This is a genomic window from Streptomyces lasiicapitis (assembly GCF_014646335.1).
GTDB lineage: Bacteria > Actinomycetota > Actinomycetes > Streptomycetales > Streptomycetaceae > Streptomyces > Streptomyces lasiicapitis.
On the sequence record NZ_BMNG01000009.1, the window covers coordinates 1 to 56,724 of the forward strand.

The 56,724-nt window shown below is 72.8% G+C and carries 49 protein-coding genes (1 of these 49 only partly in view); 22 read left to right on the forward strand and 27 right to left on the reverse strand.

Annotated elements, in window-relative coordinates; translation table 11 throughout:
- The first annotated feature begins 7 nt into the window (after positions 1-7).
- On the forward strand, positions 8-3,292 hold the full coding sequence (gene lysX / locus IEY91_RS20470; RefSeq protein ID WP_189175133.1) for a bifunctional lysylphosphatidylglycerol synthetase/lysine--tRNA ligase LysX: 3,285 nt from the start codon (positions 8-10) through the stop codon (positions 3,290-3,292).
- A gap of 124 nt (positions 3,293-3,416) precedes the next feature.
- Entirely contained in the window at positions 3,417-4,286 is an 870-nt protein-coding gene (locus IEY91_RS20475) for a polysaccharide deacetylase family protein (protein ID WP_189175134.1), read from the forward strand.
- A gap of 38 nt (positions 4,287-4,324) precedes the next feature.
- On the opposite strand, the gene IEY91_RS20480 is transcribed toward IEY91_RS20475, so the two are convergent.
- The gene (locus IEY91_RS20480) at positions 4,325-4,987 is read right to left on the reverse strand and encodes a class F sortase (protein WP_164317910.1); all 663 of its coding nucleotides are present in this window, start codon (positions 4,985-4,987) and stop codon (positions 4,325-4,327) included.
- Between the two features lie 340 nt (positions 4,988-5,327).
- Here IEY91_RS20480 and IEY91_RS20485 point away from each other — a divergent pair, with 340 nt between their 5' ends.
- Positions 5,328-5,822, forward strand: a complete 495-nt coding sequence (locus tag IEY91_RS20485) for a hypothetical protein (protein WP_164317908.1) — start codon at positions 5,328-5,330, stop codon at positions 5,820-5,822.
- A 106-nt stretch (positions 5,823-5,928) separates the two neighbouring features.
- Here the strand turns inward: IEY91_RS20485 and IEY91_RS20490 are convergent, their stop codons facing one another.
- From IEY91_RS20490 to IEY91_RS20500, 3 genes are all read right to left on the reverse strand, one after another.
- Positions 5,929-6,456, reverse strand: a complete 528-nt coding sequence (locus IEY91_RS20490) for a hypothetical protein (RefSeq protein WP_189175135.1) — start codon at positions 6,454-6,456, stop codon at positions 5,929-5,931.
- A 535-nt stretch (positions 6,457-6,991) separates the two neighbouring features.
- Positions 6,992-7,756: a bestrophin-like domain gene (locus tag IEY91_RS20495; protein WP_189175136.1), complete on the reverse strand. Its 765-nt coding sequence runs from the start codon at positions 7,754-7,756 to the stop codon at positions 6,992-6,994.
- Between the two features lie 16 nt (positions 7,757-7,772).
- Complete coding sequence (locus tag IEY91_RS20500) at positions 7,773-8,429, reverse strand: hypothetical protein (protein ID WP_229697112.1); 657 nt, start codon at positions 8,427-8,429, stop codon at positions 7,773-7,775.
- Positions 8,430-8,738: 309 nt separating this feature from the next.
- On the opposite strand from IEY91_RS20500, the gene IEY91_RS20505 reads away from it, so the two are divergent.
- From IEY91_RS20505 to IEY91_RS20515, 3 genes are all read left to right on the forward strand, one after another.
- Positions 8,739-9,800 (forward strand): SCO0930 family lipoprotein, encoded by a 1,062-nt coding sequence (locus tag IEY91_RS20505; protein ID WP_164317901.1) that lies wholly within the window; start codon positions 8,739-8,741, stop codon positions 9,798-9,800.
- Between the two features lie 212 nt (positions 9,801-10,012).
- Positions 10,013-10,825: an SAM-dependent methyltransferase gene (locus IEY91_RS20510; RefSeq protein WP_189175138.1), complete on the forward strand. Its 813-nt coding sequence runs from the start codon at positions 10,013-10,015 to the stop codon at positions 10,823-10,825.
- Complete coding sequence (locus IEY91_RS20515) at positions 10,822-12,999, forward strand: putative bifunctional diguanylate cyclase/phosphodiesterase (protein WP_164317897.1); 2,178 nt, start codon at positions 10,822-10,824, stop codon at positions 12,997-12,999. Before IEY91_RS20510 ends, IEY91_RS20515 begins: the two co-directional genes overlap by 4 nt.
- Before the next feature lie 188 nt (positions 13,000-13,187).
- Here IEY91_RS20515 and IEY91_RS20520 read toward each other — a convergent pair whose 3' ends face one another.
- Positions 13,188-14,063: a LysR family transcriptional regulator gene (locus IEY91_RS20520; protein WP_164317895.1), complete on the reverse strand. Its 876-nt coding sequence runs from the start codon at positions 14,061-14,063 to the stop codon at positions 13,188-13,190.
- A 95-nt stretch (positions 14,064-14,158) separates the two neighbouring features.
- Between IEY91_RS20520 and IEY91_RS20525 the strand changes: the two genes are divergently transcribed.
- From IEY91_RS20525 to IEY91_RS20540, 4 genes are all read left to right on the forward strand, one after another.
- Complete coding sequence (locus IEY91_RS20525; RefSeq protein WP_189175139.1) at positions 14,159-14,866, forward strand: succinate dehydrogenase; 708 nt, start codon at positions 14,159-14,161, stop codon at positions 14,864-14,866.
- 3 nt (positions 14,867-14,869) lie between these two features.
- Complete coding sequence (locus IEY91_RS20530) at positions 14,870-16,819, forward strand: fumarate reductase/succinate dehydrogenase flavoprotein subunit (protein WP_189175140.1); 1,950 nt, start codon at positions 14,870-14,872, stop codon at positions 16,817-16,819.
- Positions 16,816-17,559: a succinate dehydrogenase/fumarate reductase iron-sulfur subunit gene (locus tag IEY91_RS20535; protein WP_189175141.1), complete on the forward strand. Its 744-nt coding sequence runs from the start codon at positions 16,816-16,818 to the stop codon at positions 17,557-17,559. The genes IEY91_RS20530 and IEY91_RS20535 overlap by 4 nt, the downstream gene beginning before the upstream one ends.
- A 96-nt stretch (positions 17,560-17,655) precedes the next feature.
- On the forward strand, positions 17,656-20,832 hold the full coding sequence (locus tag IEY91_RS20540) for an AfsR/SARP family transcriptional regulator (protein WP_189175142.1): 3,177 nt from the start codon (positions 17,656-17,658) through the stop codon (positions 20,830-20,832).
- Positions 20,833-20,853: 21 nt separating this feature from the next.
- Here the strand turns inward: IEY91_RS20540 and IEY91_RS20545 are convergent, their stop codons facing one another.
- The 6 genes from IEY91_RS20545 to IEY91_RS20570 all read right to left on the reverse strand — a co-directional run bounded on the left by IEY91_RS20545 (position 20,854) and on the right by IEY91_RS20570 (position 28,539).
- Entirely contained in the window at positions 20,854-21,615 is a 762-nt protein-coding gene (locus IEY91_RS20545; protein WP_164317884.1) for an ABC transporter permease, read from the reverse strand.
- Complete coding sequence (locus IEY91_RS20550) at positions 21,612-22,547, reverse strand: ATP-binding cassette domain-containing protein (RefSeq protein ID WP_189175143.1); 936 nt, start codon at positions 22,545-22,547, stop codon at positions 21,612-21,614. Before IEY91_RS20550 ends, IEY91_RS20545 begins: the two co-directional genes overlap by 4 nt.
- Before the next feature lie 87 nt (positions 22,548-22,634).
- Entirely contained in the window at positions 22,635-25,028 is a 2,394-nt protein-coding gene (locus tag IEY91_RS20555; protein WP_189175144.1) for an excinuclease ABC subunit UvrA, read from the reverse strand.
- A gap of 42 nt (positions 25,029-25,070) precedes the next feature.
- On the reverse strand, positions 25,071-26,141 hold the full coding sequence (locus IEY91_RS20560) for an LLM class flavin-dependent oxidoreductase (protein ID WP_189175145.1): 1,071 nt from the start codon (positions 26,139-26,141) through the stop codon (positions 25,071-25,073).
- 97 nt (positions 26,142-26,238) lie between these two features.
- On the reverse strand, positions 26,239-27,153 hold the full coding sequence (locus tag IEY91_RS20565) for a bile acid:sodium symporter family protein (protein WP_164317876.1): 915 nt from the start codon (positions 27,151-27,153) through the stop codon (positions 26,239-26,241).
- Positions 27,154-27,255: 102 nt separating this feature from the next.
- Complete coding sequence (locus IEY91_RS20570) at positions 27,256-28,539, reverse strand: styrene monooxygenase/indole monooxygenase family protein (protein WP_229697113.1); 1,284 nt, start codon at positions 28,537-28,539, stop codon at positions 27,256-27,258.
- A 59-nt stretch (positions 28,540-28,598) separates the two neighbouring features.
- On the opposite strand from IEY91_RS20570, the gene IEY91_RS20575 reads away from it, so the two are divergent.
- A complete protein-coding gene (locus tag IEY91_RS20575) occupies positions 28,599-29,120 on the forward strand; it encodes a phosphatase domain-containing protein (RefSeq protein ID WP_189175146.1) in 522 nt (173 codons plus the stop codon).
- A gap of 7 nt (positions 29,121-29,127) precedes the next feature.
- Here the strand turns inward: IEY91_RS20575 and IEY91_RS20580 are convergent, their stop codons facing one another.
- Complete coding sequence (locus tag IEY91_RS20580) at positions 29,128-29,343, reverse strand: dodecin (protein WP_164317872.1); 216 nt, start codon at positions 29,341-29,343, stop codon at positions 29,128-29,130.
- Positions 29,344-29,586: 243 nt separating this feature from the next.
- Here IEY91_RS20580 and IEY91_RS20585 point away from each other — a divergent pair, with 243 nt between their 5' ends.
- Positions 29,587-30,858 (forward strand): extracellular solute-binding protein, encoded by a 1,272-nt coding sequence (locus tag IEY91_RS20585; protein WP_373287985.1) that lies wholly within the window; start codon positions 29,587-29,589, stop codon positions 30,856-30,858.
- Between the two features lie 35 nt (positions 30,859-30,893).
- Here IEY91_RS20585 and egtD read toward each other — a convergent pair whose 3' ends face one another.
- From egtD to IEY91_RS20615, 6 genes are all read right to left on the reverse strand, one after another.
- Positions 30,894-31,856, reverse strand: a complete 963-nt coding sequence (gene egtD, locus IEY91_RS20590; RefSeq protein ID WP_189175147.1) for an L-histidine N(alpha)-methyltransferase — start codon at positions 31,854-31,856, stop codon at positions 30,894-30,896.
- Positions 31,853-32,608: an ergothioneine biosynthesis protein EgtC gene (egtC, locus tag IEY91_RS20595; RefSeq protein ID WP_189175148.1), complete on the reverse strand. Its 756-nt coding sequence runs from the start codon at positions 32,606-32,608 to the stop codon at positions 31,853-31,855. Before egtC ends, egtD begins: the two co-directional genes overlap by 4 nt.
- Complete coding sequence (egtB, locus tag IEY91_RS20600; RefSeq protein WP_189175149.1) at positions 32,608-33,972, reverse strand: ergothioneine biosynthesis protein EgtB; 1,365 nt, start codon at positions 33,970-33,972, stop codon at positions 32,608-32,610. Before egtB ends, egtC begins: the two co-directional genes overlap by 1 nt.
- Positions 33,969-35,276: an ergothioneine biosynthesis glutamate--cysteine ligase EgtA gene (gene egtA, locus IEY91_RS20605; protein ID WP_189175150.1), complete on the reverse strand. Its 1,308-nt coding sequence runs from the start codon at positions 35,274-35,276 to the stop codon at positions 33,969-33,971. The genes egtB and egtA overlap by 4 nt, the downstream gene beginning before the upstream one ends.
- Before the next feature lie 215 nt (positions 35,277-35,491).
- Complete coding sequence (locus IEY91_RS20610) at positions 35,492-35,848, reverse strand: hypothetical protein (protein WP_189175151.1); 357 nt, start codon at positions 35,846-35,848, stop codon at positions 35,492-35,494.
- A gap of 95 nt (positions 35,849-35,943) precedes the next feature.
- Positions 35,944-37,365 carry an amidase gene (locus tag IEY91_RS20615; RefSeq protein ID WP_189175152.1) on the reverse strand — a complete coding sequence of 474 codons (1,422 nt, stop codon included), beginning with the start codon at positions 37,363-37,365 and terminating at the stop codon, positions 35,944-35,946.
- Between the two features lie 349 nt (positions 37,366-37,714).
- Here IEY91_RS20615 and IEY91_RS20620 point away from each other — a divergent pair, with 349 nt between their 5' ends.
- On the forward strand, positions 37,715-38,800 hold the full coding sequence (locus IEY91_RS20620; RefSeq protein WP_229697114.1) for a LacI family DNA-binding transcriptional regulator: 1,086 nt from the start codon (positions 37,715-37,717) through the stop codon (positions 38,798-38,800).
- Between the two features lie 106 nt (positions 38,801-38,906).
- On the opposite strand, the gene trxA is transcribed toward IEY91_RS20620, so the two are convergent.
- Complete coding sequence (gene trxA, locus IEY91_RS20625; protein ID WP_189175153.1) at positions 38,907-39,296, reverse strand: thioredoxin; 390 nt, start codon at positions 39,294-39,296, stop codon at positions 38,907-38,909.
- A gap of 117 nt (positions 39,297-39,413) precedes the next feature.
- Between trxA and IEY91_RS20630 the strand changes: the two genes are divergently transcribed.
- Positions 39,414-40,865 carry a dihydrolipoyl dehydrogenase family protein gene (locus IEY91_RS20630; RefSeq protein WP_189175154.1) on the forward strand — a complete coding sequence of 484 codons (1,452 nt, stop codon included), beginning with the start codon at positions 39,414-39,416 and terminating at the stop codon, positions 40,863-40,865.
- Between the two features lie 155 nt (positions 40,866-41,020).
- Entirely contained in the window at positions 41,021-43,273 is a 2,253-nt protein-coding gene (locus IEY91_RS20635; RefSeq protein ID WP_189175155.1) for a tetratricopeptide repeat protein, read from the forward strand.
- Here IEY91_RS20635 and IEY91_RS20640 read toward each other — a convergent pair.
- Positions 43,165-44,547 (reverse strand): hypothetical protein, encoded by a 1,383-nt coding sequence (locus IEY91_RS20640; protein WP_229697115.1) that lies wholly within the window; start codon positions 44,545-44,547, stop codon positions 43,165-43,167. The two genes, IEY91_RS20635 and IEY91_RS20640, sit on opposite strands and share 109 nt — an antisense overlap.
- Before the next feature lie 655 nt (positions 44,548-45,202).
- Positions 45,203-45,511 carry a WhiB family transcriptional regulator gene (locus IEY91_RS20645; protein ID WP_164317853.1) on the reverse strand — a complete coding sequence of 103 codons (309 nt, stop codon included), beginning with the start codon at positions 45,509-45,511 and terminating at the stop codon, positions 45,203-45,205.
- 129 nt (positions 45,512-45,640) lie between these two features.
- Here IEY91_RS20645 and IEY91_RS20650 point away from each other — a divergent pair, with 129 nt between their 5' ends.
- Positions 45,641-45,964, forward strand: a complete 324-nt coding sequence (locus IEY91_RS20650) for a plasmid stabilization protein (RefSeq protein WP_164317851.1) — start codon at positions 45,641-45,643, stop codon at positions 45,962-45,964.
- Positions 45,965-46,004: 40 nt separating this feature from the next.
- Here IEY91_RS20650 and IEY91_RS20655 read toward each other — a convergent pair whose 3' ends face one another.
- The gene (locus IEY91_RS20655; protein ID WP_229697116.1) at positions 46,005-47,021 is read right to left on the reverse strand and encodes an aminoglycoside phosphotransferase family protein; all 1,017 of its coding nucleotides are present in this window, start codon (positions 47,019-47,021) and stop codon (positions 46,005-46,007) included.
- Between the two features lie 154 nt (positions 47,022-47,175).
- Here IEY91_RS20655 and crcB (IEY91_RS20660) point away from each other — a divergent pair, with 154 nt between their 5' ends.
- Entirely contained in the window at positions 47,176-47,613 is a 438-nt protein-coding gene (gene crcB, locus IEY91_RS20660; protein ID WP_189175156.1) for a fluoride efflux transporter CrcB, read from the forward strand.
- On the forward strand, positions 47,610-47,978 hold the full coding sequence (gene crcB / locus IEY91_RS20665; protein ID WP_189175157.1) for a fluoride efflux transporter CrcB: 369 nt from the start codon (positions 47,610-47,612) through the stop codon (positions 47,976-47,978). The genes crcB (IEY91_RS20660) and crcB (IEY91_RS20665) overlap by 4 nt, the downstream gene beginning before the upstream one ends.
- 10 nt (positions 47,979-47,988) lie before the next feature.
- Here crcB (IEY91_RS20665) and IEY91_RS20670 read toward each other — a convergent pair whose 3' ends face one another.
- Positions 47,989-48,915 carry a glycosyl hydrolase family 18 protein gene (locus IEY91_RS20670; RefSeq protein WP_189175158.1) on the reverse strand — a complete coding sequence of 309 codons (927 nt, stop codon included), beginning with the start codon at positions 48,913-48,915 and terminating at the stop codon, positions 47,989-47,991.
- 204 nt (positions 48,916-49,119) lie between these two features.
- Between IEY91_RS20670 and IEY91_RS20675 the strand changes: the two genes are divergently transcribed.
- On the forward strand, positions 49,120-49,284 hold the full coding sequence (locus IEY91_RS20675; protein ID WP_373287986.1) for a hypothetical protein: 165 nt from the start codon (positions 49,120-49,122) through the stop codon (positions 49,282-49,284).
- 76 nt (positions 49,285-49,360) lie between these two features.
- Here the strand turns inward: IEY91_RS20675 and IEY91_RS20680 are convergent, their stop codons facing one another.
- The 3 genes from IEY91_RS20680 to IEY91_RS20690 form a co-directional block, all read right to left on the reverse strand.
- Entirely contained in the window at positions 49,361-49,705 is a 345-nt protein-coding gene (locus tag IEY91_RS20680) for a tetratricopeptide repeat protein (RefSeq protein WP_189175159.1), read from the reverse strand.
- A 113-nt stretch (positions 49,706-49,818) separates the two neighbouring features.
- Positions 49,819-51,213: a cryptochrome/photolyase family protein gene (locus IEY91_RS20685; RefSeq protein ID WP_189175160.1), complete on the reverse strand. Its 1,395-nt coding sequence runs from the start codon at positions 51,211-51,213 to the stop codon at positions 49,819-49,821.
- A 58-nt stretch (positions 51,214-51,271) separates the two neighbouring features.
- A complete protein-coding gene (locus IEY91_RS20690) occupies positions 51,272-52,840 on the reverse strand; it encodes an SDR family oxidoreductase (RefSeq protein WP_189175161.1) in 1,569 nt (522 codons plus the stop codon).
- Positions 52,841-52,987: 147 nt separating this feature from the next.
- On the opposite strand from IEY91_RS20690, the gene IEY91_RS20695 reads away from it, so the two are divergent.
- Together IEY91_RS20695 and IEY91_RS20700 are read left to right on the forward strand one after the other, a co-directional pair.
- Positions 52,988-53,353: a PRC-barrel domain containing protein gene (locus IEY91_RS20695; RefSeq protein WP_189175162.1), complete on the forward strand. Its 366-nt coding sequence runs from the start codon at positions 52,988-52,990 to the stop codon at positions 53,351-53,353.
- Positions 53,354-53,455: 102 nt separating this feature from the next.
- On the forward strand, positions 53,456-54,421 hold the full coding sequence (locus IEY91_RS20700; protein ID WP_189175163.1) for a pirin family protein: 966 nt from the start codon (positions 53,456-53,458) through the stop codon (positions 54,419-54,421).
- Between the two features lie 51 nt (positions 54,422-54,472).
- Here the strand turns inward: IEY91_RS20700 and IEY91_RS20705 are convergent, their stop codons facing one another.
- Positions 54,473-55,003, reverse strand: a complete 531-nt coding sequence (locus IEY91_RS20705) for a DM13 domain-containing protein (RefSeq protein WP_189175164.1) — start codon at positions 55,001-55,003, stop codon at positions 54,473-54,475.
- 223 nt (positions 55,004-55,226) lie between these two features.
- Here IEY91_RS20705 and IEY91_RS20710 point away from each other — a divergent pair, with 223 nt between their 5' ends.
- Positions 55,227-56,724: the 5' portion of a LamG-like jellyroll fold domain-containing protein gene (locus IEY91_RS20710; protein ID WP_189175165.1), read on the forward strand. Its footprint extends 428 nt past the window's final position; the window shows 1,498 of its 1,926 coding nt (coding positions 1-1,498); it begins with the start codon at positions 55,227-55,229; the stop codon falls past the right edge of the window.

Here is a 56,724-nt window from a genome sequence, read left to right on the forward strand (position 1 = left end):
TCGATGCATGAGTGCCTCCGAGGACGAGCCGGGCGGCGCCCGGGGTGTCCTGCACCGGGTCCCGGAGGGCTTCGCGACCTTCTTCGGGGCCCTCGGCCTGTTCTGCGCGGTCCTCGCGATCATCGCGCCGCTGCGGCACCTGATGCGGCCGGTGATCCGCTTCCTGGACCTGATCACCGTCCCGGTCAGTGCCAACCTCGCGTACGCCGTCTTCCTCTTCCTGCTCGCCGCCGCCACCGCGGCCCGCAAGAAGGTCGCGTGGTGGCTCGTCGTCAGCTATCTGGGCCTGCTGCTCGCCTTCGACGTCCTCGGGATCGCCCTCGGCTACTGGGCCGAGTCGGTGCCGTCGATGGTCGTGTGCGGCGTGGCCCTGGTCCTGCTGATCCTGGCCCGCGGCGAGTTCTACGCGGACTCGCGGCGCGGTCCCGTCCGGCGGGCCGTCGGCGTGCTCGCGGCGGGGATCGGCCTGGCGATCCTGGTCGGCTGGGGGCTCGTCGAGCTGTTCCCCGGCACGCTGCCGCGCGGCGAGCGGCTGCTGTGGGCGGCCAACCGGGTCTGCGGCGGACTCATCCACGGCCACGACTACTTCGACGGCTCACCGCCGCGCCCGCTCTTCTTCCTGCTCGGCCTGTTCGGCGCGCTCGCCCTGCTGAACGCCGCGATGACGCTGTTCCGCTCGCAGCGCATGGAGGCGGCGCTGCACGGCGACGAGGAGCCCCGCATCCGCGCCCTGCTCGGCCGGTACGGCGACCAGGACTCCCTCGGCTACTTCGCCACCCGGCGCGACAAGGCCGTCGTCTTCTCGCCCAGCGGCAAGGCGGCCGTGACCTACCGCGTCGAGGCCGGCGTGTGCCTGGCCAGCGGCGACCCCGTCGGCGACCGCGAGGCCTGGCCGCACGCGATCGGCGCCTGGCTGGACGTGGCACGCCGCTACGCCTGGGCGCCCGCCGTGATGGGCGCCTCCGAGGAGGGCGCGAAGGCCTTCGCCCGCGCCGGCCTCGGCGCGCTGCAACTCGGCGACGAGGCGATCCTGCACGTAGCGGACTTCGACCTCGACGGCCGCGACATGCGCGTCACGCGCCAGGCCGTGAACCGCGTCCGCCGCACCGGCGCCACCGCCCGCGTACGCCGCCACTCCACCCTCACCGACGAGGAGATGGAGGAGATCGTCGACAAGGCGGACGCCTGGCGGGACACCGAGACCGAGCGCGGCTTCTCCATGGCCCTCGACCGGCTCGGCGACCCCGAGGACGGCGACTGTCTGCTCGTCGAGGCCCTCGACGCCGACGGGCGCCTGCTCGCGCTGCTCTCCCTCGTACCGTGGGGCAGGGACGGCATCTCCCTGGACCTGATGCGCCGCGACCGCAGCGCGCCCAACGGCGTGATGGAGTTCATGGTCGCCGAACTGTGCGTGGTGGCACCGAAGTTCGGGGTCAAGCGGATCTCGCTGAACTTCGCGGTGTTCCGTTCGGTGTTCGAGGAGGGCGCCCGGATCGGCGCGGGACCGGTCCTTCGCCTGTGGCGCAGGCTGCTGCTGTTCTTCTCCAAGTGGTGGCAGCTGGAGGCCCTTTACCGGTCCAACGCCAAGTACCACCCCGAGTGGTACCCGCGCTTCATCTGCTACGGCGACACCGGCTCGCTCGCCCGCATCAGCCTCGCGTCCGGCATCGCCGAGGGCTTCGTCTCCGTGCCGTCGCTGCGCAAGCTGTGGGGCAAGGGCCACACCCGGCCGCGCGGCGTCACCAAGCCCGCCACCACCGAGGGCCTGCCGTCCATCGCCGCGCTCGGCCTCGGCGCCGCCGCCGACGAGGCGTCCCGCGACCCCGTCGACGCGCTGCCCGAACAGATCCGCATCCGGCACCGCAAACTCGACCGGCTGCGCGCGGACGGCGTCGACCCCTACCCGGTCGGCACCGCGCCACGTACCCACGAACTCACCGCGATCCGCCCGGAGATGACGGGCGATCAGGTCACGGTCGCGGGCCGCGTCATGCTCGTACGCGACTTCGGCGGCGTCGTCTTCGCGATGCTGCGCGACTGGTCGGGCGACCTCCAGCTCGCCTTCACCCGCGACCGGTCGGGACAGGACGTCCTGGACGACTTCACCGCCGGCACCGACATCGGCGACCACATCACGGCGAGCGGTGAGGTCGGCCGCAGCGAGCGGGGCGAGCTGACGGTCTTCGTCACCGGCTGGCAGCTCACCGGCAAGTGCCTGCGCCCGCTGCCCGACAAGCGCCGCGGCCTCACCGACCCCGAGGCCAAGGTCCGCCGCCGCTATCTCGACCTGGTCGCGAGCCCCGCAGCCCGCGACGCCGTGCGCGCCCGCTCCACCGCCGTCCAGGCACTGCGCCAGGGCCTGCTCGACCGCGGCTATCTGGAGGTCGAGACACCGATGCTCCAGCAGATCCACGGCGGCGCCAACCCCCGCCCCTTCACCACCCACATCAACGCCTACGACCTCGACCTGTACCTGCGCATCGCCCCCGAGCTGTATCTGAAGCGGCTGTGCGTCGGCGGCATGGAGAAGGTCTTCGAGATGGGCCGCACCTTCCGCAACGAAGGCGTCTCCTACAAGCACAACCCCGAGTTCACGATGCTGGAGGCCTACCAGGCCTTCGCCGACTACGACGTCATGCTCGACCTGACCCGAGAACTCATCCAGGGCGCCGCCACCGCCGCCTTCGGCTCGGCGACCGCCCGCAAGGCCGACGCCGAGGGGCACGTCACCGAGTACGACATCTCCGGCGCCTGGCCGGTCAAGACCGTGTACGGGGCGCTCTCCGAGGCGCTGGGGGAGCACGTCGACGCGGACACCCCGCTGCCCGCCCTGCACCGGCTGTGCGACCGCGCCCACGTCCCGTACACGATCGACGACGGCCGCGGCGACGTCGTCCTGGAGATGTACGAACGCCTCGTCGAGGAGCGGACGACGCTGCCCACCTTCTACAAGGACTTCCCGACCGACGTCTCCCCGCTCACCCGCCAGCACCGCGCCGACCCGCGCCTCGCCGAGCGCTGGGACCTCGTCGCCTTCGGCACCGAACTGGGCACCGCCTACTCGGAGTTGACCGACCCCGTCGAGCAGCGCCGCCGCCTCACCGCGCAGTCGCTGCTCGCCGCTGGGGGAGACCCCGAGGCCATGGAGCTCGACGAGGACTTCCTCGACGCCCTGGAGTACGCCATGCCGCCCACCGGCGGGCTCGGCATCGGCGTCGACCGGCTCGTCATGTTCCTCACCGGCCTGACCATCCGCGAGACGCTGCCGTTCCCGCTGGTCCGCCGCCGCTGACCACGCCGTCCCGCCTGAAAACCGCTGGTCCCATCGGGTGCATTACGGCGCCGCTCGGGTGGATTGGCGCGCGGCGCCGGTGTCGCACAGACGTCGCGGGCTTCGGCCATGCGACGGATTAATGATGAAAACCGATCAGCTGCCACCGGCGCGCCGGGTCCTGCTCCGCTGCGCCGCCGTGCTCGGCGCGGCCGCCACGGCCCGGCTCCTGACCGCGGACACCGCCGCGACCCCCGGCCACGGCGGGTCGGGTGCCGCCGCCGCGTCCGGACCCGCCGCGGGGCCGCAGTCCCGCCGCCCCGGCAAGTCCCCGGCGCGGGCCTCCGCGTACCGGCTCCAGCCCATGGCCGGCCACGGACCCCAGCGCGGCGCCCCCGCGCACCCTGCCGTGCGCCGTGCGCCGATCCTGCGGCTCCCGGACCGGGCCCGCGCCATGGTCCTCACCTTCGACGACGGGCCCGACCCGCGCTACACCACGGACATCCTGCGCACCCTGCGGCACCATGACGCCCGCGCGATGTTCTTCGTGTGCGGCGAGATGGCTCAGGCCCACCCGGACCTGCTGCGCGCGATGGCCGAGGACGGGCACACGATCGGCAACCACACCTGGAGCCACCCCCTGCTGCCCCGGCTGTCCCGGGACTCGATCCGCCGCCAGATGGAGCGCACCTGCGACATCGTGGACGCCGTGGTGGGGCAGCCGCCGGTGTGGTTCCGTGCCCCGTACGGCGCCTGGAACCGCGCCTCCTTCGAGCTCGGCGCGGAGCTCGGCATGGAGCCGCTCGCCTGGACCGTCGACACCCTCGACTGGCGCACGCCCGGCACCGGCGCCATCGTGCGGCGCGTCCTCGACGGCGCGGGCCCCGGTGTCGTGGTGCTCTCGCACGACGCGGGCGGCGACCGCTCCCAGAGCGTGCACGCGCTGCGCGCATACCTGCCCGAACTCCTGGACGCCGGATACCGGCTCACCGTGCCGAGCCGCCATGAGGTGTGAGGCATACGGCTTTTCGCCCGCCGGATTCCTCCGGTGCGTCAGCGCACCGCGACCAGGCGGGCGAACACCACGACGTTCCCGTCATAGCCGTTCCGCTTGGAGAATCCGCCGCCACAGGTGATGACCCGCAATTCCGGAGTTCCGCCGTTCGCGTACACGCGGTCGCCCGGGAATTTGTTCTTGTCGAACACCTCGATGCCATAGATCTCGAAAACGGCCGTACGCCGGTCCCGGCGCAGGATCTCGACGTGCTGGCCCTTCTTGAGCGAGCCGAGGCCGTAGAAGACGGCGGGCCCGCGCTGATTGTCGACGTGCCCGACGACGACGGCCGTGCCCTTCTCGCCGGGCGAGATCGCGCCGGTGAACCAGCCCGCCAGATTCGAGTCGTCCGCGGGTGGCGCGTCCACCCAGCCCTCGGGGTCGAGACCGACGGCGATCATGGGCGCGTCCACGCGGATGGCCTTGACGCGGATGCGGTCCGCGGCGGAGAACGTCAGGGGTGCGGGGGCGCCCGCCTTCTGGGGGGCGCGGTCCGCCGCCGCGGCCGACGCGGGCTGCGGGGGGCCCACGTCGAACTCGCCGGAGCCATTGCGGATCAGCGCGAGTCCGGTCAGCAGCACCAGCGCCATGACGCCCCACGGCGCGCGCTTCCGCTGCCTTTCCGCCTCTTCGAACTCTTCCGACGGCTGGGACGAAGACATTCTCTAGCCCCTCTCAACGCGGCATTCCGGCCGCGCCCATTGCGCGTATCAGCACGCTATGCGCAGCACGCGCGGCGTGCGAAAGGGCGGGAGCGAACGGGTGGCTCACACCGTGCCCTGAGCCATCCGAGTCGCCGCCCGCAGGAAATTTCTGACGGTCCGTGACCTGCGGCAATATCGGCTCGCGCGGACACGCGTCGGCGTGTCTTCTCACCAGGACGGCCGATTCCCGAAATGCGGCCCCACGCGGCACGTCTGAGGGTCTGTCTGGGAGGCGCTCTCTCGCCGATCGACCGGGGACATGGTTGTCCCCGGGGCGTCTTCCGCGGAGGAAAGACCCATGCGCAACTCTCGTGCACTAGCGGCCGTGGTCGCCGCCGGGGCCCTGGTCGGGCTCGCGGCACCGTCCGCCGCGGCCTGGGCGGAACCCAGCAACATCGTCGCCATGCCCAGCGTCATCGCCAGGGGCGGCCAGCTCACGGTCACCGTCGACGGCAGTTCCTGCAGCTCGCCCGGCAGCTACGTCGAGTCACCGGCGTTCCCGCGGACGAACCTGCACACCATTCCTGGCGGCTCCACCGCGAGCGCGACCGTGAAGGTCAACCACAACGCCCACCCCGGCGCGTACGACATCACGGCCATGTGCGGCGGCAAGCCCCTCACCCGGCCGCACGCCTTCACCGTCATCCACGGCGGTGTCCGCGGCGGCATCGGCGGCAGCACGACGTCCGGGGCGACGCGGACCGACATGGCGATCGGCGGGGCGCTGGTGGCGGCCGCCGTCGTGGGCGGCGGGGTGTTCTGGATGCGCCGCCGGTCCGAGAGCAAGGTCTGACCGCCGGTCTTCGCACACCGACGGCCCACCGGCCCGGCGCGTCCCCCTTCCGCGCCGGGCCGGGCGCCTGCCCGGGGGCGTGACCGTGTCGCACATGACCACCGGCTCAGGAGCCGTCCTGGCCGGTGCGGCGGCGGGTCCAGTAGTACGCCGTGCCGAGCACGCCGGCGATGAGGGCGCCGCCGAGCGCGATCTGGTGGGCGTCGAAGCCGTCCGAACTGCCGCCGACTCCCGCCTTGACGCCACGGGTGTGGTGGGGCGTGGGGTGGTGGGTGGGGTTGGACTGGCCGCCGACGATCGTCAGGTCGGTGGTGCCGGACTCCGGGCCGCAGGTGAACGTCACCTCGTACATGGCACCGGGCTTGGCGTCCCAGAAGACCTTCGCCGTGGCCGTCTTCTGGCCCTTGGGAAGGGTGACGTCGTCGAAGACGCCGGAGGTCACCCTGGCGTTGTGCTCGCAGCCGTCGACGCTCAGCGTGACCTGGCCGCCCGCGGCGATGGCGGACGGGGTGACGCGGAAGCCGAACGACGTGATGTTCTCCTCGCCCGCGACGGCTGCGGACACGGGGGGAGCGGTGAGGGTCAGTGCGGTGGCGGTGAGCAGAGCGGCCGAGGCGACGCGTATCGCGCGCATGAGAAATCCTCCGGGTCCCCGAGGAGCAGCCGCGGACCTTCTTCCGCTTGCGCCTGATATGCACCTCGATGCCGTGAACGCTAGGCAGGCCCCCGGTCCGCCGCGATCGCTGTCGTGCGAACGGGGCATCCCTGTGGGCCGGACAGGGGAACGCGACGGCGTGGCGCGGCGGTACGGGCGGGAGATGTGGCAAGGCGTCAGGCCGGGGCGATGGGGCCGGGACGGGGCGCGTGGATGCGTCGCCCGCGTACGGCAGAGGGCTCGAGCGGCTCACACGCCGTGTGATCGCCGCACCCGCACTGGACCGGCGCACACACTCCCCGCGCGGCCGTGGCACGGGGTTGGATGACGCATATGCCGCGCGGATGGGCGCCACGGGGGACAACGGGGGCATCCGACGGCTGGGCCACCGGTACTTCCCCTGCGCCGGTGGCCCCCGCGGCTGCCGGGCGGGACCGGTTCCATGCCTCCCGTAGGGACGATCCCGGCCCGGCACCTGAGGACCTGTCCGGTCCTGAGCGCCCGGCGCTGCTTGCTACTTGCCCGCGCCGGGGAACAGCGCCTCGAACGGCCCGGCCGTCGCCGCGATGCCGCGGCTGTAGGGGGCGTCGAAGTCCCAGATGAGGAAGAGCAGGAACGCGATCAGGGCGGAGAAGAGCCCGGCGAGGATCAACTCGCGGGCGGTGCGCCGGATCTGGAGCGCGAAGATCAGCCCCACCGTCACCAGACCACCGCTGATCAGTCCGAACCACACGACACCCGGCATGGTGGCGCCCGCGCTGTCGGCGCGGGCGCCACGGGCGTCGTCGGCGAGCGCGACCTGGTCGATCAGGGGCTGGTAGGCCTGGGCCTGGAAGTCGCTCTTCGGTTCGTAGTCGGTGACGTCCTCGCGCAGCCGGGTGAGCAGTTCGTCCCCGCGCTCGGTCATCTCGCCGCTGTCGGTCATGACGTCCCACTCCTTCGTCACGACATGGCCGACATACGCCCGTACGTCGTCACGGATCCGCTCCCGCTCCGCCGCCGGGTACACCCGCACCCGCTCATGCACCTCGTGCAGGGCCTGGGCCTCGGCACGCACATGATCCTGGGCGGCGCTGCGGGCCTCCCACACCCCGGCGATGGCGAGGCCGAGGACGATGGCGTACACGACGCCGATCATCATCGTCATGTACTCCATCACGTCGGGTGTTTCCGAAGTGTCATAGTCCGTGGCGGTACGTCGGTGCCGGAGCACCACGATGAAGAGGACGACGGTGCACGCGGCCGCCATCGCGAGGGTGAGAACAAGCCATTCCGACAAGGAGATCCTCCGGCGGTCAGCGCGGTCGCAGCGCGGCGACGGCGAACACCGCGGGCGCGGTGACGAGCAGGGTGAGCGAGACGAGGGACGGCCCGCCGCGCGGAGGCTGCTTGCGGGGCGGGGAGTGGTACACGGGGTAGGCGACGGGCTTGGCCGACGGGGTGGGGCGGCGGGTGCTGGGGGAGGGCTTGGGGGTGGGTGCGGCAGGGGGTGCGAGCTGGGGTTTCGGGGGTGGTGGGGGAGTGGAGAACGGTGGGGGCAGCGGGGGCGGAGGAGGTGCGGGAGTCACCCGGGGCGGTGGGGGTGACGGCTTGGGCGGCGGGGGCGGAGGCGTGGGTTTCGGGGGCGGTTCGACGGACGGCTTGGGCAGGCTCGGGTGGGGCGTCGGCTTCGGCTTGGGGGGAATCGGCGTCGGCGTGGGCTTCGGCGGGTGCGTGGGCTTCGGCGGCGGCGTGGGGCTCGGCGAGCACTGCCCCCCACCGCCGCCCGCGACAGCCGTCGCACCACTGCCCGCCACGACCGTCGCACCCCCGCCCAGGCCGTTCGGTGCGAACGCGCAGGCATCGGCGGGCGCCGCCGCGGCGCCCGCCGGCGCGCCGAGGAGCCAGGCCAGCGTGAGCAGCGCCAGGGCGCGCGTGACGGGGGCCGTACGGCCCCTGGAGGATCCGGGCACGACGGAGATCATGGACCGTGCGCCGTCCGCGCGGGCGTGAGCCGTCGCCCAATCGTCCGAACGTGGGAGCGGCCGTACGCGGGTTCGCGCGCCCCCTGCGCGCCGCGCTCCCGTCGTAACCCTTCGGTGCCTGCTCGAACCCCGCTCGAACTTCCGCCCGGCCCCGCCCGGCCCCGGCCCGAAAAGAATTTTGGGATCGCGTTGAACGCTTCGGCCCGTCCCGCCCGTACCTAGGGCCATGCGTGACGCAGCAGGCGTCACAAAGACGCGACTGCGTCGCAACTGGCAAGCACACAGCGGGAGTTAGAGATGCAGCATGTATCAGGGGGTTCCCCCCGGGCCTGGCGGAGCGCCTCACTCGTAGCGGCTGCTGCGGCCCTGCTGGCGCTGACCACGGCGTGCGGTCAGGACAAGGGGGACCAGTCTCCCGACGGTCAGAACGTGGGCAACCAGGCACCGGTCAAGGACGGGGCCGACGCGGGCGACGGCTACGGCTCGGGCAACGGCTACGGCTCGGACACCGGCAGCGCCGCGGACAGCGCGGGCAAGGCCAAGGCCGCCGGACAACTGGCCGTGTGGGACAGCAAGAAGCTCGGCAAGGTCGTCACCGACAGCGCCGGCTTCACCCTCTACCGCTTCGACAAGGACACCGCCGAGCCGCCCAAGTCCAACTGCGACGGGGCCTGTGAGAAGGCCTGGCCCGTGGTGGCCGCCAAGGGCGCCCAGGCCGCGCCCGGCGTCGACAAGTCGCTGCTCGGCGAGGTCACCCGGTCCGACGGCACCAAGCAGCTCACCATCGACGGCTGGCCGATGTACCGGTTCGCCAAGGACGCCAAGCCCGGCGACGCCAAGGGCCAGGGCGTGGGCGGCACTTGGTACGCCGCGGCGCCCGACGGCAAGAAGGCCGCGCCCGGCGCGGCGGGCGGCGGCGCGGACTCCGGTTCGGACGGCTACGGCGACGCCGACGACGACGCGGACGCCGGTGGCGACGCCGCCCAGCCCGCCGACCTGGCCGGACTCTCCACCCGCAACGACCCCAAGCTGGGCGAGATCGTCGTCGACAAGAACGGCATGACGGTCTACCGCTTCACCAAGGACTCCGCCTGGCCCATGAAGTCCGCGTGCACCGGCGCCTGCCTGGAGAAGTGGCCGGTCGTGAAGCCCGTGGAGAAGAACGACACCAAGGGCATCCTGAAGAAGGGCTTCGTCACCTTCGACCGGCCCGACGGCATCAAGCAGCAGACCATCGACTGCTGGCCGCTCTACACCTTCGCGGGCGACAAGAAGCCGGGCGACACCAACGGTCAGGGCGTCGGCGGCACCTGGTACGCCGCGGCCCCCAACGGCAAGCCGGTGGGCGCCACGAAGTAGCCCCCAGCCGCCCCCCACGGCAACCGGTCCGTTCCTTCCGTACCAAAGGGAAGGAATGGACCGGTTCTTTGGGCTGTGTACGGCACTTGCCAACGGCAGTGACCGAGAACGGACGGCCAATTTCCGTTTTGACTCGCTCCGTTGGCTGACGATCAGTAGCCTCACCTTCGAACACCGGCTCGCCTTGACTACGCCTAAGCCTTGGAGTGTTGATGGAGCGTCCCGACTGGGCCCCGCCGGGCATCGACATCACGGTGCCGAGCGTGGCCCGGATGTACGACCACTACCTGGGCGGCTCGCACAACTTCGAGGTGGACCGGGAGGCGGCCCGCAAGGCGATGGAGTTCATGCCGGGGCTGCCCAAGATCATGCAGGCGAATCGTGCCTTCATGCGCCGAGCTGTGCGTTTCTCCGTCGACGAGGGCATCACGCAGTTCCTCGACATCGGCTCGGGGATCCCCACGTTCGGCAACGTCCACGAGGTCGCGCGGCGGGCCCACGAGGGCGCGCGGGTCGTGTACGTCGACCACGACCCGGTCGCCGTTGCGCACAGCCGTGCGGTTCTCGAAGGCAATGACCAGGCCGCGGCGGCCTACGCGGATCTGCGCAAACCCCGCGACATCCTGGGCAGTTCCGAGGTCAAGGCCCTTTTGGATCTCGACCGGCCGGTGGCGCTTTTGCTGGTGGCCATACTCCACTTCGTCGAGGACGCGTACGATCCGTACGCGGCGGTCGCCGAGCTGCGGGACGCGTTGGCGCCCGGCAGCCTGATCGCCGTGACGCACGCCTCGTACGAAGGGATACCGGTTCCGCAGGAACAGGCCGACGGCACCGTCGGTGTCTACAGGGACATCCGCACTCCATTGATCATGCGATCGCGGCTTGAGATCGCGCGGTTCTTCGAGGGATACGACATGGTGGAACCCGGCCTCGTGCCGATGCCGCACTGGCGGGCCGACACGGAGCTCGCGGAGGAGGACCCCTGGTCCTTCTCCGGGTTCGCCGGCGTGGGACGCAAGCGTTGAGCGCGGAGCCGGACGGACCGGAGGACAGACTGCGCAGGTTCGCCACGATCTGGAGCCGCGCGCTGTACCCGGTGACCGCCACCTCGCTCACCCGCCCCGAGTTCGAGAGCCAACTCCTGCCGCTCGCCCGGCAGTTGCGCCAGGACCTCGCGGAGCGGGTGTTCCGTGCCGCCGACTGCGAGGCCGTGGGCGCCGCCCTCGTCGCCACGCACTGCACCGAGCCGGAGGCGCTCAGCCGCACGCTCGACGTGGTCGACGCCTACCTCGTGCTGTACTGCGGCGAGGAGGCCGAGCCGGACGAGGCGGGCCGCGCGGGCGGCGTCGGCGAGCGCGAGGAACTGCGGGCGCGCTGCTCCCGGATCCAGCACGCCGTCGCCGCCGGGTTCGCCCGGGCGCTGCGCGAGCGGACCCGCGCCGAGCAGGAGGCCATATCCCGGGCGGCCCTCGAAGCGCGCGGCACCGTCGCCGAGGCCCTGCACGCCAGTGAGGCGCGGTTCCGCGCGGTGTTCCACGGCGCCGCCATCGGCATCGGCATCGCCGACCTCGAAGGCACCGTCCTCGAGGTCAACGACGCGCTGATCCGTATGTTCGGCGGCCTTGAGCACCAGCTGCGCGGCCGCAACGTCGCCGAGTGGACGCACCCCGACGACTCGCCGCACGTGTGGAAGCTGTACGAGGAGCTGGTGCGCGGCGACCGCGAGCACTACCGCGTCGAGAAGGCCTTCTACCGCCCCGACGGCACCGTCCTGTGGACCAATCTGACGGTGTCCCTGCTCCGCGACGCCGACGGAGTGCCGCAGTACCAGCTGGCGTTGATGGAGGATACCACCGAGCGCAGGCTCCTGAACCTGCGCCTGCGCTACGAGGCCACGCACGACGCGCTCACCGGACTGCCCAACAGGACGCTGTTCTTCGAGCGCCTGGAGAAGGCCCTGGCAGCGGGCGAGAGCGCCCGGTTCGGCCTCTGCTATCTGGACCTCGACGGCTTCAAGACCGTCAACGACAGCCTCGGGCACGCCGCGGGCGACCGCCTCCTCGTCGAGGTCGCCGACCGCCTGCAGTCCTGCGCGACCGCGCCCGGCGAGATGGTGGCGCGGCTCGGCGGCGACGAGTTCGTGGCGCTGACCACAGGGCCGGACACCGAGCACGAGGTCGACGAGCTGGCCGGGCGCATCATGCACGCGCTGTCCACCCCCATCCGCGTCGAGGGACGCGAACTGACCGTGCGCGGCTCCATCGGCATCGTCGAGGGCCCCGCCGCCGAGCGCGGCGCCGCGGAGGTGCTGCGCAGCGCCGACATCACGATGTACCGGGCGAAGCACGCGGGCGGCAACCGCTACGAGCTGGCCGACCCGGAGGCCGACGCCCGCGCGATCACCCGCCACGGCCTGACCACGGCGCTCCCGGTCGCCCTGGAGCGCGGCGAGTTCTTCATCGAGTACCAGCCGCTCGTGCACCTCGGTGACGGCAGTGTGCGCGGCGCGGAGGCGCTGGTGCGCTGGCTGCACCCGCAGCACGGTGTGATCAGCCCGGACCGCTTCATTCCGCTCGCCGAGCACACCGGACTCATCGTGCCGCTCGGGCGCTGGGTCCTGGAGGAGTCGGTGCGCCAGGCCCGCACCTGGGAGGCGGTGACCGGGGCGGACCAGGCCGGGCTTCCGCTGCGGGTCAACGTGAACCTGTCGCCGTGTCAGCTCACGCACCCCGGCCTGGTCTCCGACACGGTCGAGATCCTGGAGCGGGCGGGCCTCGCGCCGGGCGCGCTGTGCCTGGAGGTCACCGAGTCGGCCCTCATCGGCGCCGACGACGACCTGCTGAAGCCGCTGCGCAGGCTCGCCGAGATGGGCGTGGACATCGCGCTCGACGACTTCGGCACGGGCTACTCCAACCTCGCCAACCTGCGCCGTCTGCCCGTGAGCGTCCTCAAGCTCGACCGCGCCTTCACCCAGGGCATGCAGCACTTCCCTGCCGACCCGGTCGACCTGAAGATCGTCGAGGGCATCGTCTCGCTGGCCCACAGCCTGGACCTCGCGGTCACGGTCGAGGGCGTCGAGACCGGCGCCCAGGCCGACCAACTGCGCGAACTGGGCTGTGATACGGCTCAGGGCTGGTATTACGCGCGCCCCGGGCCGCCGGATCGGTTGCACGAGCTGGCCCTTGCGGACGCGACGTGACCGGCGGGGACGCGGTGACTGGCGGGGGCGCCTTGGGTGGCGGGGTGGGTGCGTGGCCCTGACGGCCTGTCGATTGACGCCGCCGTCTGCCGGGTGACGTCCTCGGCGCGCCTGCGGGCTGGGTGTGGCTGAGCGCGCAGTTCCCCGCGCCCCTTCGGGGCCCGGGTCGGCCCGCGCGTCGCCGCGTGTCACCGTGCAAGCAGCATCCCCTGCAACTCCCGCGCCGCCCGCGGCGGTGCCACGTCGCTGCGGTGGGCCAGGGCGATCGTGCGGCGCAGGCGGGGGCGGGACAGCGGGGTCATGCGGAGGCCGCTGCCGGCGCGCTCGGCGACCATGCGGGGGACGACGGCGACGCCGAGGCCCGCGCGGACGAAGCCGAGGACGGCGTCCATCTCGCCGCCCTCGACGGCGAATTCGGGCTCGAAGCCCTCCGCGCGGCACGCCGCGACGGTCAGCTCACGCAGGTCGTACCCGTGCCGGAACATCACGAGCCGCTCGCCCTGGAGGTCGGCGACCCGCGCGGACGCGCCGAGGCCCGGCGCGTCCGGTGACGACACCACGACCAGGTCCTCGCGCAGCAGTTCCACCGTCGTCAGGGCCGGCGACGGCGTCGGCAGCGGCAGCACCACCAGGGCCAGGTCGAGTGCCCCGCGCGCGAGCTGTCGTACGAGGTCGTGGCTGCCGCCCTCCTCGATGAGGAGCTGGATGCCGGGGTGCCGGTCGTGGAAGTCGCGCAGGACCTGCGGAAGCAGCCCCGTGCAGACGCTCGGCGTCGCCCCGAGCCGCACCCGGCCCCGGCGCAGCTGCGCCAGCTCCTGCACCTCGATGCGCGCGGTGTCGGCGTCGGCGAGGATGCGGCGGGCCAGCGGAAGCAGCGCCTCACCGGCGTCGGTCAGCGCGATGTTCCCGCGCGCCCTGCTGAACAGCTCGGCGCCGAGCTCCTTCTCCAGGGCCCGCACCTGCTGCGAGAGCGACGGCTGCGACACGTGCACCTGCTCGGCGGCCCGCGTGAAGTGCCGGGTCTCGGCGACCGCGACGAAGTAGAGAAGCTGCTGGAACTGCATGCGCCCCACGATAGGCCATGCATAGGGCGAGCCTATGGAGATGAGCGTAACCATCTCTTGGACCGATCGGGACCTTCGGCCGTAGCGTTCCTGGCATGGCTCTGGCAACGCGGACGGACCGACGGCCGTCACTACCGCGCACGGTGTGGGACTCCACCGTCGGCAAGAAGACCGTGATGGCGGTGAGCGGCCTGATCATGCTGCTCTACCTGGTCGCCCACATGATCGGAAACCTGAAGATCTTCTTCGGTCCCGACGACTTCAACCACTACGCGCACTGGCTCCGCACCCTCGGCGGGCCCGTGATGCGCTGGGAGTGGACCCTGTGGGTCGTGCGCGTCGGACTCGTCGCCGCCGTCGTCGCGCACGCCGTGTCCGCGTACCAGCTCAGCCGCCGCGACATCAGGGCCCGCCCGAGCAAGTACGTGCACAAGAAGCCGCGCGCGAGCTACGCGACCCGCACCATGCGCTGGGGCGGGATCATCCTCGGCCTGTTCATCGTCTGGCACATCCTGGACCTGACCACGGGCACCGTGCACCCCGGCGGCTACGAGCACCTGCACCCGTACCAGAACGTGATCGACACCTTCTCCACCTGGTACGGCAACGTCATCTACATCACGGCCGTGGTCGCCCTCGGCTTCCACGTCCGGCACGGCTTCTGGAGCGCCGCCCAGACCCTCGGCGTGGGCAACGCGTCCCGCGACCGCTTCCTGAAGACCTGCGCAAGCGGCCTCGCGCTGCTGCTGACCGTGGGCTTCGTCTCCGTACCCGTCGGTGTCATGACCGGAGTGGTGAGCTGACCGATGAATTCCTATTCCGAATACACCACCGGCGAGCCCGTCGCCGACACCAAGGCGCCGCAGGGCCCCATCGCCGAGCGCTGGGACACCCGCCGCTTCGAGGCCAAACTGGTCAACCCCGCCAACCGCCGCAAGCACACGGTGATCGTCGTCGGCACCGGCCTCGCGGGCGGCGCCGCCGGCGCCACGCTCGCCGAACAGGGCTACCACGTCGTGCAGTTCTGCTACCAGGACTCGCCGCGCCGCGCCCACTCCATCGCCGCGCAGGGCGGCATCAACGCCGCGAAGAACTACCGCAACGACGGCGACTCCATCCACCGCCTGTTCTACGACACCGTCAAGGGCGGCGACTTCCGCGCCCGCGAGTCCAACGTGCACCGCCTCGCGCAGGTCTCCGTCGAGATCATCGACCAGTGCGTGGCCCAGGGCGTGCCGTTCGCCCGCGAGTACGGCGGCCTCCTCGACACCCGCTCCTTCGGCGGCGTCCAGGTGTCCCGTACGTTCTACGCCCGCGGCCAGACGGGCCAGCAGCTCCTGCTCGGCGCGTACCAGGCGCTTTCGAAGGAGATCGCCGCAGGCAACGTCGAGATGCACCCGCGCACCGAGATGCTGGACGTCATCGTCGTCGACGGCCGGGCGCGCGGCATCGTCGCCCGCGACCTGATCACCGGCAGGATCGACACGTACTTCGCGGACGCCGTCGTCCTCGCGTCCGGTGGCTACGGCAACGTCTTCTACCTGTCGACGAACGCCATGAACTCCAACGCGACGGCCGTGTGGCGCGCCCACCGGCGCGGCGCCTACTTCGCCAACCCCTGCTTCACCCAGATCCACCCCACCTGCATCCCGCGTACCGGCGACCACCAGTCCAAGCTCACGCTGATGAGCGAGTCGCTGCGCAACGACGGCCGCATCTGGGTGCCCAAGGCCAAGGGCGACACGCGTCCGGCCAACGAGATCCCCGAGGACGAGCGCGACTACTACCTGGAGCGCATCTACCCGTCCTTCGGCAACCTCGTGCCCCGCGACATCGCCTCGCGCGCGGCCAAGAACGTCTGCGACGAGGGCAGGGGAGTGGGCCCCGGCGGCCAGGGCGTGTACCTGGACTTCGCCGACGCGATCCAGCGGATGGGCCGCAAGGCGGTCGAGGAGAAGTACGGCAACCTCTTCGACATGTACGAGCGCATCACCGCGGAGAACCCGTACGAAGTCCCCATGCGGATCTACCCGGCGGTGCACTACACGATGGGCGGCCTCTGGGTCGACTACGACCTCCAGACCACCGTCCCCGGCCTGTTCGCGATCGGCGAGGCCAACTTCTCCGACCATGGCGCGAACCGCCTCGGCGCCTCCGCCCTGATGCAGGGCCTCGCCGACGGCTACTTCGTCCTGCCCTCGACCATCAACGACTACCTGGCGCGCCACCCGCACAAGGACGAGGTCGACGCCGACCACCCGGCCGTCCAGGAGGTCCTCTCCGAGACCGAGGACCGCCTGAACCTCCTCCTGGCCGTCGACGGCGACCGCACCCCCGACTCCTTCCACCGCGAACTCGGCGAGCTGATGTGGGAGTTCTGCGGCATGGCCCGCACCGAGACGGGACTGTGCAAGGCCCTGGAGCGCATCCCGCAGATTCGCGAGGAGTTCTGGCGCCGCATCAAGGTGCCCGGCACCGGCGAGGAGTTCAACCAGTCCCTGGAGAAGGCCAACCGCATCGTCGACTACCTGGAGCTCGCCGAGCTCATGTGCCTCGACGCGCTGCACCGCGCCGAGTCCTGCGGCGGCCACTTCCGCGAGGAGTCCCAGACCCCGGACGGCGAGGCCGCCCGCGTCGACGAGGACTTCTCGTACGCGGCCGCCTGGGAGTTCACCGCGACCGGCGACGCCCCCGTCCTGCACAAGGAAGACCTCGTCTTCGAGTACGTCCACCCCACTCAGCGGAGCTACGCATGAAGCTCACCCTGCGCGTCTGGCGCCAGAAGAACGCCGACGCCGACGGCGCGATGTCCACGTACGAAGTGGACGGAATCTCCTCGGACATGTCCTTCCTGGAGATGCTCGACACCCTCAACGAAGAGCTCATCGTCAAGGGCGAGGAGCCGGTCGCGTTCGACCACGACTGCCGTGAGGGCATCTGCGGCGCGTGCTCGCTCGTCATCAACGGCGACGCGCACGGGCCCGAGCGCACCACGACCTGCCAGTTGCACATGCGGTCCTTCGACGACGGCGATACCATCGACATCGAGCCGTGGCGGGCGGCCGCCTTCCCGGTCATCAAGGACCTGGTCGTCGACCGCTCCGCCTTCGACCGCATCATCCAGTCCGGCGGCTACATCAGCGCCCCCACCGGCTCGGCCCCCGAGGCCCACGCGACCGCCGTGCCCAAGCCGGACGCGGACTTCGCCTTCGAGCACGCCGAGTGCATCGGCTGCGGCGCCTGCGTCGCCGCTTGCCCCAACGGCTCGGCGATGCTGTTCACTTCAGCCAAGGTCAACCACCTCAACGTGCTGCCGCAGGGCGCCCCGGAGCGCGAGACCCGCGTCCTCGACATGGTCGCGCAGATGGACTCCGAGGGCTTCGGCGGCTGCACCCTCACCGGCGAGTGCGCGACCGCCTGTCCGAAGGGCATTCCGCTGCCGTCGATCGCGGCCATGAACAAGGAGTGGCTGCGGGCGACCCGGAAGGCGCGCTGACCGGCCGCCCGCCTGGCCGGGGGCGGATACCGGGACAATAGTCCGTTGCACGTCAGCGGTTGCGTGCCCGCCGAACGCCCGTGGCAAAATCAGCGCGTGCTGATCGGGATGCTGGGTCCATTCAACGTTCGCGCGGACGACGGCGGCTTGGTCGACGTGCCGGGCGCGCGGCTGCGCGGGCTGCTTGTCGCCCTCGCGCTCAAGCCGGGCCACGCGGTCCCGAAGGCGTCGCTCGTCGACTGGATCTGGGGTGAGCACCCGCCCGCGGACGCGACGAACGCCCTGCAGCGGCTGGTCTCCCGGCTGCGGAAGGTGCTGCCGGACGGGGTGATCGAGGGGCAGACGGACGGCTACCGGCTGAAGGTGGAGCCCGACGCCGTCGACGCCGTGCGCTTCGAACGCCTCGTCAGCGCGGGCGAGTCCCGTACCGAGGACGCCTCCCGGCGCGTGCGGCTGCTGCGAGAGGCCCTCGAACTGTGGCGCGGCGCGGCCATGCAGGACGTCGGTCTGCAGGAGAGCGGCGCGTTCGACGCCGCCGTCGTCCGGCTCGACGGGCTGCGCCTGACCGCCACGGAGGAGTGGGCCGACGCGGAGATCACCCTCGGGCGCGGCGCGGAGCTGGTCACGGAGCTGACGGACCTGGTGGCCGCGCACCCGGTACGGGAGCGGCTCGCCGCCGCACTGATGCGCGCCCTCGTCGCCGCAGGCCGCGACAGCGAGGCGCTTGTCGTCTATCAGCGCGCGAGGGAGGCACTGGCCGACACGCTGGGCGTCGATCCCTCGCAGGAGCTGGCCGCGCTGCACGTCGCGCTGTTGCGGGGCGAGCTGGGGCGCGGCGACGCGGGGCGCGACGAGGCGAGCCGCAAGACCAATCTGCGGGCCGAACTGACCACCTTCGTCGGCAAGGGCGCCGATGTCGCCGCGGTCGGCGAGCTCGTCGCCGAGCACCGGCTCACCACCGTGATCGGTCCCGGCGGCGCGGGAAAGACCCGGCTGGCCACGGAGACCGCGCGCACCCTGGTCGGCGATCTGCCGGACGGCGCCTGGCTGGTGGAGCTCGCCTCCATCGGCGCCGACGGCGACGTGACCGACGTGGCGCAGGCGACGCTCGGCGGGCTCGGCCTGCGGGACGCCCTGCTCGGCGGGGCCGCGAACGCGACGCTGACGGACCGGCTCATCGCCGCCATCCGCGACCGCGAGGCGCTGCTGATCCTGGACAACTGCGAGCACGTGATCGAGTCGGCGGCGACGTTCGCCCACGGCGTGCTCGGGCAGTGCCGGCGGCTGCGCATCCTGGCGACGAGCCGGGAACCGCTCGGCATCACCGGCGAGGCACTGTGGCCGGTCGAGCCGCTGGCCCTGCCCGAGGGGGACGCGGACCCGTCCGGCATCGAGTCCTCGCCCGCGGTCCAACTGCTGAGGGACCGGGCCGGGGCGGTGCGCCGGGACCTCGCCGCCGACCCCCACACGCTGGCGACGATGGTGCGCGTGTGCCGGGCGCTCGACGGCATGCCGCTGGCGATCGAACTGGCCGCTGCCCGCCTGCGCACCATGTCCGTCGACCAGCTCGCCAACCGCCTCGACGACCGGTTCCGCCTGCTCACCAGCGGCAGCCGCACCGCGCTGCCGCGGCACAAGACGCTGCGCGCGGCGGTCGACTGGAGCTGGGAACTGCTCACCCCCGAAGAGCGGACGGTCCTGCGCAGGCTGTCGGTGTTCTCCGGCGGCGCGAGCCTGGAAGCGGCCGAACGGGTCTGCGCGGGGGACGCAGGGGACACGGTCGAGCAGTGGCAGGTCCTCGAACTGCTCACCGCGCTCACCGAGAAGTCGCTCCTTGTCGCCGAGGGCGACAGCGCCCCGCGCTACCGCATGCTCGGCACGATCAAGGAGTACGCGGGGGAGCGGCTCGCGGAAGTGGGGGAAGCGGACCTGGCGCGCGACGCGCACCTGACCTACTTCACCGAACTGTGCGAGACCGCGGAGCCGCATCTGCGCCGCGCCGAGCAACTGGACTGGCTCGCCACGCTGGAGGCCGAGCACGACAACATCGGCGCCGCGACGCGCGGCGCGCTCGCGGCGGGCGACGCGCAGGCGTCGATGCGGCTCGCGGCGGGCGCGGGCTGGTACTGGTGGCTCGGCGGGCACAGGACCGAGGGCTTCGAGATGCTCACGGCGGCCACAAGCATGCCCGGCGAGGTGACCGACGGGGTGCGGGCCACGGCGTACGGCCTTGTCGCGATGTTCGTGAGTTCCGGGCGGGGCGACGCGAACCAGGCCGAGGAGTGGATCCGCAAGGCGCACCGGTTCGGCGCGCACGGCAAGGACCGTCACCCGCTGCTGGGCTTCATCGTCGCGCTGGAGCGCATGCTGGAGGGGCCGGACGCGTCCCTGCCCGAGCTCGAGCGGCTGCTCGGCGACGAGGACCCCTGGGCGCGCGCGCTGGCCCGGCTGCACCTGGGCAAGATGCGGGTCGTCCTCGGCCGGGAGGGGGCGGAGGCGGACGCGTACCTGGAGCGGGCGCTCGTCGAGTTCCGGGCGGTCGGCGAACGGTTCGGGATCTCGTTCGCCCTGACCGAGCTGGCGGAACGGATCGCCGTGCGCGGCGAGTTCGCCCGCGCGTGTCAGTACTACGAGGAGGCGATCGCGGTCGTCACCGAGGTCGGCGCCACCGAGGACCTCATCCGGATGCGGTCGATGCAGGCCCGGCTGTACTGGCTGGACGGCGACGAGGCGGCCTGCGCGGCCACCGTCGCCGAGGCGGAGCGGTACGCGGAGCGGGTCACATGGCCGGACGCGCTGGCCGAGCTGGCCTTCGCGAAGGCGGAACTCGCCCGCTGGGGCGGCGACGTGGCGGAGACGCGCAGGCAACTCGACGTCGCCACCGCCCTGTTGGGCGACGAGGCGGAGCACTCGTACATCCTCGCGATGACGCACGACATGCTCGGCTATGTCGCCGAGGACCTCGGCGAGGCCCGGGAGCACCGCGCGGCGGCCTTCGCGGCGGCGTCCGAGGCGGGACACGCGCCGCTGACCGCGCAGATGCTCGTCGGGATCGCGGACCTGGCACTGCGCCAGGGCGACGACGAGCAGGCCGCGCGGCTGCTCGCGGCGAGCGCGGGGGTGCGCGGCCTCAAGGACCGCTCGCAGCCGGACGTGGCCCGGATCGAGCAGAGCGCGCGGAGCCGCCTCGGCGACGTGAAGTTCGCCGAGGCGGCTCAGGAGGGGAAGGACGGCGACTGGTCCCAGCTGGTCGAGGTGACGCTCGCTTCGTGAGCGTCACCCGCTCCGTGAACGTCAGGCCCGCTTCTTGAACGTGGAGATCGCCCACACGTATCCGACGACGGCGATCCCGACGCACCAGGCCAGGGCCGCGAGCGTGTCGCCGCCCGACGGGTCGCCCGCCAGGAGACCGCGCAGGGTCTCGATGATCGGGGTGAAGGGCTGGTACTCCACGAACTGCCGGACACCGGTGTCCATCGTCTCCGCGGGGACGAACGCGCTGCTCAGGAAAGGCAGCATGATCAGCGGCACGGTGGCCATGCCCGCCGACTCCACGCTCTTCGCGGCGAGCCCCATGGCGACGGTGAGCCAGCTGGCCGCGAAGCTCAGGAGCACGATGACACCGAGCACACCGAGCCAGTCGAGGGCGCTCGCGCCCGGGTCGAACCCCATCAGGAACGCCACCCCGACGATGGCCGCGCAGGCCACCAGGGCACGCACCGTCGTGATGACGACATGCCCGGTCAGCATGGCACCGCGGGAGACGTCCATGACCTTGAACCGGTTGATGACGCCCTTGGTCATGTCGTCGTTCACGGCCGTCGCGGTGGCCCCGAGCCCGTAGCTGATGGCCATCACGAGCAGGCCTGGTGTCGCGTAGTCGATGTAGGAGACGCCGACGTCGAACCCGCCGCCGAGCACCTTGACGAACATCAGCATGAGCACGATCGGCAACAGGATCGCGTTGAACATCGTGATCGGGTTCCGCATGCTGTGCTTGATGTTGCGGCGCAGCATGATCGCCGAATCGCCCAGTGTCGTCGAGATCGTGCTCATCGCGCGATCGCCTCCTTGGTGGTGTTCTCGGTCAGGGCGAGGAAGACGTCGTCGAGGTCGGGGGTGTGCAGGGACAGCTCGTCCGCCTCGATGCCGACGGAGTCCAGCCAGTCGAGGACGGAGCGCAGTTCGCGCTGGCTGCCGTCGCTGGGGATCCGCAGCGACAGCGTCTCGTCGTCCGTGGTGGCGTCGCGCAGCGTGGCGGCGGCGGAGCGGTACGCGGCCGGGTCGGTGAAGCGCAGGCGCACATGCCCGCCGGGGATGCGCCGCTTCAGCTGTTCGGGGGTGCCCTCGGCGACCAGGCGGCCGTGGTTGAGCACCGCGATCCGGTCGGCGAGCTCGTCGGCCTCGTCCAGGTACTGGGTGGTGAGGAAGATGGTGGTGCCGTCGGCGACGAGGCCGCGGACGATGTCCCACATGGTGCGCCTGCTGCGCGGGTCGAGGCCCGTCGTCGGCTCGTCCAGGAAGATGATTTCCGGCTTGCCGATCAGCGTCATGGCCAGGTCGAGCTTGCGGCGCATACCGCCGGAGTAGGTCGCGACCAGCTTGTCCGCCGACTCCACCAGGTCGAACCGCTCGAGGAGCCCGGTGACCACGTCACGGGAGCGCACCCGCTTCAGGTCCGCCATGAGCTGCAGATTCTCCCGGCCCGAAAGCAGCTCGTCCACCGCGGCGAACTGACCGGTCACGCCGATGGCGGCCCGCACCTGCTTGATTCCCGTCGCCACGTCGTGGCCGGCGACGCGCACCGACCCGGCGTCGGCGGTCATCAGCGTCGTCAGGACGTTCACCGTGGTCGTCTTGCCCGCCCCGTTCGGGCCGAGCATCGAGTAGACCGATCCGGCGGCGACCTCGAAGTCGATGCCGTCGAGAACGACCTTGTCGCCGTATGCCTTGCGAAGGCCTGTCACTGCAATCGCTGAACTTTTCATGCCCCTACCTTCGCGACGGGGGCTGTCAGCCGTCTGTCACACCCCTGACACGGCCACTGACACGGCGTTCCATGGCATCGTCCTTGGTCAGAGGGGTGTGGTGGCCGCGGTGGCCCGCGCCAGGTACGGCCCCGTCCGGCTCCCGGCGACCCGGGCCACGTCGGCCGGGGCCCCCGCGGCGACCACGCGCCCGCCGTCGTCCCCGCCCCCGGGCCCGAGATCCACCACCCAGTCCGCTCCGCCCACCACGGCCATGTCGTGCTCGACGACGACCACGGAGTGCCCGGCGTCCACCAGCTCGTGCAGCCGCCCCACGAGCACCTCCACATCCGCCGGATGCAGCCCGGCGGTGGGCTCGTCGAGGAGGTAGAGGGTGTGCCCGCGCCGCCCCCGCTGCAGCTCGCTGGCCAGCTTGATGCGCTGCGCCTCGCCGCCGGACAGCTCCGTCGCGGGCTGCCCGAGCCGCAGATAGCCGAGGCCTACGTCGAGGAGCGTGCGCAGGCTGCGCAGTACGGCGGGCGTTTCGGCGAAGAAGTCGGCGGCGGCCTCGACGGTCAGGTCGAGGACGTCCGCGACGGTCAGCCCGCCGTGCGTGACCTGGAGGGTCTCGGGGTTGTAGCGGGCGCCCCCGCAGTCCGGGCACGGGGCGTACGTGCTGGGCAGGAAGAGCAGCTCGACGCTCACGAACCCCTCGCCCTGACAGGTCTCGCAGCGCCCGCCCGCCACGTTGAAGGAGAACCGCCCCACGCCGTAGCCGCGCGCCTTCGCCTCGTCCGTCTCCGCGAACACCTTGCGTACGACGTCGAAGAGTCCGGTGTACGTGGCGAGGTTGGAGCGGGGCGTGCGGCCGATCGGCTTCTGGTCCACGCACACCAGGCGGTCCACGCCCGCGAGCTCCTCCGCACGCTCGGCCAGCTCGCCGATCAGCGTGGACTTGCCCGATCCCGAAACCCCCGTCACGGCTGTGAACGCGCCCAGCGGGAACTCCGCCGTCACGTCCCGCAGGTTGTGCCGCGACACCGGGCCGACCTTCAACCAGCCGCGCGGCGTACGCACCTGACGTACCGTCACAGGCTCCCGGTCGAACAGGAAGCGCGCCGTGGCCGACTCCGCCACCGCCTCGAGGTCGGCCACCGGGCCGCTGTGCAGCACACGCCCGCCGTGCTCGCCCGCCTGCGGTCCCACGTCGACCAGCCAGTCCGCGTGCCGCATCACGTCCAGGTGGTGCTCGACCACGAACACCGAGTTGCCCGCCGCCTTGAGCCGGTCCAGGACGGTCAGGAGCGACTCGGTGTCGGCGGGATGCAGTCCGGCCGACGGCTCGTCCAGGACGTACACGACACCGAAGAGCCCCGAGCGCAACTGTGTGGCCAGGCGCAGGCGTTGCAGCTCGCCCGCCGAGAGGGTGGGGGTCGCGCGGTCGGGGGAGAGGTAGCCGAGGCCCAGCTCTGTGATCGTGCCGATGCGGGCCAGGAGATCGGCGGTGAGGACCCCTGCCGTCTCCGCGCCGGCTGCCCCCGCGCCCGAACCGGCCGCCGCCTCAAGGCACTTGGCCAGCTCGGACAGCGGCAGCGCGGACAGCTCCGCGATGGTGCGGCCCGCGAACGTGACCGCCATCGCCTCCGGCCGCAGCCGGCTGCCGCCGCAGGCCGGGCACGGCTCGCTGGCCAGGAACCGCTCGGCCTTCGTGCGCAGCGTCTGGCTCTTGGAGTCGGCGAACGTCTTCATCACATAGCGCCGTGCGCTCATGTACGTGCCCTGGTACGGGCGTTGGATGCGGCCCGCGTCGCGCACGGGGTGCACGGTGACGACCGGCTGCTCGTCGGTGAACAGGATCCAGTCGCGGTCGGCCCGCGGCAGCTCGCGCCACGGGCGGTCCACGTCGTGGCCGAGGGCGTCGAGCACGTCGCGCAGGTTCTTGCCCTGCCAGGCGCCGGGCCAGGCGGCGATCGCGCCGTCGCGGATGGACAGCGATTGGTCGGGTACGAGCAGGTCCTCCGTCGTGCGGTGGACCCTGCCGATGCCGTGGCACTCGGGACAGGCCCCGGCCGCCGTGTTCGGCGAGAACGCGTCGGAGTCGAGACGTTCCGCCCCCGCCGGGTAGTCGCCCGCGCGCGAGAACAGCATCCGCAGTGAATTGGAGAGCGTCGTGACCGTGCCCACCGACGAACGGGACGTGGGTGCCGCGCGGCGCTGCTGGAGCGAGACCGCGGGCGGCAGCCCCGTGATCTCCCCGACCTTCGGTGCCCCCACCTGGTGGATCAGGCGGCGCGCGTACGGGGCGACCGACTCGAAGTAGCGCCGCTGCGCCTCCGCGTAGATCGTCCCGAACGCGAGCGAGGACTTCCCGGAGCCGGAGACCCCGGTGAACACGGCGATGACGTCGCGCGGAACGTCCACGTCGACCCCGCGCAGATTGTGCTCGCGGGCACCCCGGACCCGTACGAAAGGATCGTGGTCGTGAGCGGGGCGACTGTGCATGGGGCGGGCTCCGTACGCGGATCGGGGGCAAACCCCACGATTCTAGGCCGGGGCGGGTTCCGCACCCTGAGCGGAGTGCGCGGTGGCCCCAGGTGCCGGTGCCGGTGCCGGTGCCCGCAGGCCCGCGATCCGCGCCAGGCGCCGGAAGGAGTCCCGGAGTCCCTCGCGGTCGTACGTGCTCGTCGTCACCAGGACCTCCTGCGCGCCGCTCTCCTCGATCAGCTTCTCCAGCTCGGCGGCGACCTGGTCCTCGGTGCCGGCGATGTGTCCGCGCAGCCCCGACTCGTAGAAACCGCGCTCCTTCTCCGTCATCGCTCCCGTCGCCACGAGCTCCTCGACGCGCTCGGCGGGCGGCAGCGGCGGAAAGGTGCCGTGGGTGCGGGAGTACGCCAATGACCAGGCCTCGGGTATGAGCAGCCGCCGGGCCGCCTCCTCGGAGTCCGCGACGGCGATCGAGCCCGAGACGACGACGTACGGCTCGGCCGACCAGGCGGAGGGCCGGAACGCCGCGCGGTAGCGCTCGACGGCGGCCAGCATCTTCTCGCGGCCCCTGATGTCGCCGACGACCATAGGAAGCCCCGATTCCGCCGCGATGCGGGCCCCCTCGCCGATCGCGAGGACGTACGGTGGCACGCTCAGGCCCTCCGCCGGGCGCGCGTGCACACCCGTGTCCGAGGTGCCCCGGAACCAGCCGAGCAGTTCTTCGAGATGTGCCGCGAAGTCGTCCGCGTCGTGCTTGTCACGCCCGAGCGCCCTGCGCACGCCGTCCGTGAACCCGACCGAACGCCCGAGCCCCATGTCGATCCGCCCCGGGAACAGCGCTTCGAGCACCCCGAACTGCTCGGCCACCACCAGCGGCTGATGGTTCGGCAGCATCACGCCGCCCGTGCCCACCCGGATGCTCCGCGTGGCCCCGGCGACCGCCGCCGCGAGCACCGTCGGAGCGGAACCGGCGACCCCCGGCACGCCGTGGTGCTCGGACACCCAGAACCGGTGATACCCGAGCGCCTCCAGCTCCTGGGCGAGGGCGACGGTGTCCCGCAGGGGTTCCGTGGTGTCGTGTCCCTCGCGGGTTCGGGAGCGGTCCAGGACCGAGAGTCGTAGGGCGTTCACCTCTCCATGATCCGCCAGGTCCCTGGGGCGGGCAAAGTGATTCTGGCCGCACTTGGCGTGCGGCTCCCGGCGGAGGGCGCGGCGCTGTTGGTGATCCTCAGCCGCGCGTGACGCGCGCCGGCTCTCCCGCGTCGGCGGCCGCGTCCTCGTGCGGCGCGATCCGGCGCAGCAGGAAGCCCGCGGACATGGCCATCGCGAACATCACCACCGCGTACACCGCCGAGGGGATGGCCATGCGGGTGCTGTCGAGGAGGGTGGGGCTGAGGGCGATGGCCATGGAGAGCGTGGTGTTGTGCATGCCGATCTCGAAGCAGGTGGCCACGGACTGCCGGTGGTCGCCGCGGGCCAGGCGGGTCGCGCCGTAGCCGATGGTCAGGGAGATCGCGGCGAAGAGGAAGACGACGAGGCCGACGTCGGCGAGGTAGCCGAGCACGTTGTCCCGCTCGGCGACGAGCGCGGCGATGATGATGCCGATGAGCGCGGAGATCGCCGTGACCTTGACCGCCTGGGTGGAGCGCTCCGCGAAGCGCGGACGGCGGTGCCGGACCAGCATGCCCGCCGCGACCGGCACAAGGACGACGAGGAAGACCTGCAGCGTCTTGTCGAAGCGCAGCCCGAGCACCTCGTCCGACCCGGCCATGAAGTGGTCGAGGGAGAGGTTCACGACGATCGGCAGCGTGAAGACCGCGATCACCGAATTGATCGCGGTCAGCGTGACGTTGAGGGCGACGTCGCCGCCGAAGAGATGGCTGAAGATGTTGGCCATCGTGCCGCCGGGGGAGGCCGCGAGCAGCATCATGCCGACGGCCAGCTCCGGGCTCAGGTCGAAGGCGAGGACCAGGCCCAGGCAGGCGGCGGGAAGGAGTGCCAGTTGGCAGACGAGGGCGACGGCCACGGGCCACGGGTAGGCCGCGACCCTGCGGAAGTCGGCCACGCTCAGGCCGAGGCCGAGACCGAACATGATCACGGCGAGGGCGGCAGGCAGCAGATAGGTGGTCAGCGGCGAGTCCACAGGAACAGGCTCCAGGAGGCTGCTTGAAATGTCCACGATCGGGCGGCAGTGATGCAGACCGACGTGGCTCCCTCCGCCCGCCCCGGAGTGGCTCGCGCCGCGCTACTTCTTGAACCGGGCCACGTACGCGTCGGCGCCCTCGGGGTCCATCAGCCACTCCCGGTACGTCGGCGGATCGGCGTACCCGTTGGCGAACCGGTGGGCGACCTCCGGGTGGTCGAAGGCGGTCTGGATGATGAGGGGCACCTGCTCGGGCTGCGGCTCGCGCAGCATGAACTCGGTGAAGGCGTGCGTGTGCCGGGCGTTCTGCCAGTACGCGTCGAAGGTCGCCCGCATCCACTCCTCGTCGAAGGGGAGGGCCCCGCGCTTGAGGACGGCGGTGAGGTAACTGGCCGCCGCCCGCGCGGCGTTGTTCGCGCCCTGGCCGGTGATCGGGTCGTGGACGGCGACGGCGTCCGCCAGGCCGAGGACCGGGCGGCCGCCGTCCACGTGTGCCACGGGGCGGCGGACCGTCGGAGTGATCGCGCCGTACAGGGCGGCACCGGGGTCGGTGGGTTCGGTGTGGCGGAAGCGTTCGTACTCCCAAGGCGCGTACGTACGCAGCAAGTCGAGGGCGCGTAGCCATCCCTCGGCGGCGGTGGGGCGGTCGGCCCAGCAGTCGTACGGCCCGTCCCACCTCCCCTCGAAGAGGACGATGTCGCAGGGCCCGCCGACCGTGAGCGCGCGCATGATGATCACGTCGCCGGCGGGCGGAACGCCGGTGGTGCGGACGTACCCCGCGGCCGGGTCGGAGTCGTCGTGCGCGACGCCGTGCACGTAGAAGCAGGCCAGGGTGCGCGGCGGCCGGTCGTGGACGGGCCAGGACGGGTCGGGGGCGAAGAGCGCGGAGAGCTCGCCGCGGCCGGTGGAGAGGACCGTCAGGTCGTGCGCGGCGGCGAGGGCGGCCACGTCGGCGGGGCCGACGGACCGGTACTCCGTGCGCCCGCCCCGCTCCTCGAACAGTTCCAGCCAGGCGGCCAGCTTGACCCGCTGGTCGACCGAGCGCACCTCTTCGTCGAACGGCGCCGCGAACCGCCGTACCGGCACCTCCCGTTGCTTCTCCGGCTCCCAGTGGCTGAGCTCGAACCCCGGCATCACGGGTGCGGAGTCGTCCCAGAGCGCGAGCCCGGCGGCACGCTCGATGCGCAGGGCCGGGCCGAACATGAGCTGGGTCGAGGTCACCCGCCCTGCCCGCACGTCCTCCGGGCGCCGCTCGGCGACGAGCGTGACCTCATGTCCGGCGTCCAGGAGCCCGAGACCCAGCTGGAGTCCCGCCTGCCCCGCGCCCACGATCGCGATCCCGCGCACCTCGGCCTCCGTCCCGCCCCGGCGGCCTCGGCCGGGCACGGTTCAGTCGTACCCACAGTCCAGGGCCGCCACCTGCGTACGTTCCGTACGCTGACGGCGTGACGCATGACAACACTCCGGCGGCGTACGCCGATGCCGCGACCGCGCGGCCCCTCGCCGTGTTCGACCTCGACGGCACCCTCGCGGACACCGCGCACCGCCAGCGCTTCCTTGAACGCAAGCCGCGCGACTGGAACGCGTTCTTCGCGGCCGCGCCCGACGACCCGCCGCTGCCGCGCGGCGTGCGGCTCGCCCTGGACAGTGCCCGGGAGTGCGAGGTCGTCTACCTCACCGGGCGGCCCGAGCGCTGCCGCGCCGACACCGAGGCGTGGCTGGCCGCGCAGGGGCTGCCCGAGGGGCGGATCTGGATGCGGCGCGACCACGACCGGCGGCCCGCGCGCCACACCAAGCTGGAGGTCCTGCGCTCCCTCGTCCGCGACCGCGAGATCCGGATGCTGGTGGACGACGACGAGTTGGTGTGCGACGACGCCGAGCAGGCCGGGTTCACGGTGGTGCGGGCGCGGTGGGGGAGCGCGTCGGCGGAGCTGCGGGACGCGCAGGAGCGCGAAGGGCGTACGTGAGCGGCGCCTACGGCGTGTCCTCCAGGCGGAAGCCGACCTTCAGGCCGACCTGGTAGTGCTGGATCTGTCCGTCCTCGATATGGCCGCGCACCTGGGTGACCTCGAACCAGTCGAGGCCGCGCAGTGTCTGTGAGGCGCGTTCGATGCCGTTGCGGATGGCCTGGTCGACGCCTTCGTGCGAGGTGCCGACGATCTCGGTGACCCGGTAGGTGTGGTCGGACATGGGCGGGCTTCTCCTCTCCGCGGCGTTGCGGTGCCCTCCACGGTAGTGCCGGGTGCGCGCGTGGGCCTGTCGGCGGAAGCGACATGGCTGCGGGAGTGCGGTCTTCACAGAAGTGCCACGAATCCCCTCACACCCCTTGACCGATGTGTTGGTCCATACCAAAATCCTGCACACCCGTTCGAGCTTCAAGCTCTTCCCCACGTCGGGCCTCCTCGCCCTGTCCGCAGGCAGAAAGTGACCGACGTGAATCCGCGCCGCCTCCGCATCGCCCTGTCCCTGACCCTGGCCCTCGCCTCCACCGCCCTGCTGCCCGGCTGCGGCCTGTTGCCCGGCGGCGGGGACGACCGCAGCACCGTGAAGGTGTGGCTGATGCGGGGCAGCGCGTCGGACGCCTTCATGAAGCGCTTCACCAAGGACTTCGAGAAGCGGCACGGCAACCTCGACCTCGACATCAAGGTCCAGGAGTGGACCGGCATCGGCGAGAAGGTCGAGGCGGCCCTGAAGGACGGGGACGGGCCGGACGTCATCGAGGTCGGCAACACCCAGGTCGCCCAGTACGTCGACCAGGGCGGCCTCGAGGACCTCACCCTGGAGTCGGCCCGCGACCTCGGCATGGAGGACTGGCTGCCGGGTCTCGCCGAGCCGGGGCGCTACGACGGCGGCCAGTACGGCATCCCCTGGTACGCCGCGAACCGCGTCGTGATCTACAACAAGGACCTGTTCGCGCAGGCCGGGATCAAGCAGCCCCCGACGACGCGGCAGCAGTGGCTCGCCGACACCCGGCGGCTCGACGCGGGCGGCACTCAGGGGATCTATCTGGCCGGGCAGGACTGGTACACGCTCGCCGGATTCATCTGGGACGAGGGCGGCGACCTCGCCAAGGAGAAGGCCGGCAGCTGGCAGGGCGTCCTCGACACGCCCGCCGCGCTGCGCGGCATGGACTTCTACCGGCAGCTCCAGGCGCTCGGCGACGGTCCGCCCGACGCGGACGAGGAACACCCGCCGCAGGCCGAGGAGTTCGCCGCGGGCGATGTCGCGCAGATCATCGCCGTGCCCGGCGCGGCGCGCGCCATCGAGGCGAAGAATCCCAAGCTGAAGGGCAAGCTCGGCTACTTCCCCGTCCCCGGGAAGACCGCCCGCAAGCCCGGTGCCGTGTTCACCGGTGGCTCCGACCTCGTCGTGCGGGACGGCACCGACGAGCGGAAGGGCGCGGTGGAGGTCGTCAAGGCGCTCGCGGGCGAGAAGTGGCAGAAGGACTTGGCGCGCACGATGGACTATGTGCCCAACAAGACGACGCTGGCGTCCGCCGTGTCCGGCGAGGCGGGGGTCGCCGCGATGGCGGCCGGGGCCGCGCGGGGGCGGGCCACCCCCAACTCCCCGCAGTGGGCCGCCGTCGAGGCCGACAACCCGATCAAGGCGTACATGTCCAAGGTGCTCGCCGGGGGTGATCCGGCCCGCGAGGCCAAGGCGGCCTCCGGCCGGATCACCAAGTCATTGGACGACGCGGGGTCGTAAGGCCTGTCAGACCCGTTGACGCAACCCCGGGCGGGTCAGGCCGGCGTGCTCAGCGACAGCGCGAAGCGGCCCCTCTCGTCCGTCCACCAATGCGTCAACGAGAGCCCCGCCTGCGCCAGTTCCGACTTGACGACCTCCTCGCGGAACTTGGCGGAGATCTCGGTGCGGAGGTCCTCGCCCTCCTCGAAGTGGACGGCGAGGTCAAGCGCCGGGACCTTCACCGTCTGGGCCGCGCGGGCGCGCAGCCGCATCTCGATCCACTCCTGGTCGCGGTCCCAGACGGCGACGTGTGCGAACGCGTCGGGGTCGAAGTCCGCGCCCAGCTCGCGGTTGACGACGTGCAGGACGTTCTTGTTGAACGCGGCGGTCACGCCCGTCCCGTCGTCGTACGCCGACACAAGCACCGACTCGTCCTTGACCAGGTCCGTGCCGAGGAGCAGCGCGTCGCCGGGGGAGAGCAGGCCGCGTACCGACGTCAGGAACGCGGCGCGCTCGGCGGGCAGCAGGTTGCCGATGGTGCCGCCGAGGAAGGCGACCAGGCGCGGCCCGGGCGTGCCGGGCAGCGCGAGGCCGCGGGTGAAGTCGGCGATGAGGGCGTGCACGTTCAGCGCGGGCCGCTCGGCGAGCAGCGTGTTCGCCGCGCCGGTGAGCGCGGACTCGCTGACGTCGACGGGGACGTACGTGTGCAGCGCGGGCAGCGCGTCGATCAGGTGGCGGGTCTTCTCCGAGGAGCCCGAGCCCAGCTCGACGAGCGTGCGCGCGCCCGTCACCTCGGCGATCTCGCCGGAGCGGGTGACGAGGATCTCCCGTTCGGCGCGCGTCGGGTAGTACTCGGGCAGCGTGGTGATCTCGTCGAACAGGGCGCTGCCGCGCGCGTCGTAGAACCACTTCGGCGGCAGCGACTTGGGGGTGCGGGTGAGGCCGTGCAGGACGTCGGCGCGAAGGGCGGCGCCGGTGGCGTCCTCGGGCAGGGTGCGGGTCAGCAGGTACGGGCTCACGCAGCGTGCTCCTTGAGCGGGGTCAGCAGGATGTCGGTGGCGCCGGCGGCGAGCAGGGTGCGGTCGGGCACCTCGCGCCAGCGCGGGTCGTCGTCGTACGGCTCGGAGGCGACGACGGTGGAGCGGCCGGGGTCGGTGAGATACCAGAGCGTGTCGCCCCAGGCCGTGGCGGCGATCGTCTCGCCGTCGGTGAGCAGCAGGTTCAGGCGGGAGGCGGGCGCCGCGCGGGCGACCTCGACGGTGACGTCGCCGAGCGCCTGCGCCATGTCGTCGCCGCGCCGCAGGCGCTCCAGGACCAGCGCCCACACCAGGGCCGAGTCGCAGCGCGCCTCCAGGGACAGCAGATCGGCGGGGGCGAGACCGGTCGCCACCGCGGCGAGCGAGTCCGGCCAGCCCGACACCGCGCCGTTGTGGCTGAAGAGCCAGGGCCCCGCGGCGAACGGCGCCGCCGCGGCCTCCCCGTCCGCGCCCGCGAGCGTGGCGTCCCGCACGGCGGCGAGCACCGCGCCGGAGCGCACCACACGGGCGAGGTCGGCGAACGACTGGTCGGCCCAGATCGGCCCGGCACGGCGGTAGCGGGCCGGCACCGGATCGCCGTCCGCGTACCAGCCGACGCCGAAACCGTCCGCGTTGACCGTCCCGTGCCGCTGTCTGCGCGGCGCCCACGACTGCCTCAGGAGGCTGTGCGCGGGCTCCACGAGCAGCGCGCCGAGAGCCTGCGGCTCGCCGAGGAACGCGAGATGACGGCACATCAGACGAGTCCCTGGGCGGTCTCGGCGGCCGTGACGTCGCGTGCCGTGCGGAAGCCGGAGAATATCTGCCGCCGCACCGGGTGGTCCCAGTTGCGGAACGTGCCCCGGCAGGCCACCGCGTCGACGGAGAACGCGCCGCCGCGCAGCACCTTGTAGTCGCCGCCGAAGAAGACCTCCGAGTACTCGCGGTAGGGGAAGGCGGCGAAGCCCGGGTAGGGCAGGAAGTCGCTCGCTGTCCACTCCCACACGTCACCGATCAACTGCCGTACGCCGAGGGGTGATTCACCCAGCGGATAGCTGCCCGCGGGCGCCGGGCGCAGATGCCGCTGGCCCAGGTTCGCCCGGTCGGGCGTCGGGTCCGCGTCGCCCCACGGGTAGCGCATCGACCGGTCCTCGCCCGGGTGGTGGCGCGCTGCCTTCTCCCACTCGGCCTCGGTCGGCAGGCGCCGCCCGGCCCAGCGGGCGTACGCGTCCGCCTCGTACCAGCTCACGTGCAGGACCGGCTCGTCGCCCGGCACCGGTTCGAGGGCACCGAAGCGGCGCCGCAGCCACTGGCCCGCCTCGCGCCGCCAGAACAGCGGCGCCGTGAGCTTGTCGCGGCACACCTTCTCCCAGCCCCGCTCGTGCCACCAGCGCGGTTCGTCGTAGCCGCCCGCCTCGACGAAGCGCTGGTACGCGGCGTTGGTGACCGGCGTGGTGTCGATGAAGTACGGCGGCACCAGGCGGCGGTGCGCGGGGCGTTCGTTGTCCAGCGACCAGGGCTCGGCCGACGTGCCCATCATGAACGGGCCCCCGGGCACCAGGACTTCGGGCGGTCCGGTGAAGGGGGGAGCGGGCTCGGGGTCCGGGGCGGTGAGCGCCGGGGCGCCCGCCCGCAGCTGATGGGTGATCAGCATGGTTTCGTCGTGCTGCTGTTCGTGCTGCGCGATCATCCCGAAGGCGAAGCCCGCGTCCGTGAGCCGGGTGCCGTGGAACGGGGTGCTCTCCAGGACGTCGAGGGCGCGGCCGCGCACATCGGCGGCGTAGCGCCGCGCCTCCTGCGGCGCGAGGAGCGGAAGCGAGGGGCGGGACGCCCGGGGGTGCTCGAACGCGTCGTACAGCGAATCGATCTCGGGCCGCATCGCCTCACGGCCGCCGACCGCGCGCAGCAGCCACTGCTCCTCCTGGTTGCCGATGTGCGCGAGATCCCACACCAGCGGCGACATCAACGGCGAGTGCTGTGCGGTCAGTTCGGGATCCTCGACGCAGGACGTGAGGAGTGCGGTGCGCTCCCGCGCGGCGAGCAGCGCGGTCTGCGCGCGCGCCCGCAGCGCCTCGGGGTCGGCCGGGGCGCCGTGCTGGGGTCCCGTGGGGGAACCGGTCATCGGTGTGCGTCCTTCCCGGGCAGGGATGTCCCGTAGGTGTGCGCCTCGTCGAGCAGGTCGTCGGCGGGGCAGCGGCCGCGTGCGACATAGCGGTCGGCGTGGTCCGCGACGGCGTTGAGCACGTGCGCGGCGGCGCCGAGCCGCGGCAGCGCGTCGAGCGCGGCGGCGAAACAGGCCGCGGCGGCCTCCTGCAGCTCCGGGTCGGCGAGGCCGTGCCGGGCCGCGTCCAGCCACAGCGGGCTGTGCGGCGGCGGCGTGGCGCCCGCGCGCTCGGCCAGCGGCTTGACCGTGCGGTAGGCCGTCTCGGCGGCACCCGGATCGTCGAACAGTGCGCTCGTCACCGCGAGCGGCACGATCCAGCCGTCCTCGCCGGGCTGCGCGTCGACCATCCGCAGCTCCAGGTGACCGCGCGGCCTGACCGGCGGGAACAGCGTCGTGAGGTGGTAGTCGAGATCGTCGCGGGTGGGCGGCCGCGGCTCGCAGGAGCGCGCCCAGGACCGCAGGCTCAGCCCGTCCGGCACCAGCCAGGGAGCGGAGTCGGCGCGCACGCACATCACCGGCGTGTCCAGGGTGTGCCGCGTCCAGGCGGCCCGCGGCTCCTCGTCGAGCGGGGGCGCGCCCGACCTGCCGGGGTCGATGCCCGCCCACACGGCCTGCCGCGTGGAGCGCCAGCCGGTGCGGCGGCCGTCCTGCAGCGGGGAGTTGGCGAACACGGCGACCAGCACGGGGCCGAGCAGATGCGCGAGCCGCCAGCGGCGCGCGTAGCCCAGCGGCCCCGGCTCCTCGTACCCGGCGTCCAGGCAGATCTGCACGGACGCCGTGGAGCACATCATGCGGCGGCCCGCGTCACCGGCGCGGTCCAGCCAGGACTCCATCGCGTCGTAGCGCGGCTCGTGCAGGATGCGGGCCGGGGGGCGCCAGGGATCGGCGCCGAGGCCGGTGAGGGTCAGATCGAGGGTTCTCAAGGTGTCGCGTACGACGGCCAGATCGGCCGATACGGTCGACACGCACTCCATGAGCGACGCGGCGGGCAGCGAGCTGAGCTCAAGCTGGCCGCCGGGTTCGACGGTCACCACCGAGTGCAGTGGTTGGGTCCGCAGGGCCGCGCGGGCTGCTTCTACGCGGGCGGACGACACGGGGACGCTGGGGGCGTCCGGGGCGTGCACGAGCCATTCCAGCTCGACACCGGTGCGGGTCGGCGGGCCCGTCTTGAAGCAGATGCCGCGCACCAGAGCCTCTATCTCCGCCTCGGTCACGGCTTCGCCGAGCCGGGCACGGCGTTTCGTACAGTCTCCCTCTGGCATGTCGGGGGTCCTCCTGTTCCGGCCTGCCCGGGCGAACTGCCCGGGCAGCGCTCGTAACACCCAAAACCTTGAAGCTATTTCGCACAAGACTGCCCTCATGGCCGGGAAGCGCTGTTGCGACGGCCGACAGGCACCGCACACCATCCGTTCATTTTCGGCACGGGTGTCCAGGATGCGGGACTTGGTCGCCCACGGCACGCGGAGCGCGGCGCCGGTCAGGCGGGGTCGGGGCCCAGTCCCTGCTCGATGCGGTACTGGTCCGCCAGCTCGTCGAAGGTGTCGGTGGCGGCCTCGCCGAGGACCACCGGGTGCGCCGCGCCGACGAACGCCCGCACCCGGTCCACGACCTCCGCGGCCTGCTCGGCGCTCGCGAAGATGCCGAGCACCAGGACCCGCTCCGGACCGGCCTCGCCCTCCTCGGCCCGCTCGTCGCGCAGCGTGAAGCCCCACGGCACCTCGCAGGGGCCCTCGTGGTCCTCGACCGGGCACAGCAGCCGCGCCAGTGGTTCCTGCAGCGCGAGCGCCGCGTCCGTCCCGGCGCATCCGCGGATGTGGATTTCGTAGATCTGCACGCCCTGGACGGTAGGCGTGCGGGGCGGCGGCCGCACCGGATTTTCGGCGGAGCCGAGGTAGGGCGGACCCGGTTGCTCGGCGGACGCCCGCCGCGTCAGGGCGCCGCCTGGGCGTCCGCCAGCGGTGCCGGCCACTGCTCGTGCCAGCGGCGGTCGTCCTCCAGCTGCGCCGCCAGCGAGATCAGCAGGGGCTCGCTGCCCGCGGGGCCCAGGAGCTGGGCGCCGACGGGCAGGCCGCCCGCCACCCGGCCCGCGGGCACGTTCACGCCGGGCCAGCCGAGCACGTTCCACGGCCACGCGTACGGGCAGGCCGCGATCATCGCCTGGTCGGTGCGCCAGCCGCTGAGCCCCGCCATCGTGCCGATGCGCGGCGGCGGGGTCGCCGTCGTGGGCGCCAGCACCACGTCGTACGTGTCGAAGACCGCGCCCACCCGCCGGTGCAGGGTGGCCTCCGCGCGCCGAGAGAGCCGCAGCGGCGCCCCGCCGAGCAGCTTGCCCAGGCGCGCGGCCTCCTTGGTGCGCCGGTCGAGCAGCGAGGGATCGGGCACCTCGCGCACCCAGTCGGCGACGCCCGCGGTGGCCCGCGGCACGAAGGCGAGGCCGATCTGGCCGTAGCGCGGATCGGCCACCGCCACCTCGTGGCCGAGGGCGGTCAGCCGCTCCGCGAGTTCCACGACCTTGCCCCGCACCAGCGGATGCAGCCGCTTGGGCGTCGCCGTGAACGGCATGCCGAGCGACAGCGCGATGCGCAGCCGCCCCGGCTCGCGCCCGGCCGCCTCGACGGCGCGGATGGTGGGCGGCTGGTGCGCGTCGTCCGCGTGGTTGCCGCTCGCCGCGTCCAGGAGGAGGGCCGCGTCCGCGACGGTACGGGCCAGTGGGCCGTTGACGGTGATGCCGTTGAAGGCCTCCGGCCACGGCCACGTCGAGATGCGCCCGCGCTGCGGCTTGATCCCGACCAGGTGCGTCCACGCCGCGGGTATCCGCACCGAGCCCGCCCCGTCCGAACCGAGCGCCGCGGGCACCAGGCCGGCCGCGACCGCCGCAGCCGAACCGCCGGACGAGCCGCCCGGCGTGTGCCCCGTGTGCCACGGGTTGCGGGTGTCGCCGAAGGCCGGGCCCTCCGTGAACGGCCACTGCCCCAGCTCGCACGTGTTGGTCTTGCCGACGATCACCGCCCCGGCCGCCCGCAGCCTGCGCACCGCCTCCGCGTCCTCGGCCTTCGGAGGGAAGTCGCCGGGGCAGCCGAACGCCGTGGGCTCGCCCGCCACATCGGTGTCGTCCTTCACCGCGACCGGCACGCCGAGCAGCGGCTTGCGCCCGCCCACCGCCAACTCCCGGTCGGCGGCGTCCGCTTCGGCGAGCGCGGCCTCCGCGCGTATCACCCGGAACGCGTTGAGCACGGGCTGCGCCGCCTCGATGCGGGCGAGCGCCCGCTCGGTCGACTCCCGCGCGGACACCTCGCCATCGGCCAGGGCGCGGGCGGTCTCCGCGAGGCCTGCGGAACGGTCGGCGGTCATGTGCGGGCACCTCCGGTCGGGCGGCGGGCGGGCGCGGCCGCGCGGTGGGGGACGTGGCTGGTGGCCGCCCGCCCTGCCAGGTCTACCGAACGGTAGCCTCCGGCGGCCCAACACGGTATCCGGACGGCGCAGTTCGCGCCGCACACCGGGTGCGGCGGCCGTCCGGGGCGGCGCGCGGGGGCGGCGCGCGACGCCCTCGCGGAGCCGTGCGTGCGCCGTGGCGGGCGTGTGCGACGGGTCGCGCGACCAGGCCGTTCGGTGTGCGCGGCCATGCCCCGGCGCCTGCCCGGCAGCGCCCCCGCGCCCGCCTGGGTGCGCCCCGGTGCCGTCTGGAAGGATTGCCCTCGTCATGGTGCAGATACCGAAGCAGCAGCCCGCGCCGGGCCCGGCGCCGGACGCGCCGAGTCCCCCGCCCGACTCCGTGCCGCAGGGCACCCCGCACTCCGTCCCGACGAGCGCCGACGTCGCCCGCCTCGCGGGCGTCTCCCGCGCCACCGTCAGCTACGTACTGAACAACACCAGCGCCGTCCGGATCAGCGAGCCCACCCGCCGCCGCGTGCACGCGGCCGCCAAGGAACTCGGCTACGTCCCGCACGCCGCCGCCCGCAGCCTGCGCGCCGGGCACACCCGCATGGTCCTCATGCCCACACCGCAGATCGCCGTGGGCCCGTTGTTCAGCCAGTTCTTCAACGAACTCCAGTGGGCGCTCAGCAGGTTCGACTACACGGTCGTGCAGTACGGCAGCCTCGGCCTGACCGGCGAGGAGGCCGCCCGCGCCTGGGCCGAACTGCGCCCCGTCGCCGTCCTCGCGCCCGACGCCACCGCGCTCGGCGCCCGTGGCGTCGCCGTGCTCAAACGCTCCGGCGCCAAGGCCGTCTTCACCCTCGGCCCCGGGCGGGCGGACGGCGCGCACGCGCTGCTCATGGACCAGCGCCTGGTCGGCCGCGCCGCCGCCGAACACCTGCTGGCCCGCGGCCACCGCCGCATCGGCGTCGTCGTCCCCGAGGAACCGGGCCTCGAAGCCTTCTCCCGGCCGCGCCTGGACGGCGTGCGCGCCGCCGTGCGCGCCGCGATCGACGCCGACGTCACCGAGCTGCCGCTGGCCTACACCGAGGACTCCGCCGCCCGCTTCGCCGACCACTGGCCCGCGTTCGGCCTGGACGCGGTGTTCGCGTACAACGACGAGTACGCGATGCTCCTCATGCGCGCCCTCCAGGACCAGGGCATCTCCGTCCCCGACGACACGGCCGTCCTCGGCGCCGACGACCTGATGCTCGGCAGGCTGCTGCGCCCCCGCCTGAGCAGCGTCCGCATCGAGCTGCCCTCGGGTCGCGGCCTCGCGGAGCTGGTCGACAGGGTGGTGCGGGAACCCGGCGGGAAACCCGAGGTGCACGACGTACTCGGGGCGAGCGTCGTACACCGGGAGTCGAGCTGAACGGGTAGCCGTAACGGGCAAGAGAGCCGAACGGGCGGGCGGCGGGGTCCGAAGACCTCGCCGCCCGCCCGTCCTTTGGTGGAGCTGTCCTTGGTGGCCCCGACCCTTACTGGTCCGAGCCGCCCGCCTGCGCCTGCTGCTCGGCGACGGACTTGCGGACCTCGTCCATGTCGAGCTTGCGGGCCTGGCCGATGACATCCTCCAGGGCCTCCGCGGGCAGCGCGCCGGGCTGCGCGAACACCGCCACCTGATCGCGGACGATCATCAGCGTCGGGATCGACTGGATGCCGAACGCGGCCGCGAGCTCGGGCTGGGCCTCCGTGTCGACCTTGCCGAAGACCAGGTCGGGATTGGCCTCCGCGGCCTTCTCGTACACCGGGGCGAACTGGCGGCAGGGCCCGCACCAGGTCGCCCAGAAGTCGATCAGGACGAAGTCGTGCTCCGTCATCGTCTGGTCGAAGTTGTCCTTCGTGAGCTCCACTGTCGTGCTGCTCATGGTCTGTCTCTCTTCCTGATGAGGGCGAAGCCGTCGTGCACAACGGCCGGGGCGACGGCCGTATTCCGCGCGCGTACCCATGTGGCCCCGCCGCACACCTGGGACCAGACTGTCCCCATGACGGATGCGACGGATGTCACCGAAGGCAGTGAAACGATCACCTACGACGTCGTGGTCCTCGGCGCCGGACCCGTCGGCGAGAACGTCGCCGACCGGGCCCGCGCGGCCGGCCTGAGCGCGGCGGTCGTGGAGAGCGAACTCGTCGGCGGCGAGTGCTCGTACTGGGCCTGCATGCCCAGCAAGGCCCTGCTGCGCCCGGCCGTGGCCCGCGCCGACGCCCGCCGCGTCCCGGGCCTGCGCCAGCTCGTCGAGGGCCCGCTCGACGCGGCAGCGGTCCTCGCGCACCGTGACTACTACACCTCGCACTGGAAGGACGACGGCCAGGTGGGCTGGCTGGACTCCATCGGCGTCGACCTCTACCGCGGGCACGGCCGCCTGGCGGGCACCCGCCAGGTCACGGTCACGGCAGCCGACGGCACGCTGCGGCGCCTGGCCGCCCGGCACGCCGTGGCCGTGTGCACCGGCAGCCGTGCCGTCGTCCCCGACCTGCCGGGCGTCGCCGACGCCAAGCCGTGGACCAGCCGCGAGGCGACCAGCTCCGACCACGTGCCGGGCCGCCTCGTCGTGGTCGGCGGCGGCGTGGTCGGCGTGGAGATGGCCACGGCCTGGCAGGCACTCGGCTCGCAGGTCACCTTGCTCGTACGCGGCGGGGGACTGCTGCCGAAGATGGAGCCGTTCGCCGGGGAACTGGTCGCGGAGGCGCTGCGCGAGGCGGGCGCCGACGTGCGCACGGACACCTCGGTGACCGAGGTGCGCCGGGAGGGCGCCACCGTGACGGTGAGCCTCGGCGACGGCACCACCGTCGAGGCCGACGAGATCCTCTTCGCGACCGGCCGCGCCCCGCGCACCGACGACATCGGCATGGACACGGTCGGCCTGGAACCCGGTGCGTGGCTGACCGTCGACGACAGCTGCACGGTGGCGGGCAGCGACTGGCTGTACGCCGTCGGCGACGTGAACCACCGGGCGCTCCTCACCCACCAGGGCAAGTACCAGGCGCGGATCGTGGGCGCCGTCATCGCCGCCCGCGCCCAGAAGGTCCCCCTCCTGGAGACCGACCGCTGGGGCGCCCACAGCGCCACCGCCGACCACTCCGCGGTCCCCCAGGTCGTCTTCACCGACCCCGAGGCCGCCTCCGCGGGCCTCACCCTCGCCGCCGCCGAGGCCGCGGGCCACCGCGTCCGCGCCGTCGACTACGACCTCGCGTCGGTCGCGGGCTCGGGTCTGTACGCCGACGGCTACCGCGGCCGTGCCCGCATGATCGTCGACCTCGACCGCGAGATCCTCCTCGGTGTGACGTTCGTCGGCCCCGGCGTCAGCGAACTCATCCACTCGGCCACCGTCGCCGTCGCCGGAGAGGTCCCCATCGAGCGCCTGTGGCACGCGGTGCCGTCGTATCCGACGATCAGCGAGGTGTGGCTGCGGCTCCTTGAGACATACCGGGGCTGAGGGGCTCCTGGCGCGAACTGGCCAGGTGGTGGCCGGAAGTTGACGCGGGGACGGGCGCCGTCCGCCGGATGATGTCCGTCTCCGCGAGGCGCCGATACTGTGGCCTGCCAGGAGAGCGGCGCGACGGTGCGCGCCCGGGGGAGAGCGGGGGCGGGGTGGATCCCATTTCGGCGGGGGTCACGTGGACGCTGGCGGCGGTGGCGACCGGCATGGCGGGTGAGGTCGGCAAACAGCTCCATCTGCTCGTCGGAGGGCTCTTCGGCGGCCGGACACGGGCACCTGACCGCTCGACCGAACTGACGGCGCTCGCACCGCAGTTGCTGGAGGCGGCCCGCCGGGACCCGGTCGTGGCGGCCAGGCTCGCCGAGCTGCAGGGCCTCGCCCAGCGGACCTTCCAGGAGCCGGTGGTGCTCTCCGTGGCGCCGCCGCCCCCGCCGATCCGGACGTTCGTCGACCGTCAGAAACCCCTGGGAGCGCTGCGCCGCGAGGCCCTGCGCAAGCACGACGGACGACCGCGCCGGGCCCTTCTGTACGGTCCCGAGGGCATCGGCACCACCGGGCTCGCCGTGCAGTTCGCGGCCGGCGCGCACGACCGGTATCCCGACGGGCGGCTGTACGTCGACCTCGCCGACGGCCACACGGGCACGGGACTCGACGCCGAGGCGGCGCTGCGGTCGGCGTTACGCGGACTCGGCGTACCGGACACGGACATCCCGCCGGGCCCCGCGGACCGGGCCGCCCTCTTCCAACGGCTCGTCGACGGGCGGCGGATGCTCGTCATCCTCGACCACGCGCACTCCGCCGCGCAGGTCGGCCCGCTGCTCGCGGCGTCGGCCGACGTGTTCACCGTCGTCGTCGCCCGCCGCAGGCTCCCCGGCGTCGACGCCGAGGCGATCGCGGTCGAACCGCTCTCCAGGCGCCACTCCCTGCAACTCCTGAAGGAAGCGTCGGGCGCCGACGTGGCGGCGCGGCTCGGCCCGGCGCTCCCGGCCACGCTCGCGCGGTGCGGGGGATCGCCGTACGCGCTGTGGGCCACGGCCGCGCAGTGCGAGGCGGGACTCCTGCCTGGCGCCGGGGCCCGGACGGGCGCCCCGACGGGCGGGGGCTCCGGCGACGACTCCACGTACGACGACTCCACGTACGGGGGCTCCGTGACCGGCGAGGATGCCTTTCTCGACCTTCTCGACGACATCTACCGGACCCTCGACCCCGGTCTCGCCCGCCTCTACCGGCGCGGCGCGCTGTGGCCCTGGCCCGCCTTCACGGCCGGGCCTGTCGCCGCCGCGGCGGAGCTGGACGAGGCGGTCGCGGTCGCGGGACTCGACCGCCTCGTCGAACTCAGGCTCCTGGAGCCGGCCGGCCCCGGGCGCTACCGGTACCGGCCGCTGGTGCTGCGGCACGCGGAGCGCATGGCCTCGCGGGACGACAGGAGCGCCGGGTGCTCGCAGGCCCTGAACCGCACCGTCCAGTGGTACCTGCGGTTCGCCGTGCAGGCCGACCTGGACGCGCTGCCGGAGCGCTGGCATCTGGGCGCCGCCTACCAGCAGGCCACGCGGGGAACGTACCCGGACAGGGGTCGGGCCCTCGCGGCGCTCGTCGACGAACTGGGCAACCTGGTCCAAGCCGTGCTCGTGGCACGGGAGTTCGGCTTCGGGGACACCGCCTGCTCCCTGACGGAGGCGCTGTGGGCGGTGCAGCTCAAGGCCGGACGCCACGAGACGCTGCTTCCCGCGCTGCGGGCCGCGGCGCAGGTCGCCGACACGGTGTGCCCCGGAACGAAGATGGCCGGCCGCATGCACACCTACCTCGCCTCCGCCCTCATCGAGACGCTCGGCTTCGACGAGGCGGAGCGCGAGGCCGAGGCGGCCCTGGTCGCCGAGCGGCGCGCCGGGCATCTGCGCGGGCAGGCCACGGCCGTCGAGACCCTCGGGCGGATCAAACTGGCGCGCTGGGATTTCCAGGGGGCCGACGCCCTCTTCGTCGAGTCGGGGCGCATCGCCGACGGCATCGGCCCCGACGACGAGGGCCACGCGGACCTGGAGCGGATCCGCGCCCTGCTGCAGCGGTTCCGCGGCCGGGCGCAGCGCGGGATCGCCCTCCGCGAGAACCTGCCCCTGGACGAGGCGGAGGCGCGTCTCAAGGACGCCATGCGGTTCTTCGACGAGCACGGGGAGCGCTACAACGGCGCGAGGGCCCGCACCGATCTCGCGGAGCTGTACGTCCTCAGCGGTCGGCGCGACGCCGCGCTGCCCCTGATCGACTGGGCGCTTGAGGCGCTGGCGGGCGAGAACGCCGGGTATCACCTGGCGTATCTGCGGGCGTTGCGGGACGGTGGCGGCGATGGCTCAAGCGGTGTGGGTGACCCGAACGCGGGCGGTGACGGCTCCGCGGGTGTGACCGCGACCTGACTCGGCGTCCCGCCGCTCCACACCGTCAGACCGTCCGCCAGTTCGTCGAGGCCCTTGCCCGCCGCCAGCCATGCGTACAGCGCGGAGGCGCAGGCCCCCGGGTCCGCCGCGCGCGGGTCGGCGGTCAGGCGGAGCAGATGGCCGTCGCGGGTGAGCGCGGTGCAGTCGCCGGGCCCTGTGACGTACGCGGCGAGGCCGCAGTGGGGATGGCGGTCGAGGACGTCCCTGGCCCAGGCGGCGGGCGGGCCCAGCCGGGGATCGTCCGGGTCGCCGTCGCGCAGGATCACGTCGGCGAGAGTGAGGTCGCGCGGGTCCAGGGTGTCCTCGTGCACGGCGGTGTGGGCGTCGCCCTCGGCGTCCGGTTCACCGCGCGGCTGTGCGTACCGGGCGACGACGACCTCGCCCGCGCCGCGCAGCCGCGTGATGACGCGCAGGGGAGCGGTGCGGACGGGCGGCTCGTACGGGGGCAGGGGGAGCGGGTCCAGGAGCGCGGGGGCCGTGGGTTCCGGTATCCCCATCAGACCGTAGAAGGTGCGCCGCAGGAGTTCGGCCGAGCGTCCGGGGGCGGACGAGGTGAGTTCGGCGGGGCCGGGTGCGGGGACGTGATGGGCCGTGGCCGCGTCGAGCTGGGGGCGCAGGGCGCGGTACGGGTCGAGGCGGGGTGCGGCGCGGACGAACGCGGCGACGGGGGAGTCCTCGCCGAGGCCGTCCGACGCGGCCGCGCCGAGCAGCACCGGGGTGCCGAGCGCCGCGCTGTAGTACGTCACCGACCCGAAGTCGCCCAGCGTGACGTCCGCGGCGAGGAGGGCCTGGCGCCAGCCGTGCAGCGGGTCGATCAGGGTCAGGCCGCCGCGGCGGGCCCGGTCGAGCCACATCCTGATCTGGCCGGGGCCGTGGCCGTGCCAGACGTTCGGGTGCAGTACGGCGGCGACGCGGTACTCGTCCGCGGGGAGCTCGGCGGTGAGGCGGGGCAGCAGCGCGGGCAGCACGTCCTCGCCGCCGTCGCCGAACAACGACTCGGGGTTCCAGGTGGAGTTGAGCAGGACGAGCCGTTGCCCGTGGCGTACGCCGAGGGCGCGGCGGAAGCGGTCGCGGTACGGGCGGGCGGCGAGGAGGCGGTCGTAGCAGGGGTCGCCCGCGAGGACGGCGGTCGCGGCGGCCTCGGGGCAGGCGGCACGCAGCCGTGCGACCTGCTCGGGGTGGGACAGCACCAACGCGTCCGCGATCGGCCTGCCGTCGGGGGCGAGCAGCCACTCCGGCGAAAGCCCGAACACCGGCTCCCGGCTCCCGGCTCCCGGCTCCCGGCTCCCGGCTCCCGGCTCCCGGCTCCCGGCTCCCGGCTCCCGGCTCCCGGCTCCCGGCTCCCGGCTCCCGGCTCCCGGCTCCCGGCTCGGCGAGTCTCTTATTGTAGCCAACGCCGTGCGAGAGGATCACCAAGTGGCCACTGTGGTAGTGGAGTTGACCGCCGAAGCTGGCCGAGACGGCGAGGTCCACGGGGGTTCGCGCGGCCTGTTCCCACGGCAGCACCGGCACCCCGACGTCCGCGAGGAGTTCCGCGACGCCCGCCTCGTACGGCGAGGAGCCGGTGCATGTCGCGAGCAGTTGGACCCGCAGGTCGTCGCGGAAGAGCGGCAGCACGTCGAGCAGCCTGGTCGCGGACGTGACGTTGTGGACGATCAGGAGCACGTTGTGGCAGCGCCCGCGCGTCGCCCACCGCTCGGCCCCGGCGCCGACCGGCACGCGTATCCACTCCGCCCGCCCCATGGACCCCGCTTCCCCCTCGCGCCGCCGTGCGCCCCGCGAACACTCAGGGCATCCACCAGGCCGCAACGATAACCGCGCGCGAAGGCGGGGCGAACGGGGCGTACGCGGAACGCAGATTCACTCCGAGCGGGGCACGCCGCGTCACTGCGAGCGGAGCACGCCACGTCACCCCGCGCGTGGCACTCCGCGCGCGACCGTCCCCCGCTCGGCGGCCCGCTGAGCCGCCCGCCGCCTCCGCCGCAGCCGGTCCAGCTCCCGCTCGTCCTTGCCGCCCCACACGCCCGACGTCTGGCCGGACCACAGCGCGTACGTGAGGCACTGGTGTGCCACGGGGCAGCGTTCGCAGACTCGTTTGGCCTCCTCCTGGTCCCGTTCGGCCGGGCCCGTCGACCCGACCGGGAAGAAAAGCTCGGGATCCTCGTCGGCACACGCGGCCCGTTGGATCCACTCCTGTCGCAGCGGTACCTCATCCATGGGGCGGCGGGTGCCCGGGGCCGCCGCGGGCAAACGGTGTTTGACGATTCCGCTTGCCGGTTACACGTGGAGTTCGAGCCCCGGGCCCTCACGGCGGCCGGGGCCCCGCCGAGCAGAGGAGCACCGGCCGTGCCACGAGGATCGAGCGCCAAGCGCGAGCGTCAGTACGAGCACATCAAGGAGAGCGCCGAGCAGCGCGGCGAGAAGCCGTCCCGGGCGCGCGAGATCGCCGCGCGCACCGTGAACAAGGAGCGGGCCCGCAGCGGCGAGGCCAAGACGGCGTCCCGTACCTCGACGCAGGACATCTCGTCCGGCCGCAGGGGCGGTCTGCGCTCGCACAGCGGCGCGCAGGGCCCGACGCGCGACCAGCTCTACGAGGAGGCCAGGCGGCGCGGGGTGAAGGGCCGTTCGTCGATGAACAAGGCGCAGCTCGCGAAGGCCGTGGGCCGCTGAGGCGTGCGACGGCGCGCAGGAGCCCCGGCCCGTACGCGATTCACGCCGCGTCCGTGAGGATCCCCTCCAGATGCCGCAGCGCCGTCGTCACCCGCGCCGGATCCCGCTGGAAGAACGGGTCGTCCGGCACCGGCAGGGACCCCGCGAGCGCGATACCGCGCCCCCGCGCCCACGTCGCGTCGTCGGCGCCGACCGCCGCGCGGAACGTGGCGCGGGCCGACGACGGCAGGAACATCCACGCCGGTATCAGGTCGCAGGCGGGGTCGCCCACGGCCAGCGTGCCGAAGTCGATGACCGCGCTCAGACAGCCGTCGACGGCCAGCAGGTTGCCGGTCGCGAGGTCGCCGTGCAGCCACACCGGCGGCCGGTCCCAGGCGGGCGCCGCGAGCGCCTGCTCCCACACGGCCGTGACGGCGTCCGTGTCGACCATGCCCCGCAGCTTCGTGATCTTGGTGCGTACGGTCGAGTCGGCGGTCAGCGCGTCGCACTCGGCGCCGACCGGGGCGCCGCGGAAGGCGTTGCTCGACTGCGGTGCGGGGCCGCCCGTCGCGTCGATCTTCTGGAGCGCCGTCACGAACGCGGCGAGTTCGGCAGCCGTACGGTCCGGGTCGGCCAGGCCGTCCGTGGTCGCGGGTTCCCCGTCGAGCCAGCGGCAGACCGACCACGGGAAGGGGTAGCCCTCGCCGGGTTCGCCCTGCGACAGCGGCCGGGAAATGGCGAGCGGCAACTGCGGGGCGAGCCACGGCAGCCAGCGCTGCTCGCGCTCCACCTGGCCGACCCAGCGCTCGTACCGGGGCAGCCGCAGCGCCATGTCGTCGCCCAGGCGGTACGTCGCGTTGTCCATCCCGGAGCGCGGCACCGGCCTGATCGGTAGGTGCGCCCACTGCGGGAACTGCGCGTGGAGCAGCCGCCTGAGCAGCGGCTCGTCTATGCGGATGTCGCCCTCGTCCCCGACGTGGCCGTCGCCGTCCCCGTCGTCGTCCTCATGGTCCTCGAAGTCGTCGTGATCCTCGTACTCCTCGTACGCGAACGGCTTGCCGGCACCACCAGTTGACACGGACTCTCCTCGACGGACGTACGTACGGACACACGGACCTCGACCGGACGCGGGTCCGACCACGGCGGCCGGGCGACCGGGCAAAGCCTCATCCCACCCACCGGAAGATCTTCTGTCCACCGAGTTTTCCCGGCCGCCCGGCACAATGTGAGCGATGACCGACCTGCGAAAACCGCCCGATGTGCGGCGCGTGCTCACCGTTGTGGCCGTCGGCGGCGCGGCGGGCGCCGCCGCCCGCTACGGCGCGTCCCTGCTGTGGCCGGACGCGCCGGGCACCTTCCCCTGGACGACGTTCGGCGTCAACGCCGTCGGCTGCGCGCTGATGGGCGTCCTGATGGTCCTGATCACACCGGCCCGGACGACGCCCGTCCACCCGCTGGTGCGGCCGTTCCTCGCCACCGGGGTCCTCGGCGGCTTCACGACGTTCTCGACGTACGCGGTGGACTCCGAGCGCCTGCTGGACGGCGGGCGGGTGCGGACCGGCCTGATGTACCTCGCGCTGACGCCACTGACCGCGCTCGCGGCCGTGTGGGCGGCGACGGTGCTGACGCGCAGGGCCGTGGCGCGACGGCGGGAGGCGGGCGGACGGTGAACTGGCTGTGTGTGCTGGCGGGGGCGGCGATCGGGGCCCCGCTGCGCTATCTGACGGACCGGGGGATGCGCGCGCGGTTCGGGGCCGCCTTCCCCTGGGGGACGTTCGCCGTGAACGTGGCGGGTTCCTTCGTGCTCGGCGTCGTGACCGGCGTGGCGGGGGCCGCGTCCCCGCACACGCAGCTTTTCCTGGGCACCGGCCTGTGCGGCGCGCTGACGACGTACTCGACCTTCGGGTACGAGACGTCGCTGCTCGCCGAGGGCCGGATGCCGTTCGCGGCCGTGGCGAACGTCGTCGGCAGCGTCGCCGCGGGCCTCGGCGCGGCCTTCCTGGGCGTGACGTGCGCCGAGGCCCTGTGGGGGTGAGCGGCCCCGGTCAGCGGGTCAGCGCCGACGACACCTCCGCCGCCCACCGCCACGGCTCCGCCGTCCCGCCCGGCTGCGAGTTGAAGTACTCCCAGCCCATGACGCCGCCCATGTCCGGGTACGTGGCGACCAGGTCGCGGACGGTCGTCTTCAGCCGCGCCGTGTCGACGTAGCCGCTGCCGCCGTTGGACGGGTCGGTCAGGGTCCCCGCGACCACCTTCGACGCCGGTATGAGCCCGCGCCGGATCACCGCGTCGTAGCTGGACGTGGACGCCATGCCGCCCCAGCCGTTGTAGAACTGCGCGTTGAACCAGGCGATGTCGCCGCCCCGGTCGCGGTACAGCTGGTCGTAGTCGAAACCGGAGAGGTTCCCGCCGCCGCTGAGCGCGGAGCCCACCGGCGCGAGCGTGATGAGGAAAGCCGGGCCGAAGTCGGCGCGCAGCGCGTCGATGACGCGCTCGACGCCCGCGAGGGACATCTGCTCCTCCACGTCCAGGTCGACGCCGTCGAGTCCGTACTGCCGAATGAAGTCGCGCAACAGCGGGTAATACGTGTCGAATTCGGTGTCGAGCCGAGTGAAACTGCCCGGCGCCGCGCCGCCGATCATCGCGAGTACGTGGACGCCCTGGCCCTGCATCGTCTTCAGATCGCGCCACATCTGGTCGAACTTCGCGGCGCTCGGCGGGTCGTCGTTCAAGTGCACCGGCGCGTAAGGGCCGTTGAGGTCGTTCAGGTGCACGGCGGCGACCAGTACGTCGGTCACACCGGTGTTGTTCCTGGTCAGGTCGAGCGGCGTGACGTATCTGCCGCCCGTGTACTGCGTCTGGTAGTAGACGACGACGCGCCTGCCCGCCGCGGCGCGGGGCGCGGCCGTCGCCGTCGTACCCGCCGCCACCGACAGGGCGAGGGCACCGAGAAGGACACTGCGTCTTTTCATCCCGAACTCTCCTCCGGTTCCACCGAATTGCCGAACGTGCCGGACGTCCCGGACCAAGGCGGATTCCCCGCCGATCCGGACCGATCCAAGTCGCCGCAATTCTGACCAGGAAGGGGAGCGCAGGCTAGGGTGCGAAGGGAACTAATGCGCTTTAGTTCGAGCTTCGGGCCGCGCGGTTCGCCCGGCCGCGGGCGCGTCACGTCCGTGACGACCCTGTGCGCCCTGGGGCTCGGCCCACTGCTCTTTCCGCTGGTCGGACTGGTCGCCGCCGCATGGGGGACCGGTGCGTTCTTCGCGCTGTGCGGGGCGCTGTGTCTGCTCGCCGCCGCGACGGGCCTGTCGCCCGTGCTCAGGGGAGTCGGGCTGTGAGGGTGGGTGGGCGGGCGACGGTCCGGTACGCCGGGGGGCAGGCTCCCCCCGGTGCAGTACCGCCCCCCACACCGCGCTACGCGGCGAATTCGCCCGTCAGCGCCGCCGCCATCCGCAGGTGCGTCGCCGCCTCCGCGTCCCGGCCCTGCCGTTCGAGGGTCCGGCCCAGCATCAGGCGGGCGTACCCCTCGACGGGGTCGAGCTGCAGGACCGTACGCAGTTCGGTCTCCGCGCGGCGCAGCTGCGCCGAGTGGTAGTAGGCGCGGGCGAGCAGCAGTCGCGGGGCGACCTGCTCGGGGACCTCGTCGGCCAGCGGGGCGAGGATGCGCGCCGCCGTCGCGTACTCCTTGGCGTCGAAGAACTGGCCCGCGCGCTCCCAGCGCTCGGCGGCCGTGCCGTGGTCGAAGTAGGTGAATTCCACTGTTGCCTCCTTGACCGGCCACAACGGCGTCGGGTGGTTGAATATTCCACCATGTGGTGAGGGTGCCGGTGGGGGGCGGTCCTGCCCCTGATCCCGTCCCTTAGCCGGGTCCGTTAGTCCCGGCCCCGCTCCCGCCCCCGTTCCCGCGCACCCTTGAAGCGGGCCAGCCCCTCCCCGAGGCCGACGATCGGCTCGGGGTAGTCGTACCCGGCCCGTTCCGCCGCCCCCAGCTTCCACGGCTCGTGCACCCGGCGGCCCGCGAGCCCGGCGAGTTCGGGCAGCCAGCGGCGTACGTAGACACCGTCCGGGTCGTACCGCCTGCCCTGGAGGACGGGGTTGAGGACGCGGTTGGGGCGGGTGTCCGTGCCGGTGCCCGCCACCCACTGCCAGTTGAGCTGGTTGTTCGCGATGTCGCCGTCGACCAGGTGCTCCAGGAAGTGCTGCGCGCCGACGCGCCAGTCCACGTACAGCGTCTTCGTCAGGAAGCTCGCCACAAGGAGCCGGCCGCGGTTGTGCATCCAGCCCTCGTGGAGAAGTTGCCGCATCGCGGCGTCGACCACGGGATAGCCGGTGCGGCCCTCCTTCCATGCCTGGATGTCCCGCGCCGCCGATGTCCCCTCGCGCCAGTGGTCGTGGCGTTCGCGGTAGTCGGCAGCCGAGGCCTCGGGGCGGGCCGCCAGGACCTGGTGGTGGAAGTCGCGCCAGCAGAGCTGACGTACGAACGCGTCGGACCCGGGTCCGTACTTCTCCCGTGCCAGGTGGACGAGTTCGGCGGGGGACAGCGTGCCGAAGTGGAGGTGGGGGGAGAGGCGGGACGTGGCGTCGCCGGGCAGGTCGTCGTGGTGGGCCGCGTAGTCCGCGAGGCCGCTGCGCCGCCAGGACAGGAGCAGTGCGCGGCCCGCCTTCTCGCCGCCGCCGGCAAGCCCCTCCGCCACGCCCCGGACCGCCTCCCGCCGCGGGATCCGGCCGGAGGGGACACCCTCGGGAACCCGTACCGCCCGAGGCGCGCGCAACGGCCGCCGCGGCCGCTCCGCGGACCAGCGTGTGAAGTACGGCGTGAACACTGCGAAGTGATCGGAGCCGCCGCTCGGCGTCACGGCCCCCGGCGCGACCGCCGTGATCACCGCGTCGTGGACGCGCAGCCGCCGCCCGTCCGCCTCCAGCGCCCGCACCAGCCGCCGCTCCCTGGCCTGCGCGTAGCCGCTGACCCCCGCGGCGACGTGCACCTCCTCGGCGCGTGCCCGCGCCGCGATGCCACGGACCACGTCGACGACATCGCCCGACCGCACCACGAGCCGCCCGCCGCGCTCGCGCAGCCCCGCGTCCAGATCGGCCAGGCAGTCACGGAGGAAGGCCTCCCGGTTGGGTGCCGCGAACCCCGATGCGGCGATGGCGGCGTCGCGTACGAACAGCGGCACCACGTAGTCGCCCGCCGCGACGGCGGCACTCAGCGGCGGATGGTCGCGCAGCCGCAGGTCGGAGGTGAACAGGACGACCGAAACGGTCATGGGGGCACGGCTCCTGGGTGTGTCTTGCCTGGCTGGTCCTGGCCGGTCCTGGTCAGTACTAGCGGGTCCTGGCCCGTCCTGGCTCGATCTGGTCGGCCCTCGCCGGCTGTGTCCGCTGCGCCGTCCGCGCGATGTTGCGGGCCATGCCCCCGAAGACGACCGAGTGGAAGGGGGCGACGCTCCACCAGTACGCGTGGCCGAGGAGCCCGCGCGGGTGGAACAGGGCCCGCTGGCGGTACCGCGTACGGCCGTCTTCGCCGCGCTCCGCGTACATCTCCAGCCAGGCAAGGCCGGGCAGTCGCATCTCGGCGCGCAGGCGCAGCAGCCTGCCCGGCTCGATCTCCTCGACCCGCCAGAAGTCGAGCGAGTCCCCGACCCGCAGTCGCGCGGCGTCCCGGCGCCCGCGCCGCAGCCCGACGCCGCCGACGAGCCGGTCGATCCAGCCGCGCACGGCCCAGGCCAGCGGGAAGGAGTACCAGCCGTTGTCGCCGCCGATCCCCTCGATGACCCGCCACAGGGCGTCCGGCGAGGCGTCCACGGTGAGCCGGCGCCGGTCGGTGTAGAGGCTGCCGCCCGCCCAGTCGGGGTCCGTGGGCAGCGGATCGCTGGGCGCGCCCGGCACGGCGGCGGACGACCAGCGCGTGGTGACCTGCGCCTCCTGGATCCGGCGCAGCGCGAGCCGCAGCGCCGCCGCGAACGTCAGCGGGCGTCCGGGCAGGTCCGGAACGTACTGAGCGATGTCGTGTTCCCGGCAGACGACCTCGTGGCGCAGGGACTCCGCGAGCGGCCGGGCGATGCCGTGCGGCACGGGGGTGACCAGGCCGATCCAGTAGCCGGACAGGCGCGGGGTGAGGACGGGCACGGGCAGGATGATCCGCCGCGGCAGCCCCGCGACGTCGGCGTACGCGCGCATCATGTCGCGGTACGTGAGGACGTCGGGGCCGCCGATGTCGAAGGTGCGGTTGAGGCCCGCGGGCATGCGGGCGGCGGCGACCAGGCAGCGGAGCACGTCGCGGACCGCGATGGGCTGGATGCGGGTGCGCACCCAGCTCGGCGTGACCATCACGGGCAGCCGCTCGGTGAGGTAGCGCAGCATCTCGAAGGACGCCGACCCCGAGCCGATGATGACCGCGGCGCGCAGGACGACGCTGTCGACGCCGGAGTCCAGGAAGATCCGCCCCACCTCCGCGCGGGAGCGCAGGTGCGGCGACAGCTCGGACTCCGGCCTTCCCGCGGGCGTGAGCCCGCCCAGGTACACGATCCGGCGGACCCCGGCGGCGTGCGCGGCCTCGCTGAACACGCGGGCGGCCCGCCGGTCGGTGTCCTCGAAGCCCGGGCCGGTACCGAGCGCGTGCACCAAGTAGTACGCGACATCGATGCCCCGCATCGCCCCGCCCACCGACTCGGCGTCGGTCACATCGCCCCGGACGACCTCGACCCGGCCCGCCCACGGGTGGTCGCGGAGCTTCTCCGGCGAGCGCGCGAGGCAGCGCACGCGGTGCCCGGCGTCGAGCAGTTCGGGTACGAGGCGTCCGCCGATGTAGCCGGTGGCGCCGGTGACGAGGACGTGGAGGCCGGGTTCGGAGGGGTGGTCTTCGGCTCGTCCGGCACCGCCACTGATCTGCATCCGTCCATGGTGATCCCCCGCTCGCGGCGCCGCGACCGGACCCCGTACGTAGCCGACACCTCTCACCCGGAGCCGCCGAGGTGGACAATGAGCCGACTCTCAGCACCCGTCGTCCCTACGCCGTACGAGACCAGGGGAGCGCATACCGTGAACGACATCTGGGCCTACCCGCCCGGCAGCGGCCACCGAGGCGAGCAGCAGGAGCCCATGACCGGATTCACGGTCGAGGCGACCGACGGAGTCATCGGCCAGGTGGACCGGCAGGTGGACCGCCCGGGCCGGCAGCACCTGGTCGTGGACACCGGAGTGTGGGTCTTCGGCAAGAGCGTGCTGATCCCGGCCGGTGCCGTCCGGCGCATCGACCGCGAGGCGGGCACGGTGACGGTCGGCCACTCCAAGGAACAGGTCAAGGACGCGCCGCGGTTCACCACCGACAGCGAGACGACGGATCCGGCGTACCTCAACGAGGTGGGGGCGTACTACGCCACGCTGGAGCGCGGCTCGGAGCTCTGAGGCGCGCCGCCGGCGGCACCGCCGACGCGTCGATGACCCCGCGTGCCCCGGACGGGGCGTTGCCCTGTCCGCTCCGGGTGCCCCGGGGCTAAGTTGTGCGGTATGAGCAATCTTGATCGCGAGGCGGTGCCCTCCCTGTGCGGCGGCCGGGGGTTCGTCGTCGCGGAACCCGTGCGTGAACTCCTCAGCCCACGGCATGTGAAGCTCGGTGCGACGACCGAGGTGCGGCGCCTCCTGCCGAACCTGGGGCGCCGGATGGTCGGCGCCTGGTGCTTCGTCGATCACTACGGCCCCGACGACATCACCGACGAGCCCGGCATGCAGGTGCCGCCGCACCCGCACATGGGCCTGCAGACGGTGAGCTGGCTGCACGACGGCGAGGTCCTGCACCGGGACAGCACGGGCAGCCTGCAGACCATCCGCCCCCGCGAACTGGGCCTCATGACGTCCGGCCGGGCCATCTCCCACTCCGAGGAGAGCCCCAAGTCGCACGCCCGCTTCCTGCACGGCGCCCAGCTCTGGGTGGCGCTGCCGGACGCCCACCGGCACACCGAGGCCCGCTTCGAGCACCACGCGGACCTGCCGGTCGTCACCGCGCCGGGCCTCAGCGCGAAGCTGCTCCTGGGCGCACTGGACGGAGCGGAGTCACCCGGCACCACCTACACGCCGATCGTCGGCGCGGACCTGACCCTCGCCCAGGGAGCGGACGTGCGCCTTCCGTTGGAGCCCGACTTCGAGTACGCCGTCCTGTCCATGGCGGGCGAGGCCCACGTGGACGGCGTCCCGGTCCTCCCCGGCTCCATGCTGTACCTCGGCTGCGGCCGCACCGAACTCCCCCTGCGCGCCGCGTCCGACGCGAGCCTCATGCTCCTCGGCGGCGAGCCGTTCGAGGAGGAGTTGATCATGTGGTGGAATTTCATCGGACGTACGCAGGAAGACATCGAGCAGGCCCGCGCCGACTGGATGACGGGCTCGCGCTTCGGCGAGGTCAAGGGCTACGACGGCGGGGCACTGCCCGCGCCGGAGCTGCCGGCGGTCCCGCTGAAGCCGCGGGGGCGGGTGCGCTGACCCGGGCAGGCGAGCTGGGATCGGCTCGCCTGCCGTTCGGCCGGGGGCAGGTCAGGTGCGGGTCAGTTCCGCCGCGCCGAAGGACACGTCGAAGCGGTCGCACCAGATGGTGACGCTGCGGTACTGGTTCAGGTCGAGGTCGGCGGGCAGCGTGTAGTTCTGGTCGCCCTTGTTGCCCTTGAGTTCGCCCAGGCTGACGTGCTTGCCGTCGTCGAACACGTGCCAGCCGTCCTTGCCCGGCTTCACTTCCGCGTCGGTGAGCCAGACCCGCAGGGCGGGGCCGTTGCTCGTGTCCAGGTCCGTGAGGCGCAGGACGCGGGTGCCGTCCTGGAGACGCAGGATGCGGGCCGACCCGCTGGTGTCGTGCTCGTGGCTGATCAGCTCGCCCTTGGCCAGGTCCTTCAGGTCGGCCCCCTTCCCGGGCGGTACGGACGCCGCCACCGGAAGCGGCTCCCGTACGGTCTCGTCCACCCACAGCTTCCACGGCTGGAACAGGTACAGCCCGACACCCGCGACCACCAGCCCCGTGAGCAGCACGGTGATGAACCACGGCTTGCCGAGTGTGCGCCGTACGCGTCCCATGTCATTTCCTCCGCGAAAAAAGTCTCGAGTTTGCCCGTGCCCCCTGTACGACGGCCGGCAGGTGCCCCGCACTCCCGGAATCCGATGACGAAAGTCTTACGTGGCGTCGAGGCCGTACCCGTTCACGCAGTCTTCTTCCGGGTGTTGCCGGTGTGGGGGTTGGGGCGGGTGGTGGCCCGCATAGCGTGCGGGCGTCATGTGGGGCGCGGGGTGGGGAGAAGTCATGCCAGGGCCAAGACATACGGGTCGCCGGGAGGTTCTGCGCGCGGCCACCGTCGTCGCCGCGGGGTCCGCCGCCGTGGGCATCACGGGCGCGGGCAGTGCGGCCGGCGCGGACGGCCACAAGGTCAGCGCGCAAGGCCACAAGGCCGGCGCACAAAGCCACGAGGCCAGCGCCGCTGACAACGTTGCCGCAGCGCACGACCGCCCCGCCCCCGACAACCCCCGCTTCACCCTCGCCGTCATGCCCGACACCCAGTACCTCTTCGACGGCGCCAGCATCAACAAGGAGCCCGTCGAGGCCGCCCTGCGGTACGTGGTCGAGCACGCTCGCGGCGACAACATCGTGTTCCTGTCCCACCTGGGCGACCTCGTCGAGAACGGCCGCCCGGAGGAATTCGCGCCGATCAGCGACGCGTTCCGCGTCCTCGACCGGCGCGGCGCCGGATACAGCGTCCTCGCGGGGAACCACGACATCGACGCGCGCACCGACGACCAGCGCGGCCGCACCCCCTACCTCGACGCCTTCGGCCCGAAGCGGATGCGCGGGACGCCCACCTTCGGCGGCGCGTCCCCGGACGGCTACAACACCTTCCACACCTTCCGTGCGGCGGGCCGCGGTTGGCTGGTGCTCGCTCTCGACTGGCGGCCGTCGGCGGCCGGGATCGCCTGGGCGCGGAAGGTCGTCGCCCGGCACCCGCGCACGCCCGTCATCCTCACCACCCACGACCTCGTGTACGCCGACGGGGCGGGCGGCGAGGCGCGGCTGTCCGAGAACGGGCAGCGGCTGTGGGACGAGTTGATCGACGGCAACGACCAGATCTTCCTCACCCTGAACGGCCACTACTGGCCGGCCGCCCGCACCGTACGCGAGAACGCGGCCGGTCACGACGTCCATCTGCACCTCAGCAACTACCAGGACCGCTACTTCGGCGGCAGCGGGATGATCCGCCTCTACCGCTTCGACCTCGCCAGGAACACGATCGACGTCTCCACGTTCTCCCCCTGGCTGCTTGCCAAGGCGCCGGGCCGCCGCAACGCCCTGGAGCGGCGCGAGGTCGAACTCACCGGCGCCGACGACTCGTTCTCGCTGCCGCTCGACTTCGAGAAGCGGTTCGCCGGGTTCGCGCCGGTCGTCCCGCGCCGTCCCCGGCCCGCCGCCCGCATGCTGGTCCGGGGCACGCTCGCGTACTGGCGCTTCGACGGCGGCGGTCAGGACGGCTCCCCGGCCGACCAGGCCCTGCGCGTCCGCGACCTCTCCGGGCGCGGCAACGACCTGGTCCGCGCCCCCGTCCCGGGCAGCCCCGCCGACGCGCTGCGCTGGTCCGCCGAGCACCACCCCGACCAGCCGGCCCACGGCAGCCTCCGCTTCGAGGGCGGCAGGCCTCCGTTGCGCGGCGCGTTACTGCGTACGGAGAAGGGTGCCCCGCTGAACACGGCGACGTTCCGGTCCGGCTTCACCGTGGAGGCGTTCTTCAAACTCCCCGCCGACTGGGCAAGTT

What these genes read in the sequence shown, in the direction of transcription:
- lysX (WP_189175133.1), top strand. Translation starts at nt 8, where the DNA reads ATGAGTGCCTCCGAGGACGAGCCGGGCGGCGCCCGGGGTGTCCTGCAC.
- IEY91_RS20475 (WP_189175134.1), top strand. Translation starts at nt 3,417, where the DNA reads ATGAAAACCGATCAGCTGCCACCGGCGCGCCGGGTCCTGCTCCGCTGC.
- IEY91_RS20480 (WP_164317910.1), bottom strand. Translation starts at nt 4,987, where the DNA reads ATGTCTTCGTCCCAGCCGTCGGAAGAGTTCGAAGAGGCGGAAAGGCAG.
- IEY91_RS20485 (WP_164317908.1), top strand. Translation starts at nt 5,328, where the DNA reads ATGCGCAACTCTCGTGCACTAGCGGCCGTGGTCGCCGCCGGGGCCCTG.
- IEY91_RS20490 (WP_189175135.1), bottom strand. Translation starts at nt 6,456, where the DNA reads ATGCGCGCGATACGCGTCGCCTCGGCCGCTCTGCTCACCGCCACCGCA.
- IEY91_RS20505 (WP_164317901.1), top strand. Translation starts at nt 8,739, where the DNA reads ATGCAGCATGTATCAGGGGGTTCCCCCCGGGCCTGGCGGAGCGCCTCA.
- IEY91_RS20510 (WP_189175138.1), top strand. Translation starts at nt 10,013, where the DNA reads ATGGAGCGTCCCGACTGGGCCCCGCCGGGCATCGACATCACGGTGCCG.
- IEY91_RS20520 (WP_164317895.1), bottom strand. Translation starts at nt 14,063, where the DNA reads ATGCAGTTCCAGCAGCTTCTCTACTTCGTCGCGGTCGCCGAGACCCGG.
- IEY91_RS20525 (WP_189175139.1), top strand. Translation starts at nt 14,159, where the DNA reads ATGGCTCTGGCAACGCGGACGGACCGACGGCCGTCACTACCGCGCACG.
- IEY91_RS20530 (WP_189175140.1), top strand. Translation starts at nt 14,870, where the DNA reads ATGAATTCCTATTCCGAATACACCACCGGCGAGCCCGTCGCCGACACC.
- IEY91_RS20535 (WP_189175141.1), top strand. Translation starts at nt 16,816, where the DNA reads ATGAAGCTCACCCTGCGCGTCTGGCGCCAGAAGAACGCCGACGCCGAC.
- IEY91_RS20545 (WP_164317884.1), bottom strand. Translation starts at nt 21,615, where the DNA reads ATGAGCACGATCTCGACGACACTGGGCGATTCGGCGATCATGCTGCGC.
- IEY91_RS20550 (WP_189175143.1), bottom strand. Translation starts at nt 22,547, where the DNA reads ATGAAAAGTTCAGCGATTGCAGTGACAGGCCTTCGCAAGGCATACGGC.
- IEY91_RS20555 (WP_189175144.1), bottom strand. Translation starts at nt 25,028, where the DNA reads ATGCACAGTCGCCCCGCTCACGACCACGATCCTTTCGTACGGGTCCGG.
- IEY91_RS20580 (WP_164317872.1), bottom strand. Translation starts at nt 29,343, where the DNA reads ATGTCCGACCACACCTACCGGGTCACCGAGATCGTCGGCACCTCGCAC.
- egtC (WP_189175148.1), bottom strand. Translation starts at nt 32,608, where the DNA reads ATGTGCCGTCATCTCGCGTTCCTCGGCGAGCCGCAGGCTCTCGGCGCG.
- egtB (WP_189175149.1), bottom strand. Translation starts at nt 33,972, where the DNA reads ATGACCGGTTCCCCCACGGGACCCCAGCACGGCGCCCCGGCCGACCCC.
- egtA (WP_189175150.1), bottom strand. Translation starts at nt 35,276, where the DNA reads ATGCCAGAGGGAGACTGTACGAAACGCCGTGCCCGGCTCGGCGAAGCC.
- IEY91_RS20615 (WP_189175152.1), bottom strand. Translation starts at nt 37,365, where the DNA reads ATGACCGCCGACCGTTCCGCAGGCCTCGCGGAGACCGCCCGCGCCCTG.
- IEY91_RS20620 (WP_229697114.1), top strand. Translation starts at nt 37,715, where the DNA reads ATGGTGCAGATACCGAAGCAGCAGCCCGCGCCGGGCCCGGCGCCGGAC.
- trxA (WP_189175153.1), bottom strand. Translation starts at nt 39,296, where the DNA reads ATGAGCAGCACGACAGTGGAGCTCACGAAGGACAACTTCGACCAGACG.
- IEY91_RS20630 (WP_189175154.1), top strand. Translation starts at nt 39,414, where the DNA reads ATGACGGATGCGACGGATGTCACCGAAGGCAGTGAAACGATCACCTAC.
- IEY91_RS20645 (WP_164317853.1), bottom strand. Translation starts at nt 45,511, where the DNA reads ATGGATGAGGTACCGCTGCGACAGGAGTGGATCCAACGGGCCGCGTGT.
- crcB (WP_189175156.1), top strand. Translation starts at nt 47,176, where the DNA reads ATGACCGACCTGCGAAAACCGCCCGATGTGCGGCGCGTGCTCACCGTT.
- IEY91_RS20670 (WP_189175158.1), bottom strand. Translation starts at nt 48,915, where the DNA reads ATGAAAAGACGCAGTGTCCTTCTCGGTGCCCTCGCCCTGTCGGTGGCG.
- IEY91_RS20685 (WP_189175160.1), bottom strand. Translation starts at nt 51,213, where the DNA reads ATGACCGTTTCGGTCGTCCTGTTCACCTCCGACCTGCGGCTGCGCGAC.
- IEY91_RS20690 (WP_189175161.1), bottom strand. Translation starts at nt 52,840, where the DNA reads ATGCAGATCAGTGGCGGTGCCGGACGAGCCGAAGACCACCCCTCCGAA.
- IEY91_RS20700 (WP_189175163.1), top strand. Translation starts at nt 53,456, where the DNA reads ATGAGCAATCTTGATCGCGAGGCGGTGCCCTCCCTGTGCGGCGGCCGG.
- IEY91_RS20705 (WP_189175164.1), bottom strand. Translation starts at nt 55,003, where the DNA reads ATGGGACGCGTACGGCGCACACTCGGCAAGCCGTGGTTCATCACCGTG.